The sequence below is a fragment of the Variovorax sp. S12S4 genome (genome assembly GCF_023195515.1).
Lineage (GTDB): Bacteria > Pseudomonadota > Gammaproteobacteria > Burkholderiales > Burkholderiaceae_C > Variovorax.
Map to the genome: position 1 here is coordinate 5,770,577 of NZ_JALPKR020000002.1, position 56,372 is coordinate 5,826,948.

At 66.2% G+C, this 56,372-nt stretch carries 51 protein-coding genes and 2 pseudogenes (2 of these 53 running past the window's edge); 21 read left to right on the top strand and 32 right to left on the bottom strand.

The genetic code is table 11. From position 1 onward, the window contains the following. A protein-coding gene (locus M0765_RS28220; RefSeq protein ID WP_258507826.1) for an NAD(P)-dependent oxidoreductase crosses the window boundary here: on the top strand, window positions 1-380 show its 3' end. The gene continues 484 nt to the left of window position 1, outside the view; 380 of the gene's 864 nt are visible here — the last part of the coding sequence; its start codon lies off the left edge, out of view; the stop codon is at window positions 378-380. 34 nt (window positions 381-414) lie between these two features. Here M0765_RS28220 and hslO read toward each other — a convergent pair whose 3' ends face one another. Together hslO and M0765_RS28230 are read right to left on the bottom strand one after the other, a co-directional pair. Beyond that, entirely contained in the window at window positions 415-1,425 is a 1,011-nt protein-coding gene (gene hslO / locus M0765_RS28225) for an Hsp33 family molecular chaperone HslO (RefSeq protein ID WP_258507828.1), read from the bottom strand. A 32-nt stretch (window positions 1,426-1,457) separates the two neighbouring features. Further along, entirely contained in the window at window positions 1,458-1,982 is a 525-nt protein-coding gene (locus tag M0765_RS28230; RefSeq protein ID WP_258507830.1) for a gamma carbonic anhydrase family protein, read from the bottom strand. A gap of 41 nt (window positions 1,983-2,023) precedes the next feature. Between M0765_RS28230 and M0765_RS28235 the strand changes: the two genes are divergently transcribed. Next, window positions 2,024-2,839, top strand: coding sequence for a ferritin-like domain-containing protein (locus M0765_RS28235; RefSeq protein ID WP_258507832.1), 816 nt, complete (start codon window positions 2,024-2,026; stop codon window positions 2,837-2,839). 17 nt (window positions 2,840-2,856) lie between these two features. Here M0765_RS28235 and M0765_RS28240 read toward each other — a convergent pair whose 3' ends face one another. The 7 genes from M0765_RS28240 to M0765_RS28270 form a co-directional block, all read right to left on the bottom strand. Continuing rightward, a complete protein-coding gene (locus M0765_RS28240; protein ID WP_258507834.1) occupies window positions 2,857-3,333 on the bottom strand; it encodes a MaoC family dehydratase in 477 nt (158 codons plus the stop codon). A gap of 38 nt (window positions 3,334-3,371) precedes the next feature. Further along, window positions 3,372-4,505, bottom strand: a complete 1,134-nt coding sequence (locus tag M0765_RS28245) for a thiolase family protein (RefSeq protein WP_258507835.1) — start codon at window positions 4,503-4,505, stop codon at window positions 3,372-3,374. Window positions 4,506-4,598: 93 nt separating this feature from the next. Beyond that, on the bottom strand, window positions 4,599-5,177 hold the full coding sequence (locus tag M0765_RS28250) for a TetR/AcrR family transcriptional regulator (RefSeq protein ID WP_258507837.1): 579 nt from the start codon (window positions 5,175-5,177) through the stop codon (window positions 4,599-4,601). 45 nt (window positions 5,178-5,222) lie between these two features. After that, window positions 5,223-6,152 (bottom strand): Bug family tripartite tricarboxylate transporter substrate binding protein, encoded by a 930-nt coding sequence (locus tag M0765_RS28255; protein ID WP_258507843.1) that lies wholly within the window; start codon window positions 6,150-6,152, stop codon window positions 5,223-5,225. A 64-nt stretch (window positions 6,153-6,216) separates the two neighbouring features. After that, window positions 6,217-6,978, bottom strand: coding sequence for a DUF72 domain-containing protein (locus M0765_RS28260; protein WP_258507850.1), 762 nt, complete (start codon window positions 6,976-6,978; stop codon window positions 6,217-6,219). A 23-nt stretch (window positions 6,979-7,001) separates the two neighbouring features. After that, entirely contained in the window at window positions 7,002-7,913 is a 912-nt protein-coding gene (xerD, locus tag M0765_RS28265) for a site-specific tyrosine recombinase XerD (RefSeq protein WP_258507852.1), read from the bottom strand. 80 nt (window positions 7,914-7,993) lie between these two features. After that, window positions 7,994-8,968: a tripartite tricarboxylate transporter substrate binding protein BugE gene (locus tag M0765_RS28270; protein ID WP_258507853.1), complete on the bottom strand. Its 975-nt coding sequence runs from the start codon at window positions 8,966-8,968 to the stop codon at window positions 7,994-7,996. Window positions 8,969-9,070: 102 nt separating this feature from the next. Here M0765_RS28270 and M0765_RS28275 point away from each other — a divergent pair, with 102 nt between their 5' ends. Next, the gene (locus M0765_RS28275; RefSeq protein ID WP_258507854.1) at window positions 9,071-9,988 is read left to right on the top strand and encodes an AEC family transporter; all 918 of its coding nucleotides are present in this window, start codon (window positions 9,071-9,073) and stop codon (window positions 9,986-9,988) included. On the opposite strand, the gene queG is transcribed toward M0765_RS28275, so the two are convergent. After that, window positions 9,985-11,070: a tRNA epoxyqueuosine(34) reductase QueG gene (queG, locus tag M0765_RS28280; RefSeq protein WP_258507856.1), complete on the bottom strand. Its 1,086-nt coding sequence runs from the start codon at window positions 11,068-11,070 to the stop codon at window positions 9,985-9,987. The two genes, M0765_RS28275 and queG, sit on opposite strands and share 4 nt — an antisense overlap. On the opposite strand from queG, the gene tsaE reads away from it, so the two are divergent. From tsaE to M0765_RS28295, 3 genes are all read left to right on the top strand, one after another. Next, window positions 11,056-11,565: a tRNA (adenosine(37)-N6)-threonylcarbamoyltransferase complex ATPase subunit type 1 TsaE gene (gene tsaE / locus M0765_RS28285; RefSeq protein ID WP_258507864.1), complete on the top strand. Its 510-nt coding sequence runs from the start codon at window positions 11,056-11,058 to the stop codon at window positions 11,563-11,565. The two genes, queG and tsaE, sit on opposite strands and share 15 nt — an antisense overlap. After that, the gene (locus M0765_RS28290) at window positions 11,562-13,157 is read left to right on the top strand and encodes an N-acetylmuramoyl-L-alanine amidase (RefSeq protein WP_258507871.1); all 1,596 of its coding nucleotides are present in this window, start codon (window positions 11,562-11,564) and stop codon (window positions 13,155-13,157) included. Before tsaE ends, M0765_RS28290 begins: the two co-directional genes overlap by 4 nt. 133 nt (window positions 13,158-13,290) lie before the next feature. Then, window positions 13,291-13,587, top strand: coding sequence for a glycine zipper domain-containing protein (locus M0765_RS28295; protein ID WP_126748955.1), 297 nt, complete (start codon window positions 13,291-13,293; stop codon window positions 13,585-13,587). A gap of 64 nt (window positions 13,588-13,651) precedes the next feature. Here M0765_RS28295 and M0765_RS28300 read toward each other — a convergent pair whose 3' ends face one another. After that, entirely contained in the window at window positions 13,652-14,320 is a 669-nt protein-coding gene (locus M0765_RS28300; RefSeq protein WP_258507874.1) for a DedA family protein, read from the bottom strand. Between the two features lie 104 nt (window positions 14,321-14,424). On the opposite strand from M0765_RS28300, the gene mutL reads away from it, so the two are divergent. The 4 genes from mutL (at window position 14,425) to M0765_RS28320 (ending at window position 19,175) form a co-directional block, all read left to right on the top strand. Next, window positions 14,425-16,317 carry a DNA mismatch repair endonuclease MutL gene (gene mutL, locus M0765_RS28305; RefSeq protein WP_258507875.1) on the top strand — a complete coding sequence of 631 codons (1,893 nt, stop codon included), beginning with the start codon at window positions 14,425-14,427 and terminating at the stop codon, window positions 16,315-16,317. Between the two features lie 185 nt (window positions 16,318-16,502). Beyond that, window positions 16,503-17,501, top strand: coding sequence for an alpha/beta hydrolase (locus tag M0765_RS28310; RefSeq protein ID WP_258507877.1), 999 nt, complete (start codon window positions 16,503-16,505; stop codon window positions 17,499-17,501). Between the two features lie 43 nt (window positions 17,502-17,544). Next, window positions 17,545-18,528 (top strand): tRNA (adenosine(37)-N6)-dimethylallyltransferase MiaA, encoded by a 984-nt coding sequence (gene miaA, locus M0765_RS28315; protein WP_258507879.1) that lies wholly within the window; start codon window positions 17,545-17,547, stop codon window positions 18,526-18,528. Next, complete coding sequence (locus tag M0765_RS28320) at window positions 18,525-19,175, top strand: ABC transporter ATP-binding protein (RefSeq protein ID WP_258507880.1); 651 nt, start codon at window positions 18,525-18,527, stop codon at window positions 19,173-19,175. The genes miaA and M0765_RS28320 overlap by 4 nt, the downstream gene beginning before the upstream one ends. Window positions 19,176-19,184: 9 nt before the next feature. On the opposite strand, the gene M0765_RS28325 is transcribed toward M0765_RS28320, so the two are convergent. Then, window positions 19,185-20,141: a threo-3-hydroxy-L-aspartate ammonia-lyase gene (locus tag M0765_RS28325; protein ID WP_258507882.1), complete on the bottom strand. Its 957-nt coding sequence runs from the start codon at window positions 20,139-20,141 to the stop codon at window positions 19,185-19,187. A gap of 113 nt (window positions 20,142-20,254) precedes the next feature. Here M0765_RS28325 and M0765_RS28330 point away from each other — a divergent pair, with 113 nt between their 5' ends. The 5 genes from M0765_RS28330 to M0765_RS28350 all read left to right on the top strand — a co-directional run bounded on the left by M0765_RS28330 (window position 20,255) and on the right by M0765_RS28350 (window position 27,291). Beyond that, window positions 20,255-20,968, top strand: coding sequence for a GntR family transcriptional regulator (locus M0765_RS28330; protein WP_258507885.1), 714 nt, complete (start codon window positions 20,255-20,257; stop codon window positions 20,966-20,968). Next, a complete protein-coding gene (locus M0765_RS28335; RefSeq protein ID WP_258507887.1) occupies window positions 20,965-21,840 on the top strand; it encodes a phytanoyl-CoA dioxygenase family protein in 876 nt (291 codons plus the stop codon). The genes M0765_RS28330 and M0765_RS28335 overlap by 4 nt, the downstream gene beginning before the upstream one ends. Window positions 21,841-21,844: 4 nt before the next feature. After that, a complete protein-coding gene (locus M0765_RS28340; RefSeq protein WP_258507888.1) occupies window positions 21,845-23,206 on the top strand; it encodes an NAD(P)H-dependent oxidoreductase in 1,362 nt (453 codons plus the stop codon). A 216-nt stretch (window positions 23,207-23,422) separates the two neighbouring features. Continuing rightward, a complete protein-coding gene (locus M0765_RS28345; RefSeq protein WP_258507890.1) occupies window positions 23,423-24,655 on the top strand; it encodes an RNA polymerase sigma factor in 1,233 nt (410 codons plus the stop codon). Window positions 24,656-24,684: 29 nt separating this feature from the next. Then, on the top strand, window positions 24,685-27,291 hold the full coding sequence (locus M0765_RS28350; protein ID WP_258507892.1) for an FtsX-like permease family protein: 2,607 nt from the start codon (window positions 24,685-24,687) through the stop codon (window positions 27,289-27,291). 9 nt (window positions 27,292-27,300) lie between these two features. Here M0765_RS28350 and M0765_RS28355 read toward each other — a convergent pair. Further along, window positions 27,301-29,816: pseudogene (locus M0765_RS28355) on the bottom strand (penicillin acylase family protein). Window positions 29,817-29,915: 99 nt separating this feature from the next. Between M0765_RS28355 and M0765_RS28360 the strand changes: the two are divergent. The 4 genes from M0765_RS28360 to M0765_RS28375 all read left to right on the top strand — a co-directional run bounded on the left by M0765_RS28360 (window position 29,916) and on the right by M0765_RS28375 (window position 34,541). Then, entirely contained in the window at window positions 29,916-30,992 is a 1,077-nt protein-coding gene (locus M0765_RS28360; protein ID WP_258507894.1) for a PLP-dependent cysteine synthase family protein, read from the top strand. Further along, window positions 30,992-32,062 (top strand): lipocalin-like domain-containing protein, encoded by a 1,071-nt coding sequence (locus tag M0765_RS28365; protein WP_258507896.1) that lies wholly within the window; start codon window positions 30,992-30,994, stop codon window positions 32,060-32,062. Before M0765_RS28360 ends, M0765_RS28365 begins: the two co-directional genes overlap by 1 nt. Window positions 32,063-32,155: 93 nt before the next feature. Further along, the gene (locus M0765_RS28370) at window positions 32,156-32,611 is read left to right on the top strand and encodes a hypothetical protein (RefSeq protein ID WP_258507898.1); all 456 of its coding nucleotides are present in this window, start codon (window positions 32,156-32,158) and stop codon (window positions 32,609-32,611) included. A 94-nt stretch (window positions 32,612-32,705) separates the two neighbouring features. Beyond that, entirely contained in the window at window positions 32,706-34,541 is a 1,836-nt protein-coding gene (locus tag M0765_RS28375) for a bifunctional metallophosphatase/5'-nucleotidase (protein ID WP_258507899.1), read from the top strand. A gap of 54 nt (window positions 34,542-34,595) precedes the next feature. Here the strand turns inward: M0765_RS28375 and M0765_RS28380 are convergent, their stop codons facing one another. From M0765_RS28380 to M0765_RS28400, 5 genes are all read right to left on the bottom strand, one after another. Further along, entirely contained in the window at window positions 34,596-35,582 is a 987-nt protein-coding gene (locus M0765_RS28380) for a branched-chain amino acid ABC transporter permease (protein WP_258507900.1), read from the bottom strand. A gap of 5 nt (window positions 35,583-35,587) precedes the next feature. Further along, window positions 35,588-36,463 (bottom strand): branched-chain amino acid ABC transporter permease, encoded by an 876-nt coding sequence (locus M0765_RS28385; protein WP_258507902.1) that lies wholly within the window; start codon window positions 36,461-36,463, stop codon window positions 35,588-35,590. A 143-nt stretch (window positions 36,464-36,606) separates the two neighbouring features. Continuing rightward, window positions 36,607-37,803: an ABC transporter substrate-binding protein gene (locus M0765_RS28390; RefSeq protein ID WP_157614728.1), complete on the bottom strand. Its 1,197-nt coding sequence runs from the start codon at window positions 37,801-37,803 to the stop codon at window positions 36,607-36,609. 57 nt (window positions 37,804-37,860) lie between these two features. Further along, window positions 37,861-38,568 (bottom strand): ABC transporter ATP-binding protein, encoded by a 708-nt coding sequence (locus tag M0765_RS28395; RefSeq protein ID WP_126749713.1) that lies wholly within the window; start codon window positions 38,566-38,568, stop codon window positions 37,861-37,863. Window position 38,569: 1 nt separating this feature from the next. Then, the gene (locus tag M0765_RS28400) at window positions 38,570-39,340 is read right to left on the bottom strand and encodes an ABC transporter ATP-binding protein (RefSeq protein ID WP_157614729.1); all 771 of its coding nucleotides are present in this window, start codon (window positions 39,338-39,340) and stop codon (window positions 38,570-38,572) included. Between the two features lie 233 nt (window positions 39,341-39,573). Here M0765_RS28400 and M0765_RS28405 point away from each other — a divergent pair, with 233 nt between their 5' ends. Beyond that, window positions 39,574-40,773, top strand: coding sequence for an AGE family epimerase/isomerase (locus M0765_RS28405; RefSeq protein WP_258507906.1), 1,200 nt, complete (start codon window positions 39,574-39,576; stop codon window positions 40,771-40,773). 33 nt (window positions 40,774-40,806) lie between these two features. Here the strand turns inward: M0765_RS28405 and M0765_RS28410 are convergent, their stop codons facing one another. Genes M0765_RS28410 through M0765_RS28425 form a run of 4 tightly spaced genes read right to left on the bottom strand, consistent with a single transcriptional unit; the run spans window position 40,807 to window position 45,782 of the window. After that, window positions 40,807-42,372 (bottom strand): DHA2 family efflux MFS transporter permease subunit, encoded by a 1,566-nt coding sequence (locus tag M0765_RS28410; protein ID WP_258507908.1) that lies wholly within the window; start codon window positions 42,370-42,372, stop codon window positions 40,807-40,809. A 27-nt stretch (window positions 42,373-42,399) separates the two neighbouring features. Then, on the bottom strand, window positions 42,400-43,737 hold the full coding sequence (locus tag M0765_RS28415; protein ID WP_258507910.1) for an efflux RND transporter periplasmic adaptor subunit: 1,338 nt from the start codon (window positions 43,735-43,737) through the stop codon (window positions 42,400-42,402). Between the two features lie 34 nt (window positions 43,738-43,771). Next, window positions 43,772-45,253, bottom strand: coding sequence for an efflux transporter outer membrane subunit (locus M0765_RS28420; RefSeq protein WP_258507911.1), 1,482 nt, complete (start codon window positions 45,251-45,253; stop codon window positions 43,772-43,774). After that, window positions 45,246-45,782 carry a MarR family winged helix-turn-helix transcriptional regulator gene (locus M0765_RS28425; RefSeq protein ID WP_258507912.1) on the bottom strand — a complete coding sequence of 179 codons (537 nt, stop codon included), beginning with the start codon at window positions 45,780-45,782 and terminating at the stop codon, window positions 45,246-45,248. Before M0765_RS28425 ends, M0765_RS28420 begins: the two co-directional genes overlap by 8 nt. Window positions 45,783-45,941: 159 nt before the next feature. Here M0765_RS28425 and M0765_RS28430 point away from each other — a divergent pair, with 159 nt between their 5' ends. Next, the gene (locus M0765_RS28430; protein ID WP_446751581.1) at window positions 45,942-47,642 is read left to right on the top strand and encodes an ABC transporter transmembrane domain-containing protein; all 1,701 of its coding nucleotides are present in this window, start codon (window positions 45,942-45,944) and stop codon (window positions 47,640-47,642) included. Window positions 47,643-47,692: 50 nt separating this feature from the next. Here the strand turns inward: M0765_RS28430 and M0765_RS28435 are convergent, their stop codons facing one another. From M0765_RS28435 to nuoH, 10 genes and pseudogenes are all read right to left on the bottom strand, one after another. Next, window positions 47,693-48,157 (bottom strand): DUF1178 family protein, encoded by a 465-nt coding sequence (locus M0765_RS28435; RefSeq protein ID WP_258507913.1) that lies wholly within the window; start codon window positions 48,155-48,157, stop codon window positions 47,693-47,695. 7 nt (window positions 48,158-48,164) lie between these two features. Next, a complete protein-coding gene (locus M0765_RS28440) occupies window positions 48,165-48,770 on the bottom strand; it encodes an NUDIX domain-containing protein (RefSeq protein WP_126749721.1) in 606 nt (201 codons plus the stop codon). 1 nt (window position 48,771) lies between these two features. Further along, window positions 48,772-49,077 (bottom strand): DUF2818 family protein, encoded by a 306-nt coding sequence (locus M0765_RS28445; protein ID WP_258507915.1) that lies wholly within the window; start codon window positions 49,075-49,077, stop codon window positions 48,772-48,774. 16 nt (window positions 49,078-49,093) lie between these two features. Continuing rightward, window positions 49,094-50,581 (bottom strand): NADH-quinone oxidoreductase subunit NuoN, encoded by a 1,488-nt coding sequence (nuoN, locus tag M0765_RS28450; RefSeq protein ID WP_258507935.1) that lies wholly within the window; start codon window positions 50,579-50,581, stop codon window positions 49,094-49,096. Window positions 50,582-50,605: 24 nt separating this feature from the next. Then, a complete protein-coding gene (locus M0765_RS28455; protein WP_258507936.1) occupies window positions 50,606-52,081 on the bottom strand; it encodes an NADH-quinone oxidoreductase subunit M in 1,476 nt (491 codons plus the stop codon). A 25-nt stretch (window positions 52,082-52,106) separates the two neighbouring features. Beyond that, window positions 52,107-54,143 (bottom strand): NADH-quinone oxidoreductase subunit L, encoded by a 2,037-nt coding sequence (gene nuoL, locus M0765_RS28460; protein WP_258507938.1) that lies wholly within the window; start codon window positions 54,141-54,143, stop codon window positions 52,107-52,109. Window positions 54,144-54,150: 7 nt separating this feature from the next. Beyond that, window positions 54,151-54,459, bottom strand: a complete 309-nt coding sequence (nuoK, locus tag M0765_RS28465; RefSeq protein WP_012748597.1) for an NADH-quinone oxidoreductase subunit NuoK — start codon at window positions 54,457-54,459, stop codon at window positions 54,151-54,153. Next, the gene (locus tag M0765_RS28470) at window positions 54,456-55,124 is read right to left on the bottom strand and encodes an NADH-quinone oxidoreductase subunit J (RefSeq protein ID WP_258507941.1); all 669 of its coding nucleotides are present in this window, start codon (window positions 55,122-55,124) and stop codon (window positions 54,456-54,458) included. The genes nuoK and M0765_RS28470 overlap by 4 nt, the downstream gene beginning before the upstream one ends. Before the next feature lie 38 nt (window positions 55,125-55,162). Beyond that, window positions 55,163-55,672, bottom strand: coding sequence for an NADH-quinone oxidoreductase subunit NuoI (nuoI, locus tag M0765_RS28475; RefSeq protein WP_446751617.1), 510 nt, complete (start codon window positions 55,670-55,672; stop codon window positions 55,163-55,165). A 24-nt stretch (window positions 55,673-55,696) separates the two neighbouring features. Then, window positions 55,697-56,372, bottom strand: a pseudogene (gene nuoH, locus M0765_RS28480) (NADH-quinone oxidoreductase subunit NuoH); it runs 399 nt beyond the window's last position.

Consider the following 56,372-nt stretch of genomic DNA (forward strand, 5'->3'; position numbering starts at 1 on the left):
ACGCGGCGGCCTGGGACCTCGCCACGCTCTCGTGCATGTTCGGCGCCATGAGCGGGTTTTTCCACGGCGTGCGCATCTGCGAATCCGAAGGATTGAAGGTGAACGAGTTCTCGCAGATGATCGGCGCGATTTCTCCGGTGCTCGGCGAAATGATCGATGCCGAGGGACAAGCCATCCACGCCGGCCGCTACGGCGAGCCCGAAAGCTCGATGGCCACCTGCGCGGGCTCCGGCCGGCTCTTCGTGAAGCAGGCGCGCGAGGCAAAGCTCGACGCGAGCTTTCCGGATTTCCTGATGGGCTTGTTCGACCGCGCGCTGGGCGCAGGCCTTGCGAACGAGCGACTGGCCGCAATGATCAAGGTGCTGCGGCAGCCCGCCTGAGCGAGCGCGACGAGCGCGAGGAAGGCCCCGCGACCTATTGCACCACGGGGCTCGCGGGCACTTGGTCGCCAGGCGGCGTGAATATCTGCGCCGTGTCGACCGCATCGAAGCGGTACTGCTTGCCGCAGAAGTCGCAGCCCACCTCGATGTCGCCGCGCTCGGCCAAGATTTCTTCGGCTTCCTGCACGCCGAGCCCGCGGATCATCTGCGCCACGCGGTCGCGTCCGCAGGTGCAGGCAAAGTGCGGGCCGAGCAAGCCCATCTGCGGTTCGAAGCGCAGCAGCTTCTCTTCCCAGAACAGGCGGCGAAGAATAGTCTCGACGTCGAGCGTCAGCAGCTCGTCGCGCGTCAGGGTCGACGCCAGAATCGAGATGCGGTTGTAGTCCTCGTTGCGGCCGATCTGGTCTTCGTTGGCCTGATCGTGGTCCTTGTCGGAAGTACCACCCGACGAACCTTCGAGATTGCCCTCGCCCTTGACCGGCAGGCGCTGGATCAACAGGCCCGCGGCCACCTTGTCGTCGGCCGCGAGCACCAGCGTGGTGTCGAGCTGCTCGCTCTGCAGCATGTAGTGCTGCAGCACGTCGCTCAGCTTGCCGAGCTTCTCGCCGTCGTCGTCGAAGAGCGGCACCACGCCCTGGTAGGGCGTCGTGCCCGGCAGCTTGTCCTTGGGGTCGAGCGTGATCGCGCAGCGGCCCTTGTTGTTCTCGTTGACCATGTCGGGCAGGCGCGCATCGGCCGGCAGCTCGCCGATGACCTTGGCGGTGGCACGCAGGCTCAGGTCGGGCTTGGCCTCGGCCACGGCCACCTTGACCGGGCCGTCGCCGAAGATCTGCAGGATCAACGAGCCGTTGAACTTGATGTTGGCCTGCATCAGCGTGGCCGCGGCGGTCATTTCGCCGAGCAGCTCGGCCACGGGCGGCGGATAGGCGCCGGTGGTGGTGTTGGAGGCGCGCCGCGCCAGGATTTCCTGCCACGCATCTGTCAGGCGCACGATCACGCCGCGCACCGGCAGGCCATCGAACAGGAATTTGTGCAGCTCGCTCAAAACGGATTTCTTTCGGTTGTGCCTGAATGGGGTCAGGCGATTTTTTTCAAGCCCTTCGCATAACGAACGGCGTTTGCTACGTAATGTTCGGAGCCGTGGCGCAAGCGGGCGGCGTCTTCGTCGCTGATCGTGCGCATGACCTTGGCGGGCGAACCGAAGATCAGCGAGTTGTCGGGAAACTCCTTGCCTTCGGTCACGACGCTGCCGGCGCCGACAATCGAGTTGCGGCCGATCTTCGCGTTATTCAAGACCACGGCCTGGATGCCGATCAGCGAGTTGTCGCCAATGGTGCAGCCGTGCAGCATGACCTGGTGGCCGATGGTGACGTTCTCGCCGATGGTCAGTGGGCTGCCCGGGTCCGAATGCAGCATCGACATGTCTTGCACGTTGCTGTTGCGACCGATGGTCATCGTCTCGTTGTCTCCGCGCAGCACCGCGCCAAACCAGATGCTCGCGTTTTCACCCAACTTCACGTTGCCGATCACTTCCGCGCTGTCGGCCACCCATGCGCCGGTGCCGAGTTGCGGCGCAACGCCGTCGAGTTCATAAAGGGCCATCGTGAAGGTCTCCGAACGGGGCAAAAACTAGAATTGTAGGGATGCACCCCCGATTGAGCGCGTTGGCCGCGCTGCGACTGACCGACCCTGAAGCCAAGGTGGCTGCGACACGCGCCACGGCTGCACTGGCAGCTACCGAATCCATAGCACTTGAATCCCTGCGGACCGAAGGGGACGATGTTGGCGTGCCGGGCCGCCCCGAACGGCCGGTGCGCGTGGCCGCCACCGCCGTGCAAAAGCGCTCCCCCTTCACGCCCGAAGGCCGCGCCGCGCTGATCCATTCGATCTGCCACATCGAGTTCAATGCCATCAACCTCGCGCTCGACGCGGTGTGGCGCTACGACGGCATGCCCGAGGCCTACTACCGCGACTGGCTGCGCGTGGCCGACGAGGAGGCCCAGCACTTCACGCTGCTGCATGCGCACCTGCAGGGCATGGGATACCGCTACGGCGACTTTCCGGGCCACGACGGGCTCTGGAGCATGTGCGAGAAGACCAAGGACGACGTGCTCGCGCGCATGGCGCTGGTGCCGCGCACGCTCGAGGCCCGCGGACTCGACGCCACGCCGCTCATCCAGGCGAAGCTCAAGCGCGTCAACACGCCCGATGCGCTGCGCGCGGTCGAGATCCTCGACATCATCCTGCGCGACGAGGTGGGCCATGTTGCGATCGGCAACCGTTGGTACCGTTGGCTTTGCGATCGCGCCGGCCGCGACCCCGAACAGACCTACCCCGAGCTCGTGGCGCATTACGAAGCGCCGCGCCTGAAGCCGCCGTTCAACTTCGAGGCACGCGAGCGCGCCGGCTTCAGCGCTGAAGAGATGCGCGCACTTTCGGCCGGCGCCAAGACTGAGTAGAAGAAGAACAACAAGGCCTACGCAGGCCTGGCGTGCACCACCAGCTTGGGCGCGAAGTTCTGCAGCACATCGCCGTTCTGGTTGAGGGTGCGGCAGCGCATCGTCACCATCGCGCGGCCGGGCTTGGAACGCGACGGAACGATTTCGACCACCTCGCCCTCCACATGCAGCACGTCGCCTGGCCGCGTGGGCTTGGGCCATTGCAGTTCGCCGCCTGAACCGATGATGCCGTCCGCCAATGGAATGCCGCTCTCCACCAGCAGCTTCATGGTAAGCGCCGCCGTGTGCCAGCCGCTTGCCGCGAGACCGCCGAAGAAGGTGTTCTTCGCGGCCTCTTCGTCGGTGTGGAAAGGCTGCGGATCGAACTGGAGCGCAAAGGCCTTGATCTGCGCCGCGTCCAGCGTGTGCTCGCCGCTGCGGAAACGATCGCCGACCGACAGGTCTTCGAGGTACAGCGCGCGCTTGGCGCCGGGGTCGTCAGGGAGTGCCGCCATGAGGGTTCCTTGTAGTGCCTGCGCGCATTCTCCAACCTTCAGACGCGTTCGAGGATGGTGGCAATGCCCTGCCCACCGCCGATGCATTGCGTGGCCAGCGCGTAGCGGCCCTTCTCGCGCGCCAGCAGGGCCGCGGCCTTGCCGGTGATGCGCGCACCCGTCGCACCCAGTGGATGGCCGATGGCAAGCCCTCCACCGTCGAGATTGACCTTGGCCGGATCGAGCCCCAGGTCGCGAATGCAGGCCAGCGCCTGCGACGAGAAGGCTTCATTGAGTTCGATCACATCAAGATCGGCGGCGCTCAAGCCCGCGCATGCCAGCGCCTTGCGCGTCGCGGGAATCGGGCCGATGCCCATGATTGCCGGGTCCACGCCCACCGTCGCGAAGGACCTGATGCGGGCCAGCGGCTGCAGGTTGTGCTTTGCTGCAAAGGCGTCGCTGGTAACGAGCACCACCGCAGCGCCGTCGGTGAGCGGCGACGAGGTGCCGGCCGTTACCACGCCATCGGGGCGGAACGCCGGCTTCAGGCCCGCCAGCGCCTCGGGCGAGGTGCTCGGCCGAATGCAGCCGTCCGCATCGATCACGTCGCCGGATGCCAGCCGCACCGGCACGATCTCTCCTGCCAGCCGGCCCTCAGCGCGCGCGGCCGCGGCCTTGCGGTGCGACTCGACCGCAAAGGCCTCCTGGTCGGCGCGGCTCACGTTCCAGCGCTGCGCAACGTTCTCGGCCGTCTCGCCCATCGAGATGTAGGCGTCGGTGCTTTCCTTCAGCTCGGGGTTGGGAGAGAAGTTGAAGCCGCCCTGCGGCACCATCGTCATCGACTCCACCCCCACGCACAAAAAGGCCTCGCCCATGCCCGCCTCGATCTGCGCCGCGGCAATGTGCACGGCCTGCATCGACGAGCCGCAGAAGCGGTTCACCGTCATGCCGCCCACCTCGTGCGGCAGCCCCGCCAGCAAGCCGACGATGCGCGCGAGGTTGTTGCCCTGCGAGGCTTCAGGGTAGGCGCATCCGAGAACGATGTCTTCGAGCAGCGCGGGATCGAGATCGGTGCTCTGCAGCAGGCCGCTCACCACGCCGGCGGCCAGCGTGTCGGGGCGAACCTCCGCAAGTGCGCCCTTCTTCGCGAAGTGGAACGGCGAGCGGGCGTAGGCGGAAATGACGGCTTTCATGAAGATGCTCCTTGTGGCAAGCCTACCATCCAATCGGTAGGCAACAGGGTCAAAAAATAAGCACGTCGATGCGTGCCTGCGATCCGCCCGGCGTCAACCGGGCAATGAACTCTTGAGCTGCGCGATGGCTTCGTCGAAGTCTTCGGCGCGGCCCGTCATGCGCGACGCGAGCAGCGCGCCCTGGCACACCGAAAAGACATATGCCGCCAGCGAGGCCGCCGATGCGCCCTTCTTGTGCCCGGCCGGCGCCAGCGCGCCGAGCACGCCGGTGAGCCACAGCACCTGCGTGTTGCGCAACTCCTGCACGGCCTGGCGCAGCTCCTCATTGATGCAGTCCCAGCCGGGCGTCAGCGCTCCTGCGGGACACATGCCCGAACCCGCCTTGAGCGTGTTGCGGTACATGCGGAAATAGGATTCGAGTGCGTCCTTCGGCGCTCGCACTTTTGCGGCCTCCCAGTTCTTGAAGAGCTGGGTGGCCTCGCGTATCACCGCAATGCCCAGCGCTTCCTTGGTGGGAAAGTGGTGATACAGGCTCGCCTTGCGTATGCCGACCGCATCGGCCACGTCCTGGAAGCTGAAGCCCAGGTAGGAGCGCGTTTCAATCAGCGAGCGCGCCACCGCGAGGATCTGCTCGCGGGTGCTGCCGGTGGCAAGGGCTGTGGCGCTGGACATCTACCTACTATAAGGTAGGGAACAACGGTCTTGCAAGCGACAGAATCAATCGGCCTTGATGTTCGCCGCCTTGATGATCCGCCCGTTGCTCTCGAATTCCGAGGCAATTTCCTTCGCAAAGGCGGCCGGCGTGCCACCGGTGGGCACGTTGTCGGTGGCCGTGAGCTTGGCGCGCAGCTCAGGGCTGGCCAGTGCCTTGTTGATCTCGGCGTTGTATTTCGCAATCAGCGCGGGCGGCGTTGCCGCGGGCGCGAACACGCCGAACAACGAGTTGATGTTTGCGGCGTTGTAGCCAAGCTCGCCCAGCGTGGGCACCTGCGGCTGGCTCTCGAGCCGCGCGGGCGCGCCCACCGCCAGCGGACGCAGCTTGCCCGACTGGATGTGCGACGAAAGCGTGGGGCTCGCGTTGGTCGAAAGAATTTCGAACTGCCCGCCCAGCGCATCGTTGAGCTGCTGGCCGCCGCCCTTGTAGGGCACGTGCGTGATGTCCACGCCCGCGGCCGCCCTTACCTGCTCCAGCACGATGTGGCCGAGCGACGCCGGGCCCGAAGTGGCCCAGCGCACGGCGCCCGGCTGTGCCTTGGCATCGGCGATGAGCGCGCGGAAATCCTTCGACTTGCTGGCGGGCGTGGCAATCAGCAGCACCGGCGAATACATGACGCTCGAAACGGGCGCGATGTCTTTCAGTGGATCGAACGGCAGCTTGCCCAGGTGCGGGCTCAGCACCAGCGGGCTGATGGCCGAGAAGCCGAGCGTGGCGCCGTCGGGCGCGGCCTTGGCCACGGCGTCCATGCCGATGGCACCGCTGGCACCGGCGCGGTTTTCCACCACCACCGTGGTGCCCAGTTGGGCAGCAAGCTTGTCGCCGAGCGCGCGCGCCACCACGTCGCTGACGCCGCCCGCGGGGTACGCCACGATGAGTCGGATGGTCTTGGGAACGGTTTGCGCCTGTGCGCCCGGGCGGCGGCGCAACAAAGCGCCAAGGTGGCAAATAGCCGCGACGGCTTGAACGAAAAATGCATATCGGGTCCGGAAAAAATCATGGCTGACGGTCTGAAGAGACCGCCGATTCTGAATCAATGCGCAGCAGCGTGAGCGCGTTGCCCACGGCCTCGCCGCCGGCCGTGTTGTCGAAAATGCACCAGCATGCCGCGCCGTCTTCACGCGCCTGCCGCAGCCGCTTTGCAAGCCGCACAAGGAGCGCGTTGTCGTAAGCCGACCAATACCGCCGTGGCGAGCCGTGCAGCCGCAGGTACGCCAGCGCCGGCCACCCGCCCGGAGCCGCCGCCTCGTCGAACAGGACCGGATCGGCCAGCACACGGCCCACCTGGAACTGCGACAGCAACGCGTCCACCTGCGGCGTGAACCAGCTGCGATGCCGCGGCTCGAGCGCAACCGCGCCCCGGTGCCGCCGCCGCACCGCCGAAAGAAAACGCTTCACCGCGCCGGCATCGAAAGGCAGGCTGGGCGGAAGTTGCACGACGAGGCAGCCGAGCTTGTCGCCCAGTCCGCCGGCCTGTTCGAGAAAGGCATCGAACTCCGGCATGGCATCGAGCAGCCGTTTCTCGTGCGTGATGGATTGCGGCAGCTTGACCGCAAAGCGAAAACCCTCTGGTGTGCTCGCGGCCCAGCGCTCGTAGGTTTCGCGCCGGTGCGGCCGGTAGAACGAGGTGTCGATTTCTACCGCATCGAAGCGATGGGCATAGCGTTCCAGGTGCGAACCTCTGGCCGGAAACTCCGGCCACAACGCACGCGGCAGGCTCCAGCCGGCGCAACCGATGTGCAGTGGTGGCAGCGGCATCGCGCGGTCCATTCGCCCGGCCCTCAGCCCCGCGGATGATGCTGTGAATGCAGCTGCTTGAGCCGCTCGCGCGCTACGTGGGTGTAGATGGTCGTCGTCGAAATGTCGGCGTGGCCCAGCAGCAGTTGCACCGCGCGCAGGTCGGCGCCATGGTTCAGCAGGTGGGTGGCAAACGCGTGGCGCAAGGTGTGCGGCGACAGGGGCACGTGAATGCCCGCGGCCGCGGCCTGCTTCTTCACGATGACCCAGAACATCACGCGCGTCATGCCCGCGCCGCGCGAGGTCACGAACAGGTCGGGCGTCTGCTGCCCATCGAGGATGACGGGCCGCGACTCCTCCAGGTAGCGTTCTATCCAGCGCCGCGCCTCGCCGCCGAACGGCACCAGGCGTTCCTTGTTGCCCTTGCCCAGCACGCGCAGCACGCCGTCGTTGAGGCTCATGTCGATGGCCTTGAGCGAAACGAGTTCGCTCACGCGCAGCCCGCTCGCATACATCAGCTCGAGCATGGCGCGGTCGCGCAACCCGAGCGGTGTTTCCACATCGGGCGCGGCCAGCAGGTCGTCCACCTGCTTTTCCGACAGGGTCTTGATGGCACGCGGCATCTGCCGTGCCGGCGCGAGCCTCAGGCTGGGGTCGGCCGAAATGCGCCGCTCGCGCAATGCCCAGCGGTAATAGCGCTTGAACACGGTCAGCCGCCGGTTGGCCGACGTGGCCTTGCCCTTGGTGGAAAGACGCACGCCCATGTAGGCCTGCAGATCGTTTTCCTTCGCGGTGTCGAGCGCCGCGCCGCTGCGCTCCTTGCGAAGCCACTGCGCGAACAATGCCAGGTCGCGGCGGTAGGCGGCGAGCGTGTTCTTCGACAGCCCGTCCTCCAGCCAGAGGGCATCGATGAAGTCGTCGATTTCGGGGGTTTGTACGGCGGCCGCCTCGGTCATGCTCGCAAGATATCAAAAAGAAGATCTGCCAAAGAAAAAGGCCGCCCGTGGCGCGGGCGGCCTGTTCGCAAGAAGCAGGATCAGTCGAGCTTCAGCTTCTGCTTGGCGACCACCTGCTTGTAGACGTCGTATTCGGCCTTGATCTGCGCGGCAAACTGCTCAGGCGTGTTGGCCACGATCAGCGAGCCGGTGTCTTCGATGCGCTTCTTCACGGCCGGGTCTTCCACCGACTTCTTCACGCCGGCGTTGATCTTGTCGACCACTTCCTTCGGCAGGCCCTTGGGGCCGAGGATGCCGTAGTAGGCCATGCGATTGACCGGCTCGAGCCCCACTTCCTTGAAGGTCGGTACATTGGGAAGCGCGGCAAGGCGCTGCGGCGCCGACACCACGATGGGGATCAGTCGGCCGCTCTGGATGAAGGGCATGGCCGACGGAATGTTGTCGAACATGATCGGCACCTGGCCAGCCACCACGTCGTTCAGCGCCGGGCCCGCGCCGCGATACGGGATGTGCGTGACGAAGGTGTTGGTCAGGCTCTTGTAGAGCTCCATCAGCAGGTGGCCGATGCCGCCCGTGCCCGACGAGGCGTACGAATACTTGCCGGGGTTCTTCTTGAGCTCGGCCACGAACTCGGCGTAGTTCTTGGCCGGGAAGCTCGGGTTCACCGCAATGATGTTCGGCGTGGCCGCAATGTTGATGATCGGCGTGAAATCGTTGACCGGGTCGTACGGCACCTTGGGGTTGATGGCCGGGTTGGCCGCCGTGCTCGAGACCGTGGCAACGCCGAGCTTGTAGCCGTCGGGCGTGGCGCGCGCCGTTTCGGCCGCGCCCACAATGCCGCCGCCACCGGCGCGGTTGATCACCACCACCGGCTGGCCCAGCACCTTGCCCAGGGGGTCGGAAATCACGCGCGCCACGATGTCCGTGGTGCCGCCCGGTGCAAAGGGCACGCTCAGTTCGACCGGCTTGTTCGGATAGCCCTGCGCGAAGCTCTGGCCCGCGGCCGCGACCAGCGCGGCGGCACCCACCATGGCGCCCCATTGACGACGTTGCATCTATAACTCCTTGATTGACTGATGTCGAAAAAGCAAAGCCCCGGATGCTAGCCGCTTCGCGCCTGGGCGGTGCTGTGGATTACCCATGGCCGCCGACGGTTTATGCTCGAAGCGGTGAACTTCGCCCAGCTGCTCTTTCCGGATTTTTCGCTCATTGCCATCGGTTGGCTGCTCTGCCGCTACACCGCGCTCGACCGCCGCGTGTGGGACCAGGTCGAGAGCCTGGTGTACTACTTTCTTTTCCCGGTGCTGCTGTTCCATTCGATCGTGCGCAGCCCGCTCGATTTTGGCGCCACCTCGAGCCTGCTCACGGCGGGCGTCGGCGTGGGGCTCAGCGGCATTGCGCTGGCCTATGCCCTGCCCTACGTGCCGGGCCTGCGCTCGCACATCGACCGGCGCGACCATGCGGCGAGCGCGCAGATCGCGTTCCGCTTCAACTCCTTCATCTGCCTTGCGCTTGCCGAACGGCTGGCCGGGCCGCAGGGCCTGTTGCTGATTGCGGTGCTGATCGGCGTGTGCGTGCCGATGTTCAACATTGCGGCGGTGTGGCCCATGGCGCGGCATGCGCAGAGCGGCTTTGCGCGGCAGCTGGTGCGCAACCCGCTGATCGTCGCCACGCTGGCGGGCCTGCTGGCCAACCTGCTGGGCTTCACCGTTCCGAACTGGGCCACGCCGACGCTCACGCGAATCGGCGCCGCCTCACTCGCGCTCGGCCTGCTGGCTGCGGGCGCGGGCATGCAGTTCGCCACGCTGGGGCGCGGCAAGGTGCTGGCGGTTTCGGTGTTGTCGATCCGGCACCTGTTGCTGCCGCTGGTTGCCTGGGGCCTGTCTCGTGCGCTGCGGCTGGATGCAACCCAGGCTTCCGTGCTGATGGCGTTCTCCGCGGTGCCTACGGCCTCGAGCGCCTATGTGCTCGCGGCGCGCATGGGCTACAACGGACCGTATGTGGCTGGACTCGTGACCCTGTCCACGCTGCTCGGCGTGGTCAGCCTGCCGTTCGCGCTGGCCTTGCCGCGCTAGGGCTGCTCGGCGTTCGGGCGCTGCGCCAGCGCCCACGCCACGTGCTCCCGCACCAGTTCGCTCGCATCCGATACCCGCGTGGCCAGGGCTTCCGCGGCGCCGCTCTCGCCCGCGCGCAGTGCGTTGCCCAGCGCCACGGCGATGTTGCGCAGCCAGCGCTCATGCCCGATGCGCCGGATGGGGCTGCCTTCGGTGAAGCGCAAGAAATCTTCCTCCGTCCAGGCAAAGAGCGAAGCCAGCGCCTGGCCCGTGAGCCCTTCGCGTGCGTCGAAATCGGGCAGCGCGCTCTTCTTCGCAAACTTGTTCCAGGGGCAGATCAGCTGGCAATCGTCGCAGCCGTAGATGCGGTTGGCCATCAGCGGCCGAAGCTCCAGCGGAATCGGCCCGCTGTGCTCGATGGTGAGATACGAAATGCAGCGCCGTGCGTCGAGCCGGTGCGGCGCGATGATGGCCTTTGTCGGGCACACGTCGATGCAGGCGCTGCAGCTGCCGCAATGCGCGGTGACCGGCTCGCTCTCGGGCAGCGCCATGTCGACATAGATCTCGCCAAGAAAGAACATCGAGCCCGCACTGCGGTCCAGCACCAGCGTGTGCTTGCCGCGCCAGCCCTGGCCGCTGCGCGATGCCAGCTCGGCTTCGAGCACGGGCGCCGAATCGGTGAAGGCACGGTGGCCGAAGGGGCCTACCTCCTCGGCGATGCGTTCAGCCAACTTTGCCAGCCGCGCACGCAGCACCTTGTGATAGTCGCGGCCGCGCGCATACACAGAGACGATGGCTTCGCCGGGACGCGCGAGCCGATCGAACTCGACAGCCTGCCAGTCGTCCAGCTGTGTGCCCCGCGGCAGGTAGTCCATGCGCGCGGTGATCACGCTCACCGTGCCCGGCACCAGTTCGGCGGGCCGCGCGCGGCGCGTGCCGTGCGTTGCCATGTATTTCATCTCGCCATGGAACCCATGGGCCAGCCATTGCATCAGACCTTCCTCGGCGCTCGATAAATCGACGCCCGCGATTCCGATTTGGGAGAATCCGAGTTCCCGGGCCAATGCCTGAATACGAGCAACGAGTGGATGGCTGACGATCACTTGCCGATTGTAGAAACGCCGAAGAACGCCGGCCGCACACTGCGCTGGCGCAGCGAGGAGGACACCGACGCCTTCGCTCGCGCGCTCGCGGCCGCACCCGCGTTGCGCGATGCCTTCATTGCGCTGCACGGCGACCTCGGCGCCGGCAAGACCACCTTCGTGCGCCACCTGCTGCGCGCGCTCGGCATCCAGGGCCGCATCAAGAGCCCGACCTATGCCGTGGTGGAGCCGCACGAGGCACCCGACGGCCTAGCAATCTTCCATTTCGACTTCTATCGATTCAACGATCCGCGCGAGTGGGACGACGCCGGCTTCCGTGACATTTTTGCCGGACCGGGGCTCAAGCTCGCCGAATGGCCAGAAAACGCTGCGGGCCGCACACCAATTGCGGACCTCGCTATTAAAATAGAAGCAATGACAGACGACACACGCAGCGTGACCCTTCTTGCGAACACTCCCCGCGGCAGCACTCTGCTGGCGCACATCGCCGCATGAAGGCGGGCGGCCTCAAGCGGCGCGTGCTCCTGCAGGGCGGCAGCATTGCGCTGATGCTCGGCGTGCACCAGATTGCGCGCGGCGCCACCATCCTCGCCGTTCGCGTGTGGCCCGCGGCCGACTACACGCGCGTCACCATCGAGTCCGATGCGCGGCTGCATTCGCAGCAGCTGGTGGTCGGCAGCCCGCCGCGGCTGGCGGTGGACATCGAAGGCATCGACCTCAACCCCGAGTTGCGCGAACTGGTCGGCAAGATCAAGCCCGGCGATCCGTACATCAACGGTCTGCGCGTGGGCCAGAACGCGCCGAAGGTCGTGCGCATCGTGTTCGACCTGAAGCAGGCCGTGGTGCCGCAGGTCTTCTCGCTTGCGCCCATTGCGGCGTACAAGCACCGGCTGGTGCTCGACCTCTACCCGGAAAAAGCCATCGACCCGATGGAAGCGCTGATCACCGAGCGCCTGCGCGAGGCACCGCGCAGCAATGGGAGCAGCAGCAACGACACCGCCGTGGCCACCGCGCCCTCGGTGCCGCCGCCCGCAGCACCTTCTTCGCGCCTGGCACCCGACGGCGGCCCGCCGATCCTCGTGCGGCCCTCGCCCAACGTGCCCGCGCCGCGCCCCACGCCCGGCAGCATCGCACCTCCCGCACCACCCGCCCGGCCGCCCGCCGTGGCCATGCCCCCGTCCGCGCCGGCGCCCGATCCGCTGGGCGAGCTGATGGCGCAGCAGGCCACGCGGCCCGGCCCCGCCGCGCCGCCGGCGCCTGTTGCACCTCCCGCAGCACCGCCCGCGGCACCTTCCGTGGCGGCGGCGCCGCCTCCCGCGCCCGCCCCGGCCTCGCGCGGCGGCGCCACCGCAAGCCGCACCGACCGCATCATCATCGTGGCGCTCGACCCCGGCCACGGCGGCGAAGACCCCGGCGCCATCGGCCCGAACGGCACGCGCGAGAAAGACATCGTGCTGCAAATCGCGCATCGCCTGCGCGACCGCATCAATTCCAGCAGCGTCGGCGGCAATCCGATGCGCGCGTTTCTCACGCGCGACGCCGACTTCTTCGTGCCGCTTGGCGTGCGCGTGCAAAAGGCGCGGCGCGTGCAGGCCGATCTTTTCGTGAGCATTCACGCCGATGCGTTCACCACACCGGCCGCGCGCGGCGCGAGCGTTTTTGCGCTGAGCCAGAGCGGCGCCTCGAGCAGCGCCGCGCGCTGGCTCGCCAACAAGGAAAACGAAGCCGACAAGGTCGGCGGCGTGAACGTGGGCAACCACGAGGCGCAGGTGCAGCGCGCGCTGCTCGACATGAGCACCACGGCGCAGATCAACGACAGCCTCAAGCTCGGCGGTGCCATGCTCGGCGAAATTCGCGGCATTGGCGCGCGGCTGCACAAGCCGCAGGTGGAGCAGGCAGGCTTCGCCGTGCTCAAGGCACCCGATATCCCGAGCGTGCTGGTCGAGACCGCGTTCATCAGCAACCCCGAGGAAGAAGCCAACCTGCGCAGCGTGAGCTACCAGGAAAGCCTTGCCGATGCGCTGATGCGCGGCATCCAGCGCTACTTTGCGCAGAACCCGCCGCTCGCGCGCAGCCGTCAGCTTTAAACCCTTGCGCGCCGCCCTGCTGTCCCACGCGGGGCGGCCCGTGGCACCGCACAGTCAGGCGCGGCAGGCTCCTACACGGGAGCCGGGCCGCTTTTGCCCATCATGAAGCCATCACTTTAGAAAGGTGGACATCATGAAAGCACGCATCTGGATTACCGCTGCAGCAGCGACTTCGGTCATGGCGCTCGCAGGTTGCGCTTCCGGTCCCAACCAGAACCTTGGCACGGGCGTTGGCGCACTCGGCGGCGCAGCGGTCGGCCACGCCATCGGCGGCAACACGGCCAGTACCCTGGGCGGTGCAGCCGTGGGCGGCGTGATCGGCAACCAAGTGGGCCGCAGTGTCGACGAACGCAACCAGCGCAACTACTACGAGAGCCAGCGCGCCTACCCGCCGGGCACCTACTACCCGCGCAACGGCCCGACCTACTGATCCTCTGGCAACCACCCATATTGAAGCGCGCCATCACTGGCGCGCTTTTTTATGGGCCCGATGTTCAGGCCTTCGAAGGCAATTGTGCGCGCGCCTTTTCCGCGCGCGACGCGCGCCATGCGCCGAAGATTGCAAGCAACCCGGGCACGATGATCAGCGCCCAGATGATCTTGTCGAGATGCTCGCGAACGAAAGGCAGGTTGCCGAAGAAGTAACCCGCCGTTGCGATGCCGAGCACCCAGAGCAGTGCACCGCCCACGTTGAACATCGTGAACTTGGCCCGGTTCATTTCAGCCACGCCGGCCACGAAGGGCGCAAAGGTGCGAATGAACGGCATGAAGCGCGCAAGCACGATCGTGATGCCGCCGTAGCGCTCGTAGAAGGCATGCGCCTGGTCGAAGGCCTTGCGGTTGAAGAAGCGCGAGTTCTCCCACTTGAACACCTTGGGCCCGAAGTAGCGGCCGATGCTGTAGTTGCACTGGTCGCCCAGAATGGCCGCGACGATGAGCACCGCGCACGCGATCGGATAGCTCATGAGCCCCACGCCGCACAGCGCCCCCACGATGAAGAGCAGCGAGTCCCCGGGCAGGAACGGCATCACCACCGCGCCTGTCTCCACGAACACGATCAGGAAGAGCAGCGCATAGACCCAGGGGCCATAAGCGACGACGAAGGCCTCGAGGTGTTTGTCGACGTGCAGGATGAAGTCGACGAGAAAGCTGATGATTTCCATGGTGGCGGATTATCCGTGCTGCACGCCGACCGATGTCCCGTGACGGATTCGGACACGCTCCATGACAGGTCGATACATCCCGGCAGGGCTTCTAGAATGCTCGCGTGAGCGCCCTTCCCTCCTCCATTCCCGCCCTCGAACGCCGGCCGATCCGCGAACTCCCCGACGAGCTGATCAGCCAGATTGCCGCCGGCGAAGTGGTCGAGCGGCCCGCTTCGGTGGTGCGTGAGCTGCTCGACAACGCACTCGACGCGGGCGCAAGCCAGGTCACGGTGCGGCTGGCTTCGGGCGGCGTGCGGCTGATTTCGGTCGAAGACGACGGCCTGGGCATTCCGCGCGAAGAGCTCACGGTGGCCTTGCGCCGCCACGCGACCAGCAAGATCGCGAGCCTGAACGACCTTGAAACGGTCGGCACCATGGGTTTTCGCGGCGAGGCGCTCGCGGCAATCAACGCGATTGCCGAGCTCAGCATTCTTTCGCGCTTTACCGGCGCCGACAGCGCCTTTGCGCTCGACGGGCGCACCGGCGAACTGCGCCCGGTGGCACGCTCCGTCGGCACCACGGTCGAAGTGCGCGAGCTGTTCTTCGCAACACCCGCACGCCGCAAGTTCCTCAAGACCGACGCCACTGAACTGGCCCATTGCATCGAGGCCGTGCGCCGGCACGCGCTGGCGCGGCCCGAGGTCGGCTTTTCGGTATGGCACGACGGCAAGCTGATGGAGCAATGGCGCGCCGCCGACAAGCGCGAGCAGCGGCTGACCGATGCGCTGAGCGACGACTTCGTGGCGCAGAGCGTGGCGGTCGATCACATCGGCGGCGCGGTGCGGGTGGTCGGCCGGGCGGGCATTCCCGATGCGGCGCGGTCGCGCGGCGACCAGCAGTTCTTCTACGTCAACGGCCGCTTCGTGCGCGACAAGGTGCTTTCGCACGCGGTGCGCAGCGCCTACGAAGACGTGCTGCATGGCCAGCGCCAGCCCGTGTATGCGCTTTACCTCGAAATCGATCCGTCACGGGTCGATGTGAACGTGCACCCGACCAAGATCGAGGTGCGTTTTCGCGACGGACGCGAGGTGCACCAAGCGGTGCGTCACGCCATCGAGAACGCCTTGGCCGCGCCGCGTGCGGGCGATGCAGTCGTGCCGGCAGCGGCGCAGCAGCCCTTCTTCAAGCCCAATGTGCCTGCCTCGGGAGCCACCTGGGCGCAGCCGGCCATCAACTTTGTGGCGGCAGAACGCGGCGTGGGCGATTTCGACGCCATGTGGCCGCGGCGGGCCGATGAATCGGTAATGGAGCGCTCCGGCGCCGAAACCTCCCACTGGCCCGTGATCGGCACCCCGCCCATGTCGTTCCGGGCGCCTGTCGGCCTGGCGGCGAGCCCCGCCCCCGCCGAGCCGCTGGCCACCAACGAAGAGGCGTGGCCGCTCGGCCGCGCCGTGGCCCAGCTGCACGGCATCTACATCCTGGCCGAAAACAGCCAGGGCCTGATCGTGGTCGACATGCACGCGGCGCACGAGCGCATCGTGTACGAGCGCCTCAAGACGCAGCTCGACGGCGCCGCCATCACGAGCCAGCCGCTGCTGATTCCAGCCACTTTTGCGGCCACCCCGCAAGAAGTGGCCACGGCCGAGGCCTGCGCCGCGGTGCTGCCCACGCTGGGCCTCGAAATCACCCCCTTTTCGCCGCGCACCCTTGCGGTGCGCGCGGTGCCAGGCACGCTGGCCGACGGCGACCCGGTGGAGCTGGCCCGCAGTGTTCTGGCCGAACTGGCCCAGCACGACGCAAGCACTGTGGTGCAGCGGGCACAGAACGAGCTGCTTTCAACCATGGCCTGCCACGGCGCCGTGCGGGCCAACCGCAAGCTCACCATCGACGAAATGAACGCTTTATTACGCCAGATGGAGGCAACCGAGCGTTCCGACCAATGCAACCATGGCCGCCCGACGTGGCGGCAGCTGTCGATTCGCGAGCTGGACGCGCTTTTTATGCGCGGCAGGTAGCAAATCCGGGCGTTTTGAGGGTTTTTACGGAGTTTTTGGAAGTCATCCGTGAGGCGGGCACGGGCGTTGCATGTGTAGAACAAAGTGCCACCTGAGGCACTCGGGGGAGATTCTGGAACGCAGTGTCGGCGCGTTTCAGTCGAAAGCGTATGAACTTTCTGCCGGCTTCGCTGTCCCTCTAGCCCATGAAACGCTGGTCTCTGCTTGCCTCCGTTATTTCGCTGTGCGCCCTTCTGGCCGCCGGCTGCTCCACATTCGACGAACAGCAGCGCGAATGGATTTTTCAACCCAGCGACCGCAGCTGGGGCAACACCGCCACCATGACCGAGGGCATGCAGGACGTCTGGATCGACTTCCAGTCGTCCATTACCGGCGAATCCGCGCGCCTGCACGGCCTGTGGCTCGGCGGCGAACCCGAGACCACCGACCGGCCCGTGATGCTTTACCTGCATGGCGCCCGCTACAACGTGGCCGGCTCGGCCCCGCGCATCCAGCGCATGCACGAACTGGGCTTTTCGGTGCTGGCCATCGACTACCGGGGTTTCGGCAAGAGCTCCAAGGGCCTGCCTTCAGAAGAATCCGCGCGCGAAGACGCCCGGGCCGCCTGGATGTGGCTGGCCGCGCGCCACCCGCGCCAGCACCGCTACATCTTCGGCCACTCGCTGGGCGGTGCCATCGGCATCGACCTGGCGGCCAACGTCAAGGACGAGAGCGGCACCATCGTCGAAAGCACCTTCACCTCCATTGCGGACGTGGTGAGCGGCTTCAAGTGGGGCTGGCTGCCGTTCGGCCCGCTGATCACGCAGCGTTTCGAGGCCATCAACCGGGTCAAGGACATCGGCGCGCCGCTCCTGGTGGTGCATGGCACCGCCGACAGCCTGATCAACCCGACGCTGGGCCGCAAGCTCTACGACGCGGCCACGGTGCCCAAGCTCTTCGTGCTGGTCGAGGGCGGGTCGCACCACAACACCAATTCGGTCGGCGAAGCGCAGTACCGTTCGGCGCTCTCGCAGCTGTTCCGCATGAAGCCCGAGACCACCCTGGCCTCCCGGCAGGCGGAGGGCGCGCCCGTCGTGCGCGGCGCGCAGCCGGTGCCTGTGCTGCCGGCGGCGCCTCGCCCGGATTCGGCCGTGCTGCCGCAAGAAGCGCGCGGCAAGGCCACGGCGAGCGCGCAGGCCATCTGAGCGAAAGTCCCGGCTTCGGTTTTGTTGTTACCCTCGGGCGCTTATGCCGCCCTCCGTTGCCGCTTCCGGCCTTCCTGACAAACTGAAATACATCGCGCTCGCGGGACCGACGGCCTCCGGCAAGACCGCCGTGGCGCTCGCGGTGGCGCAACTGCGGCCTGTCGAAATCGTCAGCGTCGATTCCGCGCTGATCTACCGCGGCATGGACATCGGCACGGCCAAGCCGAGCAAGGCCGAACAAGCCAGCGTGCCGCACCACCTCATCGATATTCGCGACCCGGCCGAAAGCTACAGCGCCGCGGCTTTCGTGGCCGACGCGACACGGCTGATCGACGAGATCCGCGCGCGCGGCGCATTGCCGCTGCTGGTGGGCGGCACCATGCTGTACTTCAAGGCCTTGTTCGACGGCATCGACGCCATGCCCGCTGCCGATGCAGCGGTGCGCGCACGCATCGACGCCGAAGCCGCCGCGCTCGGCTGGCCCGCCATGCACGCGCGGCTTGCCCAGGTCGATCCCGTCACGGCCGCGCGCCTGGCGCCGCAAGACAGCCAGCGCATCCAGCGCGCGCTCGAAGTATGGGAAAGCAGCGGGCAACCGTTGTCCAGCTTTCACGCGGGTGAAAACAAGGCCGCAAAAGGGCTGGCGGGCGGCGCACTCTTCTCGCTCGAACCCGCCGACCGCGCCTGGCTGCATGCGCGCATTGCCGATCGCTTCGAGGCCATGCTCGCCGCCGGTTTTCTCGACGAGGTCGAGGCGCTGCGCGCGCGCGGCGATTTGTCGACGGAGCTTCCTTCGATGCGCTGCGTGGGCTACCGGCAAGCATGGGAAATGCTCGATGCCTGCGGCGGCGAGAGGCCCGGCGCCAAGGCCATGGCCGAGCTGCGCGAACGCGGCGTTGCCGCCACGCGCCAGCTGGCCAAGCGGCAGATCACCTGGCTGCGCAGCATGCCCGAGCGCGCCATCATTGCCTGCGACGCACCCGACGCGGTGCGCACCGCCGTTCAACGCATTGCAACCGCCGCATGACACTGCGCATTTCCAACCTTGCCAAGCACTACGGCGACGTGCCCGTCTTCGAGAACGTGACGCTCACTGTCGAGCCCGGCGAGTTCGTCGCCATCGTGGGCGAATCGGGCGTGGGCAAGTCGACGCTGCTCAACTGCATGGCCGGGCTCGACAGCTGGGACGCAGGCACCGTCACGCAGGGCGGCACCGACATCGGCGCGCTCGACGGCGAGGCCTGCGCGCTCTGGCGCCGCCGCCATGTGGGCTTTGTGTTCCAGGCCTTCCACGTGCTGCCGCACCTGGACGTGGCGCAGAACGTGGCGCTGCCGCTGATGCTGCTCGGCCAGCAGCGCGATGAAGGCCGTGTCGCGCACATGCTCGATGCGGTGGGCCTGCCCGGCATGGGCGATCGGCTGCCGCAGACGCTTTCAGGCGGGCAGCTGCAGCGCGTGGCCATTGCCCGCGCACTGGTGCACCGCCCCGCCCTGCTGCTGGCCGACGAGCCCACGGGCAATCTTGATCCGACCACCGCGGCCAAGGTGATGGAACTGCTCATCGGCCAGACGCGTGAACACGGTGCCTCGCTGGTGCTGGTCACGCACTCCGAAAGCGCCGCGGCCCGCGCAGACCGGCTGCTGCACCTGACCGCCGAAGGAATCCGCGCCTGAGCGAGTGAGCTAGGCGAGCAAGGCCGCGTAGCGCGACAGGTCGACGTTGCCGCCGCTGATCACGATGCCGACGCGCTGCCCCGCGATGGCCTCGCGTGCCGCAATGGCGCCCGCAAACGCAAGGCAACCCGTCGGCTCCACCACCATCTTCATGCGCTCCGCAAAGAAGCGCATGGCCTCGACAAGCTGGTCGTCCGTCACGGTGAAGATATCGTCCACGTCGCGCTTGATGATGCCGAACGTGTATTCGCCCAGGTGCTGCGTCTGCGCCCCGTCGGCGATGGTCTTGGGCGTTTCGATGTGCACGATCTTTCCCGCGCGGAACGACTGCTGGCCGTCATTGCCCGCCTCGGGCTCCACACCGTAGACCTTGCAATCGGGTGACAGCGCGCGCGCCGACAACGCCGAGCCCGACAACAACCCGCCGCCGCCCAGGCACACGAACAAGTGATCGAGCGGGCCGGTTTCTTCGATCAACTCCTTCACCGCCGTGCCCTGCCCGGTGAGCACGTCGGGATGGTCGTAGGGCGGAATCATCGTCATGCCGCGTTCCTGCGCGAGCCGCCTGGTCAGCGCCTCGCGGTCTTCGGTGAAACGGTCGTACATCACCACCTCGGCGCCATAGCCCTTCGTGGCCGCCACCTTGGCGGTGGGCGCGTCCTTGGGCATGACGATGACCGCGGGCATCGACAGCAGCCGCGCCGACAGCGCGATGGCCTGCGCGTGGTTGCCCGACGAGAACGCGATGACGCCGCCCTTGCGCTGCGCAGCGTCGAATTTCGCGAGCGCATTGAAGGCGCCGCGAAACTTGAACGCGCCCATGCGCTGGAAGTTCTCGCACTTGAAGAAGAACCGGGCACCCCAGCGCTCGTCGGCGGTGGTCGAGCGCAGCACGGGCGTGTGGTGGGCGTGGCCTTGGAGCCGCGCGGCCGCGGCAATGACGTCGTCGTAGGTGGGTAGTTGCATGCGCCGAGCTTAGCGGCGGCTTACGTTTTTTTGCAGGGCCGATGGGTAAAAACCCGGAATACGCCGGGCCCGCACCTTTGTACTCTGTATACAGAGTTCAGAGAAAGCCAGTCATGCCCGCCCATCTCGTCAGCATCGAAGCCACGCCCGACCTCGTCGACCAGGTCTACCGCGCCCTGCTCGGCGCCATCAGCAGCGGCTCGCTCGCGCCCGGTGAACGCCTCACGCAGGAAGACATCGCGCAGCGCCTCTCGGTGTCGCGCCAGCCGGTGCTGCAGGCGCTGCGCCTGCTCAAGAAAGACGGCTTCGTGCTCGATGCGCCGGGCCGCGGCGTGCTGGTGGCGCCGCTCGATGCCGAGTGGATGCGCAAGGTCTACCAGGTGCGCGGCGCACTCGACGTGCTGGCCGCGCGGCTGGCGGCAGGCCAACGCTTTCGCATCGACCCCAAGCTGATGGAGCGCGGCCGGCGCGCAGCACGCGGGCGCAATGTCGACGCCATGATCGACGCCGACATGGCTTTTCATGAGGCCATCTACGAGGCGTCCGGCAATCCGCTCATCGGCCAGAGCGCCGGCCAGCATTGGCGCCACCTGCGCCGCGCCATGGGCGCGGTGCTGCAGGCCGAGCCGCAGCGCGAATCGCTGTGGGACGAACACCAGGCCATTGCCGACGCCATTGCCGCAGGCAACGAGCAGCGTGCCGCGAAACTGAGCGAAGAGCACGTTGCGCAGGCGAGCGAAGCGTTGGGCCGACGGCTCGCGCAGCAACTGGCGCGCACCGCATCGACCACCCACCACACCACCCACCGCAAAGGAGACAAGGCATGAAGTTGAGCCCCGACCAGCGCGCGCAATTCGAGCGCGACGGCTACCTGTTCTTCCCCGGCCATTTTTCACCCGAAGAGACGAAGGTGCTGACCGATGCGGTGCCCGAGCTCTACAGCCGGCGCGAGGCCTTCAACGTACGCGAGAAGGGCTCTGACGCGGTGCGCACCAACTTTGCCGCGCACCTGATCAGCGAACCCTTCGCGCGGCTGGCGCGCCATCCGCGCATGGTGGAGCCGGTGATGGATCTGTTCGAAGAACAGGTCTACATGCACCAGTTCAAGATCAACGGCAAGATGGCTTTCGAGGGCGACGTGTGGCAGTGGCACCAGGACTACGGCACCTGGCTCAACGACGACCTGATGCCCACCGAGCGCGCGATGAACGTCGCCATTTTTCTGGACGACGTGAACGAGCACAACGGGCCGCTGATGTTCATTCCGGGCAGCCACCGCAAGGGCGTGGTCGATGCGAAGCATGACCTCACGACCACCAGCTACCCGCTCTGGACGGTCGACAACGACCTGATCCGCCAGCTGGTGGACCGTGCCGGCGGCAAGCAGGGCGGCATCGTTTCGCCCAAGGGGCCCGCCGGTTCGATGATCCTATTCCACAGCTGCCTCGTGCACGCATCGGGCAGCAATCTCTCGCCTTTCAACCGCGTGGCGGTGTACCTGAGCCTGTGCGCCGTCAGCAACCACATTCGGCGCCACAAGCGGCCCGAGTACATCGCGCACCGGGACTTCACGCCCATCGAGATGCTGCCCGACGACTGCCTGCTGAAGCCCTACCCGGTCGAGGTGCCGTGGAAGAACGGCCTGCCCGAAAGCGCGCTGCAGACCTCGCTCGAAACTCTCGACACCGTGGAGGCCTGATCTCATGAGCCTCTACACCCGCCTGCAGCAGCGCGTTGCCGAAGGCCGCCCCATCCGCATCGGCTTGATCGGCGCCGGCAAGTTCGGCTCGATGTATCTCGCGCAGATTCCGCGCACGCCCGGCGTGCAGCTGGTGGCCATTGCCGACCTCTCGCCAGCGGCCGCACGCGTCAACCTCGAACGCGTCGGCTGGCAGGCCGAGCGCACCGCCGCGGGCTCGGTGCAGCAAGCGCTGAAGACCGGAAGCACCTGGATCACAGACGACTGGCAAGCGGTGACGCGCGAGCCTTCCATCGACATCGTGGTCGAGTGCACCGGCAACCCCGTGGCCGCGGTCGACCATTGCCTGGATGCCTTTGCACACGGCAAGCACGTGGTGAACGTGACCGTAGAGGCCGACGCCTTCTGTGGCCCGCTGCTCGCGCGCAAGGCGCAGCAGGCGGGTGTGATCTATTCGCTGGCCTTCGGCGACCAGCCCGCGCTCATCTGCGACCTGGTCGACTGGGCGCGCACCTGCGGCTTTCCGGTGGTGGCGGCCGGTCGCGGCCACAAGTGGCTGCCGCACTTCACCGAATCGACGCCGGAAACCGTGTGGGGCAACTACGGCCTCACGCCCGAACAGGCGCTGCGCGGCGGGCTCAACCCGAAGATGTTCAACAGCTTTCTCGACGGCTCCAAGCCTTCGATAGAAAGCTCGGCCGTGGCCAACGCCACCGGCCTCACCGTGCCTTCGGACGGCCTGCTCTACCCGCCCGCGAGCGTGGAAGACATTCCCTTCGTCACACGGCCGCAGAGCGAAGGCGGCGTGCTCGAGCGCAAGGGCATGGTCGAAGTCATCTCCTCGCTGGAGGCAAACGGGCGAAAGATTCCCTACGACATCCGCATGGGCGTTTGGGTCACGGTCGAGGCCGAGACCGATTACATCAAGAACTGCTTCGAGGAATACAACGCCCACACCGACCCGAGCGGCCGCTACTTCACGCTCTACAAGCGCTGGCACCTGATCGGCCTGGAAGTCGGCATGTCGGTGGCGAGCGTGGCCTTGCGCGGCGAGCCCACCGGCGTGGCCACCTGCTGGAACGCCGACGTGGTTGCCACCGCCAAGCGCGATCTCGCACCCGGCGAAATGCTCGATGGCGAAGGCGGCTACACCGTCTGGGGCAAGCTGCTGCCGGCCGAGCGCTCCATGCGGCTCGGCGGCCTGCCACTCGGGCTGGCGCACAACGTCAAGCTGGTGCGCGCGGTGAAAAAAGGCCAGAGCCTGTGCTGGGCCGACGTGGCCATGGACACATCGACCCACGCCTACCAGCTGCGCGCCGAGCTGGAGGCCATGTTTGCGCCCACCGCACAGGCCAGGGCTGCCTAGCCGGTCCGCGGACTTCATCGGCGCGCGGCCCTTGGCTTTTGCCATTGCGCCGGCGCATTTTTAGGGAAAGAATTAATTGTTCGGCATGCCATACGCATGTCGAAATGGCGGGCTGCGAGCCGTCATTGTGGTGAGCAATCTTGCTCGGCGAGCTTGTCCTCGACGGAGAAACACCATGCAATTCAGCTTCTGTGCAACTGGAACTCCGGGCGCACCGTGAACGAACCGGCGGCTCCCCGAGCCGCCGAGCGGGCGGCGCGTGAATCGTATGGGCGGCTGCTCGCGATTCTTTCAGCGCGCACGCACGACATTGCCGCATCGGAAAACGCACTCGCCCAAGCCTTTGCAAGGGCCCTCGAACGCTGGCCCGCCGACGGCATTCCCGACCAGCCCGACGCATGGCTGCTGAGCGTGGCGCGGCACCGCAAGCTCGACGCCTGGCGCCACAGCCGCATCCAGGATGCCGCCACGCAGGCGCTCCTTCTGCTGGCCGGCGAGGTCGATGTGGGCACGGTGGACGGCGCCGCCGTGCCGGACGAGCGCTTGCGGCTGCTCTTCGTTTGCGCGCATCCGGACATCGACGCCGCCGCCCGCGCGCCGCTCATGCTCCAGGTTGTGCTCGGGCTCGATGCCGCCCGCATGGCGGGGGCGTTTCTCACCTCGCCTTCCACGCTCGGCCAGCGGCTGGTGCGGGCCAAGGCGCGCATCCGCAGCGCGGGCGTTTCTTTCGAGTATCCCGAAGCACGCGAACTGCCGCATCGCTTGCAGGACGTGCTCCAAGGCATTCATGCCGCTTACGGCAACGGCTGGGACGACGTGGATGGCGCGGACACCCTGCCCCGCGGCCTTGCGGCCGAAGCCATCGAGCTCGGCCGCATCCTGTGCGCGCTGATGCCGGACGAAGCCGAGCCGCTGGGCTTGCTCGCGCTGATGCTGTTCTGCCAGAGCCGGGCCGGGGCGCGGCTCAATGACGCCGGAGCCTATGTGCCGCTCGAACAGCAGGACATGGCACGGTGGGACCCGGACCTGCTTGCGCAGGCCGAACAGTATCTGCGGCAAGCATCGAGCATGAACAGCCCCGGCGCGTGCCAATTGGAAGCCGCTATCCAGTCGGCCCATTGCGAGCGCCGTGTCGGCGCACCGGTGGCGCCCGAAGCGATGGTTGCGCTGTACGACAACCTGCTGGCGCTGCGCCCCAGCCTCGGCGCCCAGGTGAGCCGCGCCTGCGCCCTCGCGAAAGCGCGCGGCCACGACGTCGGCCTGCAGGCGCTCGATGCCATTGCGGCCGATGAGGTGGCGAACTACCAGCCCTTCTGGGCGGCCCGCGGCCACCTGCTCGCGGCAGGCGGCGCACGTGCCGCTGCGCGCCAGGCCTTCGATCGCGCGATAGGCCTGAGCGCGAGCGCGGCGGTGCGCGCGTATCTCAACGGGATGTCCGAGCGGCTCTGACTTTTCTGCGCGCCGGCCACAATGGCGGCATGCGTGCCTTGCTCACCACCTTCTCCTGGCAGGAACTGCGCCATCACCCCTGGCGCAATGCCGCAGCGGTATTGGCCGTGATGCTGGGCGTGGCGCTTGCGTTCTCGGTGCAGCTCATCAACGCCTCGGCCCTCGACGAGTTCTCCAGCGCCGTGAGATCGGTCAACGGCCAGCCAGACCTCGAGGTGCGCGCGGTTCAAGGCAGCTTCGACGAAGCAGTGTTCGCCCAGCTTGCCCGGCATCCGCAGGTGGCCTTGGCAAGCCCGGTGCTCGAGTTCCAGGGCTTCGCGCTGGCTGGTGAGCGGCAGGTGCCGATGCGCGTGATCGGCGTCGACGCGCTGGCGTTGCCGGCCATTGCACCGGCGCTGATGCCGCAGCCCCGCAAGAGCGCCGACCGCTTTGCGATGCTGGTTCCGGGCCATGTGTTTCTGAACGCCGCGGCGCGCAACGTGCTGGGCCTGCCCGCACAGGCCGAAGACCGTGCCGAGACGGTGCAGCTGCGCAGCGGCGGCGCCTGGCAGCGGCTCGAGGTGGCGGGCCATGTGGCCGCTACCGGCACCGCGCTAGCCGTGATGGATATCGGGGCTGCGCAAGACCTGTTCGACAAAGCGGGCCAGCTCAGCCGCGTCGACCTGAGGCTTGCTCCGGGCACAGACCGCGCGGCGTTCATCGCATCGCTGAAGCAGGCTCCAGGCTGGCCCGCGGGCTTGCAGTTTGCAGAGCCCGGCGATGCGGCCGAACGCGTGAGCAATCTCTCGCGTGCCTATCGCGTCAATCTGACGGTGCTGGCGCTGGTGGCGCTTTTTACCGGTGCGTTCCTGGTGTTCTCGGTGCTTGCGCTCAGCGTGGCCAAGCGCGCGCAGCAATTCGCCCTGCTCGGCGTGCTGGGCCTGACGCCGCGCGAGCGGCTGCGGCTGGTGCTGGCCGAGTCGTTCGTGCTTGGCCTGATAGGAAGCGCTGCCGGCTTGGCATTGGGCACGGCGCTCGCGGCCTTTGCGCTGCGCGTGCTCGGCGGTGACCTGGGCGGCGGTTATTTCCAGGGCGTGGCACCCACGCTGCACTGGAGCACCGGCTCGGCCTTGCTGTACGGCGGGCTCGGCGTGCTTGCGGCGCTGGTGGGCGGTTGGTGGCCCGCGCGCGCGGCACAGGCGCTGCCCGAGGCGCAAACGCTCAAGGGCCTGGGCGCCGCACCGGTGCAAAGCAAGAGCCATTGGCTGGCGCTCGGCCTCATTGCGGCAAGCGCAGCCTTGGCCAACATGCCCGCGGTCGGCGGCATTCCGGTGGCGGCATACCTTTCGGTCGGTTGCCTCCTGGTGGGCGGCATCACCGCATTGCCCTGGCTGATTGCGCTGCTGTACGACCGCATTGCACCCGCGTTTGCGCAGCGCGTGCTGCCGATGCTGGCCATCGAGCGTGCAAGGCGCATGCGCGGCACCGCAGCCGTGGCGGTCAGCGGTGTGGTCGCCAGCCTGAGCCTTGCGGTCGCGCTCACAGTCATGGTCGCGAGCTTTCGCGATTCGGTGACGCGCTGGCTCGACGTGGTGCTTCCGGCCGATCTCTATCTTCGCGCCACGTCGAGTGGCCGCTCCGCCAATTCGGGCACCCAGAGCAGCAGCGACACCGCGACGTTTTCTCCAGCCTTCGTGCAGGCGCTGGCACAACTGCCTGGCGTCGAACGCACCGGCACGCTGCGCACCCGATCGTTGCAACTCGACCCCGCGCAACCCGCCGTCACGCTGATCGCGCGCAGCCTCGACGGCGGTGCCGCGCAGGCACTGCCGCTGGTGGGACCCGCGCTGGCGGTGCCCGCGGGGCAGATCGGCATCTACGTGAGCGAACCGATGGTGGAGCTCTATGGCGCGAAGCCGGGCGCCCTGTTTACGCCGCTGTCGAATGCGCTGGGCACCACCAGCGGTTCTGCGCCGCATGCGTTCTTCGTGGCAGGCGTGTGGCGGGACTACGCGCGTCAGTTCGGCGCCATCACCATGGACGCGCGCGATTTCGAACTGCTGACGGGCGAGCGCGAGGTGAGCGACGTGTCGCTGTGGCTTGCACCGGGCGCATCGGAGGGTGCGGTTGGGGCCGCCGTTCGCGAGTTGGCGGCGCGCAGGCCGAGCGGAATTGACGGCTCCGATTCGAGCATCGAGATTTCATCGGTCGGGCAGATCCGCGCGACCTCGCTGCGCATCTTCGACCGCAGCTTTGCGGTGACCTACTGGCTTCAGGCCGTGGCGATTGCGATCGGGCTCTTCGGTATTGCGGCGAGCTTCAGCGCGCAGGTGCTGGCAAGGCGCAAGGAGTTCGGGCTGCTCGCGCACCTGGGGTTCACGCGGCGGCAGGTGCTGGCGGTGGTGGCAGGTGAAGGTGCGGCCTGGACGGCGATTGGTGCTGTGGCGGGGCTCTTGCTGGGGTTGGCGGTGTCGGTGGTGCTGGTGAAGGTGGTGAATCCGCAGAGCTTTCACTGGACCATGGATTTGCTGGTGCCTTGGGGGAGGCTGGTGGTGCTGTGCGGCGCGGTGGTGATCGCCGGCACCGTCACCGCCTGGCTGGCGGGACGGGCCGCAGCGGGCAAGGACGTGGTGCTCGCGGTGAAGGAAGACTGGTAAGGCGTCTATCTACCGCGCAGGCGTCAGTTGAATGCGCTCCACCGTCTCTTTTTCCACGGCCCCACGGCTATAGACCAGCGGCACGTATTTGCCCTCAAGCCACAGCGGCGCAAGGTCCCGATAGTTCGGACTGTCCGGATTCCCCGATTGCCCCGGCGTATTGATCACCCGCGAGGCATCCCAGTTGCCCACGTCCAGCACCATCCGGAACGAAGCGCCCGATGTCAGCTTGTAGTCGCTGGCACGGTAGCTCGCAGCCATCGGCGTGAAGGCAGAGCCAGACATCGGCCAGTCGCCGACCTCCAGCTTCTTGCGCGTAGCCGCATCGACCACGCCGCCGAGCGGATGCCGGAATTCCGCACGATGCAGCGCGCCCCACTTCCAGGCCGCCATGTCGGGCCCGAGCTTGGCGGTGAGCTCCTGCATCGCCGGCGGCAAGGTCTGCAGCAGCAAGGCGTTGCGCTGCGCATCGCTGACCCAGCCTGACGGGTTCTCGAGCAGCAGCACCATGCGCGTGTTGTCGCCGGGCGCGGCGAGCGATGCACCGGCATCTCCGGCGCCGGCCTTGAGCACGGCGGCACGCAGGGTCTTGCTGCTCCAAACTTCGTACAACGCAGCGGCTGCGCTGTCGCGGTGCATGGTGCCGTCCCACCCCTGCAGCAGGCGCAGGCCGGCCGCGGTCTGCGCATCGTCGCTGCGCAAGCCGGCCAGGAGCTTCAGCAGCCGCTGCGCGGGCGTCGCAACGATGTCGTTCTGCATGCGTTCCGAGTCCTCGATGGTGAAGCGCGAGCCCGCGGCCGCCTTCGCGGCGAACAGCTCTTTGAGGCGGCGCGCACGGGCCGCATCGCTCCACTCGTAGCCGATGCCTTTCTTTGCGGCCGGATGATCGGGCGGAATGTTGTTCTCGTTCGCTGTCACCACGTAGCCGCGCGCGGGGTTGAATTCCGAAGGCAGTTCGTCGCCGTTGCGAAAGCCCGACCACTCGTAGCGGCCATCGCCCGGCACGGGCATCAGGCCGTCCCAGTTGGGCCGGATGGGTGTCAGGCCACCCGGCATCCAGCCGACGTTGCCGTTGCGGTCGGCATAGACTTGGTTCTCGCCGGGGCGCCCCAGCGGTTCATTGCGGCGCGGAACTGGTCCCAGCTTTGCGCGCGCATGTAGTCCATGGAACCAAAGTACGGCGCCATGCCGGGCTCGAGCCACGCGGCCCGCAGCGCGAAGGCGCGCTGCTTGCCGGGCTCGGCAAGCAGCACCGGCCCGTGGCGGGTGAAGGTGTTGACCACCTCGCGCGGTGCGCTCTCGCCGCGCACCGCAATGCGCTCGGTCACGCTCGTCATCGGCTCCCATCGGCCCTGGTAGCGGTACTCGTTCGGGTTCTGCGGGTTCAGCTGGTACACGTACAGGTCTTCCTGGTCCATGTAGAAGCGCGTGAGGCCGAATGCGATGGTGCCGTTGTGGCCGATCGAAAGACCGGGCAGGAAGGGCTCGCCCGCACCGATGGCGTCCATGCCGGGCGCGCTCAGATGCGTCATGTAGCGCAGGCTCGGCGCGCCATGGGCACGGTGCGGGTCGTTGGCGAGGATGGGCCTTCCGGTGGATGTGAGCTGTGGCGCGATGACCCAGTTGTTGCTGCCATAGCCGGCCGTGGGGTCGCCTTGCATGGCCTGCTGCTCATCTTCTTCATCGGTCTTTGCGGCCACCGAAGCTGCGGCCGCACCGGCCAGCCGAGTGTTCTCCTTCGTGAAGCGCGGCGACTCGGTGGCACGCAGGTAGGCAGCGCGCAACTCGGCTGCCGGAATGGTGCAGGGATCGAAGCTAGGCGGCACCTGCGGCGTGACCGGTGGATCGAGTTCGCGGCGCAGCCAATCGGCCTTGATGCCTTCGCTGCCAGCGCAGAAAGCGCGGGCGCGGTCGATCTCGGATGTGAAGTTGAGCGTGAGGCCGTGGTGCCGGATGCGCACCACGTCTTCAGGCGACCACACCGCCGGCTGGTAGCCCAGCAATGCAAATTCGGTCGGCAGCAGCGCAGGCTGCGCGCGCACCTGGGCAACGTAGGCGTTGACGCCGGCGGTAAAGGCCTCGGCCACGCGCTTGGCATCGGAGCCGTAGGCCAGCCACTCGCGGTACATATCGCCGCGATACAGCACGGCACGCGCGGCACGGTCGCTCTCGACCCATGCGGGGCCGAAGTCCTTGGCCATTTCGCCGAGGCCGCGCTTGCGCCACAGGTCCATCTGCCAGAGCCGGTCGCGCGCGGCCATGAAACCCTGCGCAACGAAGGCGTCGTACAGCGTGCCGGCATACAGATGCGGCACGCCCCATCGATCGACCAGCACCTCGGCCGGTTTCTCGAGGCCGGGTACGGCGAAGGACGACGGCGCGCGCGGTGGCGTCTGCACGCCCGGAGGGCTCGATGCACAGCCCGCAAGCGCGAAGGCTGCGATGGCCGCGAGCGCCGCGGCGCCGATGGAATGCCTTTGACCTAACGAGCGCCGCGATGCCGGGCGCAGGTGTCTTGTTCTCATGCGTCTTGTCTCCTGCCGGGTGGAATTTGGCAGCGCACAGTATCCCGATTTGCATATCCGCTGGGTACTGCGACGGATGACTTGTAGACTTCCTCCTACATGCAGCAAACACCCTCTTCCATCTCATGCGGCGGCTGGCTCGGCTCTGCCATACGCCGCATCGAAGCCGACTACCAGCGCAGCGCCGACACGCACCTGATCCCGCTGCCGCTGCCTTCGCTTGCCGCGGCCGGCATCGACCTGTACCTGAAGGACGAGTCGACCCACCCCACGGGCAGCCTCAAGCACAGGCTCGCACGTTCGCTCTTTCTCTATGCGCTGTGCAACGGATGGGTGCGCGAAGGCACGACCATCGTCGAGGCCTCGAGCGGCTCGACGGCGGTGAGCGAAGCCTACTTCGCACGCCTGCTCGGCCTGCCCTTCATTGCAGTGATGCCGCGCAGCACCTCGCCCGAGAAGGTGGCGCAAATCGCCTTCTACGGCGCACGCTGCCACTTCGTCGATCATGCGGCGCAGGTCTATGAAGAGGCGCGCGCGCTCGCCGAGCAGACCGGCGGCCACTACATGGACCAGTTCACGTACGCCGAGCGCGCGACCGACTGGCGCGGCAACAACAACATCGCCGAGAGCATGTTCCAGCAGATGGCGCGCGAGCGGCACCCGGTGCCCGCATGGATCGTGGTGGGTGCGGGCACGGGCGGCACCAGCGCCACCATTGGGCGCTATGTGCGCTACCGCTGCCACGACACGCAGGTGTGCGTGCCAGACCCCGAGGGATCGGTGTTCTCGGCTTATCACCGCACGGGCGATGCAACGCTGACTGCGACGGGATCGCGCATCGAAGGCATCGGCCGGCCACGGGTGGAGCCGAGCTTCGTCCGCACCTTGGTCGACCGCATGATTGAAGTGCCCAACCTCGACTCGGTGGCGGCCATGCATGCGCTTTCGGCACTGCTGGGGCGCAAGGTCGGGCCATCGACCGGCACCAACTTTGTCGGCATGCTGGCCATTGCACGCGAGATGCGCGCGGCCGGCCAGCAAGGCTCCATTCTTTCGCTGCTGTGCGATGCGGGCGAGCGCTACCTGCCGAGCTATCACGATGCGGCGTGGGTGCAGAGCGCCTTTGGCGACGTGGGCCCGGCACAGCAGCGCATCGACGCGCTGGTTGCACAGTGATGCCTGCGCCGGCCTTCTGCAAGCTCTCGCGCCGCAGCCTGCTGCTGGCGGCGCTGGCCGCAGCGCCCGCAAGCTGGGCGCTGCCCGAGCGCACGCTGCAGTTTCCGCGCGACTTCGGCAGCCACCCCGACCTGCGCACCGAATGGTGGTACATCACGGGCCATGCAAGAACTTCGGCGGGACGCGAGTTCGGTTTTCAGGTGACGTTCTTTCGTTCGCGCGTCGACGCCGCGCAGGGCATGCGCTCGGCGTTCGCGGCCAAGAACCTCGTGTTTGCGCATGCCGCGGTTACCGACCTTGAAGGCCGTGTGCTGCTGCATGACCAGCGCATTGCGCGCGCGGGCTTCGGCGTTGCGTCGGCCAGCGAAGCCGACACCGACGTGCGCCTGCGCGATTGGTCCCTCGTGCGCAAGGACGGCAGCTATTCGGCCCGCGTGCCGGCGGGCGAGTTCACGCTCGACCTGCGCTTTGCGCCCACGCAGCCAGTGCTTCTGCAAGGCAAGGCCGGACTCTCGCGCAAAGGCCCCGAAGACGCGCAGGCAAGCTACTACTACAGCGAACCGCAGCTCAAGGCGCAGGGCCGGCTCACGCTCAAGGGCCAAGCCTTCGATGTCGACGGAACGGCCTGGCTCGACCATGAATGGAGTGAGGCGCTGATGCATCCCGAGGCCGTAGGCTGGGACTGGATCGGCATGAACCTGGACGACGGCAGCGCCCTCACCGCCTTTCGCCTGCGGCGCAGCGACGGCAGCGCGCTGTGGGCCGGCGGTTCGTTTCGCGCACGCGACGGCGCGCTGCGCGTTTTCAGCAACGACGAAGTGCGCTTCGACGGCGCGAACGCGTGGATCAGCCCGCGCACGCAGGCAAAGTACCCGACCCGCTGGCGCGTGCAGACACCATCGGGAATCTTCGGAGTGCGCGCGCTGCTCGACGACCAGGAGCTCGACAGCCGCGGCTCCACCGGCGGGGTGTACTGGGAAGGCGTGAGCGACCTGCTCGATGCGCAAGGCCGCCGGGTCGGCCGGGGCTACCTGGAGATGACCGGCTACGCCGCACCGCTGCGGCTCTGAGGCCGCGCAGCGCGCGTCTGTCATCAAGCCGTCATGCCGCGGCCCTGAACTCGGCCTCCGACATTGCACGATTGAACGTGCACCAAGGCTTGAATGAACAGAAGACTCCGGCTCATCGCGCTGCTGATGGTTGTAGCGGCTGCTGCGGGCGCCGCGTGGGTGTTCGCGGCCATGCGGCCCGTATCGCCGGCAACGAACGCACTGCTTGAAATTCGCTGGCACGGCAACGGCATCGTCCTCCAGGGCGCGGTGAGGGACGCGGCCACGCAGCACGTGCTGGTGGAAGGCGCGACCGCACGGCTCGGCGGAGAAGCCAACCAGGTGGTGGACTGGCTCGACATCGCGCCCGCGGCGCTGCCCGTGGCCGATGCCGCGTCGCTCGCCAGCCTCATCCGCCTTGGGCAAGAGGGCTGGCACCTGCAGCGGCACGCCACCGATGCATGGCTGGCCGTGCAGTCGCCGAATGACGGTCGCAGCGCGCAAGCAAAGCAACTGCTGCAACGCGCCTTCGGCCCTGAGGTAACCATCCGCCTCATTCCGCTCTCTTGAGCATGCGATGTGCGGTGCGTTGCGACAGCGGTCATGGTGACGTCATCTGCCTTGTCCAGCATGCGCTGCATTCCATCAAAAAGAGGAGAGGCTCATGCCTGCATCGCTGAAACATCTCGCCATGGCGGGGGTTGTCCTGGCCACGTTGTCCGCCTGCGGCGGAAGCAACGACTCGAACGGCTTCATTCCGTTTCTCCCGCCGCCGGCACCGGCGCCCGCTCCTCCGGCACCGCCGCCTGCTCCGGCGACGCCCGGCAGCGTGGAGGTGAAGCTCATCGCCTTCAACGACCTGCACGGCAACCTCGAGCCACCCCGGCTTTCCATCACCGCCCCGGCCAACGGCGGCGGCACGGTGCCGGTGCCGGCGGGCGGCGCCGCGTACATGGCTTCGGCCATTGCGTCGCTCAAGGCCAAGAACGAGAACAACGCCGTGGTTTCTGCCGGCGACATGATCGGCGCCTCGCCGCTGGTGTCGGCGCTGTTCCTCGACGAGCCGACCATCGAAGCCGTGAACGCGATGAAGATCGACTTCAACGCGGTCGGCAACCATGAGTTCGACAAGGGCCAGACCGAGCTCCTGCGCATGAAGAACGGCGGCTGCGCCAAGAACACGCCGCTGGAGCCGTGCCGGGTCAACAAGGCCTTTCCGGGCGCCAACTTCGGGTTCCTGGCCGCCAACACCGTGAAGAACGACGGCAACACGCTCTTCCCCGCCACGGGCATGAAGACCTTCACCAAGGACGGTGCCACGGTAAAGGTGGCGTTCATCGGCATGACGCTCAAGGGCACGCCGAGCATCGTGACGCCGGCCGGCGTTGCGGGCCTGAGCTTCAAGGACGAGGCGGACACCGCCAACGCGCTGATTCCGCAGCTGAAAGCCGAGGGCGCCGACGCCATCGTCGTCGTGGTGCACGAAGGGGCCACGACCACCGTCGGCTACAACGACAAGAGCTGCGCGGGGCTGAGCGGCGACATCCTGCCAATTCTCAACAAGCTCGATGCGGCCGTCGACGTGGTGATCTCGGGCCACACGCACCGCTCGTACATCTGCGACTACAGCAAGACCAACCCGGCCAAGCCCTTCCTGCTGACGAGCGCCGGCCAGTACGGCACCTTGCTGACCGACATCAACCTGACGATCGACACGCGCACGCGCAAGGTCACGGCCAAGTCGGCCGACAACGTGATCGTCCAGGGCGAGGCCTACACCAGCGGAGCCAACACGGTGGCGGTGACCGACCAGTACCCCGTGTTCGGCAAGAACCAGGAAGTGGCCGCGCTCATCAGCCAGTATCTTTCCGTTGCGGCCCCGCTGGTGCAGCGTGTGGTGGGCACCCTCTCGGGCCCGGCCACGCGCACGCAGTCGACGTCGCGCGAAAGCGTTCTCGGCAACCTGATTGCGGATGCGCAGCTCGATGCCACCAGCCCCAGCAACAAGGGCGGCGCGCAAATCGCCTTCATGAACCCGGGCGGCGTGCGGGCGGACCTCGTGCCGGCCAACGACGGCAGCGTGACCTATGGCCAGCTCTTCAGCGTGCAGCCCTTCGGCAACAGCTTGGTGGTGAAGACGATGACGGGCGCGCAGATCAAGGCACTGCTCGAGCAGCAGTTCAACAGCGGCACCAACACGGTCGCATCGCCAAGGGTGCTGCTGCCTTCGCGCAGCCTGAGCTACAGCTACAGCCTCTCGGCACCCGCGGGCTCGCGCATCAGCAACATGGCACTCAACGGCACCGCAATGACGGACGGCGCGAGCTACCGCGTGACGATGAACAGCTTTCTGGCGACCGGCGGGGACAACTTCACGGTCTTCAACCAGGGCACGGACACGCTGGGCGGCGACCAGGACGTGGATGCGCTGGAGGCCTACATCAAGGCGAACAGCCCGTTGTCGCCGCCAGCGACCAACCGCATTACCGTGCTGCCCTGAGCGGGCTTCCTGTCCCAGAAGCAAGAAAGGCGGACAGGGTCCGCCTTTTTCGTTTCATCGCGCCTTGCCTTTTCGGCGGTCGATGAAGGCGATGACTTCGCCCATGATGCCCTTGCGGAACGCCAGCACGCAGATCACGAAGATCAGTCCGGTGACCATGGTCACCGATTCGCCTAGCGTGTTGAACCAGTCGACGCCCGTGAGGCGCGCCATGAAGGTGCCGAAGTCGCCGACCTTGTTCTCCAACAGCACCACCACGGCCGAACCCACCAGCGGGCCCGAGAGGGTGCCGAGGCCGCCTACCAGCGTCATCAGGATCACGTGGCCCGAGGCGGTCCAGTGCACGTCGCTGAGCGAAGCGAAGCCGAGCACCAGCGTTTTCAGCGAGCCGGCCAGGCCCGACAGCGCGGCCGAGATCACGAAGGCCAGCAGCTTGAAGCGGTTGACGTCGTAGCCGAGCGAAATGGCGCGCGGCTCGTTTTCCTTGATGCCCTTGAGCACCTGCCCGAAAGGCGAGTGCACGGTGCGCGCAATGAGCAGGAAGGCCGCGACCACGATGACCAGCGCGACGTAGTACATCGTCAGGTCGTCGCGCAGATCGACAAGGCCGAAGAGCTTGCCGCGCGGCACGCTCTGCAGGCCGTCTTCGCCGCCGGTGAACTTGGCCTGCAGCGCGACGAAATACATCATCTGCGCCAGCGCCAGCGTGATCATCGAGAAGTAGATGCCCTGGCGGCGAATGGCCAGCCAGCCGAACACCAGGCCCAGCAGCGCACCGGCGAGCGTCCCCAGGATCAAGCCCAGCTCGGGCGTGAGATGCCAGACCTTGAGCGCCTGGCCCGTAAGGTAAGCCGAGCCGCCCAGAAATGCGGCATGGCCGAAAGACAGCATGCCGGTGTAGCCCAGCAGCAGGTTGAAGGCGCAGGCGAACAGTGCGAAGCACAGCACCTTCATCACGAACACGGGGTAGAAGCCGATGAAAGGTGCGGCAATGAGCGCCAGCAGCAGCACCCCGTAGACGACGAGCGATATTTTCTTCATGGACTTTACTTCTCGCTGCCGAAGAGGCCGGCCGGACGGATCAGCAGCACCACGACCATGATCACGAACACCACGGTGGCCGAGGCCTCCGGATAGAACACCTTGGTCAGCCCCTCTATGACGCCGAGCCCCAGGCCCGTGAGGATGGCCCCCATGATCGAGCCCATGCCGCCGATGACGACCACCGCGAACACGATGATGATGAGGTTCTGCCCCATCAGCGGCGAGATCTGGATCACCGGCGCGGCAAGCACGCCCGCGAATGCGGCCAGCGCCACGCCGAAGCCGTAGGTCAGCGTGACCATCAGCGGCACGTTGACGCCGAAGGCCTCGACCAGCCGCGGGTTCTCGGTGCCCGCGCGAAGGTAGGCGCCGAGCCGCGTCTTCTCGATGGCATACCAGGTGGCAAAGCACACCACCAGAGACGCCACCACCACCCAGGCGCGATAGTTGGGCAGGAACATGAAGCCCAGGTTGGTGCCGCCGCTCAGTGCCTCCGGCGTGTTGTAGGCCAGGCCCGAGACGCCGTACACCGAACGGAAGCCGCCTTCGATCAGCAGCGTGAGGCCCAGCGTGAGCAACAGGCCGTACAGGTGATCGAGCTTGTAGATCCAGCGCAGCAGCAGCCGCTCGATCAGCACGCCGAACAGGCCGACGATGAGCGGCGCCACCGCCAGCATGATCCAGTAGTTGACGTTGAAGTAGTTCATCGCCATCCACGACAGCACCGCCCCCATCATGAACAGCGCGCCATGCGCGAAGTTGATGACGTTGAGCAGCCCGAAGATCACCGCCAGCCCCAGGCTCAGGATCGCGTAGAACGACCCGTTGACCAGCCCCAGAAGGAGCTGGCTCAACAGGGCAGGCATAGAGATGTTCATCGTTTCGACGAGGTTCAGAAAAATAGCAATGACTTCACGTGGGGGCCGCCGCGCACGGCCGCCCGAAGCGGCCGGACCGCCCCCCGGTCAGGGGGGTTGGCGCAGCGACACGCAGTGCGCGAAGACTGGGGGGCGAGCAACATTTACTTCCAGAGCGCGCAGGTGCTTTCTTCCTTGGTCGTGTAGACCTGGTCGCCCGGCACCTTCTTGACGATCTTCAGCAGGTCCCAGGGGCCCTTGGATTCCGAAGGCTTCTTGACCTCGGCCAGCAGCATGTCGTGCACCATGCGGCCGTCGGGGCGAATCACGCCCTTCGCGTAGAAGTCGTTGATCGGCGTCTTCTTGAGGTGCGCCATCACCTTGTCGGCATCGGTGCTCTTCACGGCTTCCACGGCCTTGAGGTAGGCCATGGTGGCCGAGTAGTCGGCGGCCTGGATGTCGGTCGGCTTGTTCTTGGTCTTGGCTTCGTAGCGGGCGGCCCACTTGCGCGACTCGTCGTCGGCGTCCCAGTACCAGCTGGTGGTGTGCAGCAGGCCCTGCGTGGCCGGCAGGCCCAGGCTCTTCACGTCGGTAAGGAACACCAGCAGGCCCGCGACCTTCATCGACTTGTCGATGCCGAATTCCTTCGAGGCCTTCATCGAGTTGATGAAGTCGCCGCCGGCGTTGGCCAGGCCGAGCACCTGGGCCTTGGAGTTCTGGGCCTGCAGCAGGAACGACGAGAAGTCGGACGCGTTGAGCGGCGCACGCACCGTGCCCACCACCGAGCCGCCCTTGGCCTTGACGACCTTGGCGGTGTCGGCCTCGAGCGCGTGGCCGAAGGCGTAGTCGGCCGTCAGGAAGAACCAGCTCTTGCCGCCCGTGTCGACCACGGCGCCGCCGGTGCTCTTGGCCAGCGCGACGGTGTCGTAGGCGTAGTGCACGGTGTAGGGGCTGCACTGCGCGTTGGTGAGTGCCGAGGTGGCCGCGCCGTTGGTGAAGAACACGCGCTTCTTTTCTTGCGCGACCTTGGCGGTGGCCAGCGCCACGCCCGAATTGGTGCCCGCGAAAATCATCGTGGCGCCGGCGGTGTCGATCCACTCGCGGGCCTTGGAGGCGGCGATATCGGGCTTGTTCTGGTGGTCGACGCTCAGCACTTCCACCGGCTGGCCGAGCACCTTGCCACCCATGTCGTCGATGGCCATCTGGATGGCGGTTGCGCCGCCCTTGCCTTCCAGGTCGGCATACAGGCCCGAGAGGTCGCTGATGTAGCCGATGACGACCTTCTCTTGCGCCTGCACGGCATGGCTCGCAAGACCCGCGGCTCCGAGCATGAGAGCAATGATTTTGAGCTTGGTTTGCATGGTGTCTCCTGGATGATTTGAGAGAGTCAACGGAAAAAACGATTGGCGAGTGCTCGGCTACACGCCCAGCAGCTCGCTGAGCACGGGCATCTTGGCGTCGAGCTCCTTGGCGCCGAAAGCCTCGACCATGCGGCCGTGCTCCATTACGTAGAAGCGGTCGGCCAGCGGCGCGGCAAAACGGAAGTTCTGCTCCACCATCACGATGGTGTAGCCCTTGCCGCGCAGGGTGTGGATCATTCGCGCAAGGGCCTGCACGATCACCGGCGCCAGGCCTTCGGAAATCTCGTCGAGCAGCAGCAGCTTGGCGCCGGTGCGCAGGATGCGCGCCACAGCGAGCATCTGCTGCTCGCCGCCCGAAAGCCGCGTGCCCGGGCTGTTGCGGCGCTCGGCCAGGTTGGGAAACATCTCGTAGATCTCGGCCACAGACATGCCCTGCCCGGCACCCTTGAGCGCCGGCGGCAACAGCAGGTTTTCTTCGGCCGAAAGACTCGCGAAGATGCCGCGCTCTTCGGGGCAATAGCCGATGCCCAGGTGCGCGATGCGGTGCGTGGCCATGCCGATGGTCTGCACGCCGTTCACCTCGATGCTGCCCTTGCGGGAGCCGGTCAGGCCCATGATGGCGCGCAGCGTGCTGGTGCGCCCTGCACCGTTGCGCCCCAGCAGCGTGACCACCTCGCCGGGCTGCACCACCATGTTGACGCCGTGCAGCACGTGCGATTCGCCGTACCAGGCGTGGAGGTCCTTGATTTCAAGCGCGGCGGTCATGTCAATGAGCCCCTTGCAGCTGTCCTTCGGTGGTGCCCATGTAGGCCTCCATCACCTGCGGATTCTTCGAGACTTCCGCGTACGGGCCTTCGGCCAGAACCGCGCCGCGCTGAAGCACGGTGATGGTGTCTGCAATGGTGGAGACCACGCTCATGTTGTGCTCGACCATGAGGATGGTGCGGCCGGCCGACACGCGCTTGATGAGTTCGGCCACGCGGTGCACGTCTTCATGGCCCATGCCCTGCGTGGGTTCGTCGAGCAGCATCAGCTCAGGGTCCATGGCCAGCGTGGTGGCAATTTCGAGCGCGCGCTTGTGGCCGTAAGGCAGGTTCACGGTCAGCTCGTCCGCCTGGTCCGCGAGGCCGACTTCGGCCAGCAGTTCGCGGGCGCGCGCGTCGAGCGGCGTGAGCGTCTTTTCGCTCTTCCAGAAATGGTACGAAGTGCCGAGCGCGCGCTGCAGGCCGAGGCGCACGTTCTCCAGCAGCGTGAGGTGCGGAAACACCGCCGAGATCTGGAACGAGCGGATGATGCCGCGCCGGGCAATTTGCGCGGGCTGCTCGCCCGTGATGTCTTGCCCGTTGAAAAGAATCGTGCCGCTGGTCGGCTCGAGAAACTTGGTGAGCAGGTTGAAGCAGGTGGTCTTGCCGGCCCCATTGGGACCGATGAGCGCATGAATGGAGCCGCGCACCACCGACAGGTTGACCTTGCTGACCGCGGTGAACCCTTTGAATTCCTTGGTGAGCTGGCGTGTTTCCAGAATGACGTCGCTCATCTCGCGAAGTCGCCCGGGTTCAGGAAAGATATGTCGGTCATGCGGTCCATCTCATGCGCCACTACCGAGCGCGGCCTGATTGTTGGTGGGCGCCTCGCACTTGCATACTGGGGCAAATGCCTATGCTGCAGTGCAACCTGCCCGCGCCGGCGGTTCCGGCATCGGGCGACTGTCGTCACAATGACAATGACCTATCGGTTCGAACCCTTACTCGTGTACCTCCCGTTCCTCCCATGCAGAACTTCCGCTCACCCGACTTTCTTGCTGACCACATCCTGAACACGCTGGCGTTCTATGCGCCGGTCAGCCGCGACCCGTCAGGCGGCTTCTTTCATTTCTTCAAGGACGACGGCGCGGTATACGACCGGCGCACGCGGCACCTGGTAAGCAGCACACGCTTCGTCTTCAACCACGCCATGGCGTACCGGCGCTTCGGCAAGGCGCAGGATCTGGAGGCCGCACGCCACGGCCTTGCGTTCGTGCAGCATGCGCATGCACAGCCGGGAGGCGGCTATGCATGGCAGATCGACTGGCACGATACGCGCGCAACCGTGCAAGACAGCACGCACCACTGCTACGGCCTGGCCTTTGTGCTGCTTGCACATGCGCACGCGCTGATGGCGGGCATCGGCGAAGCACGCGCGGGGCTCGAGCAAACCTGGCAGCTGATGGAACAGCGTTTCTGGGAGCCGCACCATGCGCTGTATGCCGACGAGGCCACTCCTGATTGGCAGGTGGGGCCCTATCGGGGCCAGAACGCCAACATGCACGCCTGCGAGGCGATGCTTGCCGCATACGACGCCACGCAGGAGGCGCGCTATCTCGATCGCGCGCTGGCGCTTGCGGAATCGGTAACGGGCAAGCTTGCCGCGCTGGCCGGCGGGCTCGTGTGGGAGCACTACCGCGAAGACTGGTCGATCGACTGGGACTACAACCGCGGCGACAAGACCAACATCTTCCGGCCCTGGGGTTTTCAGACGGGCCATCTCACCGAGTGGACCAAGCTGCTGCTGCAGCTCGAGCGCGCGCTTGTTGCGGCGGGCCGTGAAGCGGACTGGATCGTGCCACGTGCCAGGCATTTCTTCGACACCGCCATGCAACGGGGGTGGGACGCGGAGCATGGCGGCCTCGTCTACGGGTTCGGCCCCGACGGCGAGGTGTGCGACGGCGACAAGTACTTCTGGGTGCAGGCCGAAAGCTTCGCCGCCGCGGCGCTGCTGGCCGTGCGCACCGGCGACGAGGGCTACTGGAGCTGGTACGACCGCATCTGGGCCTACAGCTGGGAGCACTTTGTCGACCACCGGTACGGGGCGTGGTACCGCATTCTCACGCCGGACAACCGCAAGATCAGCGACGAGAAGAGCCCCGCCGGCAAGACCGACTATCACACCATGGGTGCGTGCTACGACGTGCTGCGCGCGCTGGGTGCGTGACCAGCGCGCCCCTTCGCGACTTTGCCTGAAGGCCTAGTGCGCGCCTGCCGCGGCATCGCCGCCCGCACCGCCCTTTTGTGGCCGTGCCAGCCACACCAGCGGGATCAGCAGCAGGAACAAAATGGCCGACGCATAGAAGATGTCGTTCGCAGCCAGCATGAACGACTGCTGGTCGACCAGCCGGTTGATCTGGCCCAGCACCTGCTCGCCGCTCAAGCCGCTGCTTGCCAGGCCGTTCATCGCGCTCGTCGCCGCGCCGTTGCCCAGGTTCACCGATTCGGCCAGTTGCGAGTGATGCAGTGCCGCGCGGTTCTCCCACAGCGTGGTGGTGATCGAAGTGCCCATGGCGCCCGCGGTAATGCGCAGGAAGTTCGACAACCCCGATGCCGCCGGAATGCGGTCGGGCGTGAGGCCCGAGAGCGTAATGGTCACCAGCGGAATGAAGAAGAACGCCATCGCAATGCCCTGGATGATCGTCGGGATGATGATCGTCACGAAGTCGGCCTGCGTGTTGAAGTTCGACCGCATCCACAACACCAGCGCAAACACCAGGAACGAGAAGGTCGCGTAGCGGCGCGGATCGATCTTGGACACCGTGAGCCCCACCACCGGCGAGAAGAAGATGGCCAATAGCCCCACGGGCGCCATGATCATGCCGGCCTGCGTGGCGGTGTAGCCCATCCACTGCTGCAGCCACAACGGCAGCAGCACCACGTTGCCGAAGAACAAGCCGTAGGCCACGGCGGTTGCCACCGCGCCCGACCAGAAGTTGCGCCGCTTGAACAGCGACAGGTCGACCACCGGGTGCTTGTCGGTGAGCTCCCAGATCAGGAAGAACGCGAAGCCGACCACGGCCACGACCGCCATCGTGATGATCTCGGGCGAATGGAACCAGTCGAGCTCCTTGCCCTTGTCGAGCATGAGCTGCATCGCGCCGACCCACAGCACCAGCAGCGCGAGGCCGATGGCGTCGATGGGCACCTTGCGCGTGGTGCTTTCACGGTCGCGGTAAAGCGCCCAGGTGATGGCCGCCGCAACAATGCCAACGGGAATGTTGATGTAGAAGATCCACGGCCACGAGATGTTGTCGGTGATCCAGCCGCCAAGGAGCGGCCCCATCACAGGCGCCACCAGCGTGGTCATCGACCACATGGCCATGGCCAGGCCGGCCTTGGCGCGCGGATAGCTCGACAGCAGCAGCGTCTGCGACAGCGGGATCATCGGGCCCGCGACGAAACCCTGCAGCGCGCGGAACGCGATCAGCATGGTCATGTTGGGCGCCAACCCGCAGAGCAGCGAGCTGATCATGAAGAGGATCACGCTCGCCATGAACAGGCGCACCTGGCCGAAGCGCTGGGTCATGAAACCCGTGAGCGGCACCGCAATGGCGTTGGCCACAGCGAAGCTTGTGATGACCCAGGTGCCCTGGGTGGTGCTCACCCCCAGGTCGCCCGAGATGGCCGGCAGCGACACGTTCGCGATCGACGAATCGAGCACGTTCATGAACGTTGCCGCAGAGAGCGCGATGGTGCCCCACACGCGGGCGGAGCCCTCGAGCGGCGGCGGCGCTACGTAAGCGGGAGCGGCAGCAGTGGCCATTGGCTTTGCCTTGAAGACCGGCGCCGATCAGCCGGGGTGCGACTGCGATGCCGTGTGACCCGCGTTGCCTGCGGTTGCGGACGTTGCTGCGGAACGGCCCGCGGGCTGCGCGGCCGCGGCGGGAGCGCTGCGGCCGAGGTTGGCGGCCACGATGCGATCGACCTCTGCATTGGCACCGTCGTCGAGCTTGCTGTAGACCTGGGTCTGCGAAATGGCCGTGGCGCGCGGTGCGTCGGCCAGCATCTTGCCGCCCTTTTGCGTGATGTCGATCTCCGCGTCCATCGAAAGGCCGATGCGCAGCGGGTTGGCCTTGAGCTGCTCGGGGTCGAGCGCAATGCGCACGGGCACGCGCTGAACCACCTTGATCCAGTTGCCGGTGGCGTTTTGCGCCGGCAGCAGCGCGAACGCACTGCCAGTGCCCACGCCCAGGCCCGCGACCTTGCCGGTGTACTCGACCTTCTTGCCGTACACGTCGGCGGTGAGCTTCACGGGCTGGTCGATGCGGATGTTGCGCAGCTGCACTTCCTTGAAGTTGGCATCGACCCACAGCTGGTTCAGCGGCACGATCGACATCATCGGCGTGCCGGCCGCCACGCGCTGGCCGAGCTGAACCGTGCGCTTGGCGACGTAGCCGTCCACCGGCGCGGGCATGGCCACGCGCTGCGTGGCGAGGTAGGCCTCGCGCACCTTGGCGGCGGCGGCCAGCACGCTCGGGTGCTGGGCCACGCTGGTGCCTTCGGTCAGCGACTGGTTGCTTGCAAGCTGCTCGCGCGCGGCCACCACGCCGGCCTGCGCCGCCGCGAGTTGGCTCTTGGCGTTGTCGAGCGCAGTTTCGGCGTGGTTGAGTTCTTCCTTCGAGACCGCGCCGTTGCCGGACAGCGCGCGGCGGCGCTGCAGGTCGTCCTGCGCCTTGGCGACGTCGCTCTGCGCCTTGACGATGTCGGCCTGGCGCAAGCTGACCTGCGCCGCGAGCGAGCCGTTGTTGGCGTACAGCGTGCGCACCTGGCGCACCGCTTGCGCGAGCGCGGCCTCGGCCTGTTCGAGCGCCACCTTCGCATCGGCGGGGTCCAGCTGCACCAGCGGCTGGCCGGCCTTCACGAAGTCGGTGTCGTCGGCGTTGATGGCCATGACGGTGCCGCCGATCTGCGGCGTGATCTGGATCACGTTGCCCTGCACGTAGGCGTTGTCGGTGTTCTCGTAGTGGCTGGCAACCAGCCATTCGTAGAGGCCCCAGCCGCCGCCGGCGACGATGACCACCGCGGCAAGCGCGGTGAGTGCGCGGCGGCGCTTGCCGTTGCCGGCGGGGGCTTCAGGCGTTGCGGATGCTGCAGTGGCAGCGGGCGTCGGAGTGTTGTTATCGCTCATGATGAAGTTCTTTCCGAAGACGAGAAAAGTCGGTTCAGTTCAGCGCGGCGGATGAAGCCGGCGCATTGGCCGTGGTCGTGGCTGGTGCTTGCCAGCCGCCGCCGAGGGCGCGCGCCAGGCCCACCTGCGTGTCGAGGGCGCGGGCGGCGAGGTCGACGGCCAGGCGGCGTTGTGCGAGCACGGCGGTTTCCGCGGTCAGCACGTTGAGGTAGTTGCCAAGGCCCGCGCGATAGCGCTGCACGGCAATGTCGTAGGCACCTTCGGCCGCGGTCTGCGCATCGCGTTGTTCGGCCTGCTGGCGCGCGATCGACTGTGCGCTCGATACCTGGTCGGCCGCGTCGCGCACCGCATCGATCACGGCGGCGTTGTAGCTCTCGATGGCCGCGTCGAGATCGGCCGCCTTGCCGCGCAGGTTGGCACGCAATTGGCCGCCTTCGAAGATCGGCAAGTGGATGGCGGGGCCCACGCCCCACTGCTCGCTGCCCGACTTGAGCAGCTTGCCGAAACCCAGGCTCTGGAAGCCCACGAAGGCCGTGAGGTTCACGTTGGGATAGAACTGCGTCTTTGCATTGGCCACGTCGCTCGTGGCAGCCTCGACGCGCCAGCGCGCGGCCGCAATGTCGGCGCGGCGGCCGAGCAGGTCGGCCGGAATATTGGCTTGCAGCGCAATGGGCTTGACGGCTTCGAGCATCGGCGGCTTGAGCGACGCGGACACGTTGGGCTGGCCCACGAGTGCGTCGAGCGCGTGCTGCTGCAGCGCAATCTGCTCCTTGAGCGCTTCGATCTGCTGGCGTGCCTCGGGCAGGCCGCCTTCGCTCTGGCGCAGTTCGAGCCGGGTGTCGAGGCCGGCGGACACGCGGTCGCGCACGAGCTTGAGCGTTTCATCGCGCTGGGCCAGCGTGCGCTGGGCCACGCCGAGCTGCTCGTTCAACCGGGCCCATTGAAAGTAGCTGCGCGCCACGTTGCTGGCCAGCAGCACGCGGGCTGCGTCGGCATCGGCCGCGGCTGCATTGGCGGCGCCGATGGCGGCATCGAGCGCAGTGCGGTTCTTGCCGAAGAAGTCGAGCTCCCAGCTCGCGCCGAGCTGCAGCAGACCGATGTTCTGGGTCGAGCCGCCGAGCGGTGCGGGATAGATGTAGTTGCTGTTGAACTTCTGGCGGTTCAGGTCGAGCTCACCGTTCACCTTGGGCTTCAGGGCCGACTCGGCGATGTCCGCGGAGGCCTGCGCGCGCGCAAGGCGTGCACGTGCCACCTGGAGGTTGGGATTGCCGGCCACCGCCTGGTCGACCAGCGTGTTGAGTTGCGCGTCGCCGAATGCCCGCCACCATTGGCTGTCGACACTGGGCACAACCGCGGCGCTGGTGTCCGGGGCAATGCCGAGCGACGACGTGTCGCGCAGCTTGGCATGCGAACCGATGCCGGCCATGTCGGCACAGCCGGCCAGTGCGATCACCAGCAGTGCGGCGGCCATGACGGGGGTGCGCCGCACGGTGCGGGCAGCAAAAGAATCAGTCATTTTTTTCTCCACGGGCTGCAAGGGCCTGCGCGTTGTCGAGGATGCGGCGCAGATAGCCCTTGAGCTGCTCCCATTCCTCTTTGGTGAAACCCGCCAGGTGTTCGTTCTGCACGCGGCTGAGCACGTACGGCACTTCCTTGGCGGCGGCACGGCCCTCTTCGGTGAGTTCGATGTTGACCACGCGACGGTCTTCGAGCGATCGCACACGGCGGCACAGGCCCTTGGCCTCGAGCCGGTCGAGCAGGCGCGTCATCGCACCGGTGTCGAGCTCGCAGGCGCGGGCAAGTTCGGCCACCGTGGTCGCGGCACCGATGTGCAGCTTGTACAGCGGCAGCCATTGCGGAAAGGTCGGGCTGCCGGGCTCGCACATGCGGGTTTCGACCGCCTGCGCCACCGCACTCAGGATGCGGCGCATGAGGTAGCCGATGCTCTCTTCGGCCTGGTAGGTCTCGGCGCGATAGAAGTCGGCCGGCCGGCGCTCGGCGCCGCCAGAAGCCGGCGGGACTTGCGGGGTGTCTGTATCGCTCATGCCCTGAATATTAGTTGCCTCGTCAATTATTGTCAAGGCTGCCTTTGTGAGGGCAAGGGTCGGTAGAATCCGCGCCATGGCTTCTTCCCCCTGTCCTCACCGGCCAAGGGCTCGCCCCGATCGCTGTCGGGCCTGAGCCCTTTTCTTCGGCCCTACCGCGTGCAGATCGTCCTGGCGGGCATTTTTCTGGTGATGGCTGCCGTCACCACCCTGGTGTTTCCGCTGGCGCTAAGAAGCCTGATCGACGGCGGACTGGTCAGCTCCGACAAGGGTGCGCAGACCATGGCGCTGCGCGAACATTTCGGCGCCCTCTTCGCCGTGGCGGTGGCATTGGGCCTTTTCTCGGCGGCGCGCTTCTATACGGTGAGCTGGCTCGGCGAGCGCGTGACGGCGGATTTGCGCAACGCGGTGTACGGCCACGTGCTGCGCCAGAGCCCGGCATTCTTCGAGACCACGCAGACCGGCGAAGTGCTGTCGCGCCTGACGGCCGACACCACACTGGTACAGACGGTGGTGGGCTCGTCGCTGAGCATGGGACTGCGCAACGCCGTGATGGGCGTGGGCGCACTGGCGGTGCTGATCTGGACCAACCCTTATGTGATGGTGCAGGTGCTGGGCATTTTGGTTTTGGTGGTGCTGCCGAGCATGTGGTTCGGCCGGCGGGTGCGCAAGCTCTCGCGCGCCAGCCAGGACCGCGTGGCCGATTCGAGCGCCATTGCGGCGGAGGTGCTCAATGCGATTCCGGTGGTGCAAAGCTACACCGCCGAAGCGCGCGAGGCCGGCCGCTTCAATGCGTCGACCGAGAACGCCTTCAGAACCGCCGTGCGGCGCACCAAGGCACGCTCGGTGCTGGTGGCCTTCATCATCATCGCCACGTCGGCGGCGCTGCTCTGGGGCCTGTACCAGGGTACGCAAGCCGTGCTGCGCGGCGACATCACGGCCGGCCACCTCGGCCAGACGGTCGTCTACGTCGCCATTCTTGCAAGCGCGACCGCCGTGCTCGGCGAGGTCTACGGCGACCTGCTGCGGGCGGCGGGCGCCACCGAGCGCCTGATGGAACTGCTGCACGCGCCGGCGGCCATCGTCTCGCCGGCGAATCCCGCGGCCGCGCCGGTTCCGGTGGCGGGCAGCGCCGTCAAGTTCGAGGCGGTCACTTTCCACTACCCGTCGAGGCCCGGCACGCCGGCCCTGAAAGATTTCAGCCTGGACATTGCTCCGGGCGAAACGGTGGCCCTGGTGGGTTCGAGCGGCGCAGGCAAGAGCACGGTGTTCCAGCTGCTGCTGCGCTACTACGATCCGCAGTCGGGCCGGCTGCTGCTCGACGGCGCGCCGCTCGCTTCATTGGCCTTGCCGGACCTGCGCACACGCATTGGCCTGGTGCCGCAAGACGCGGTGATCTTCTCGGCCAGTGCGTTCGAGAACATTCGCTATGGCCGCCCGGAAGCGACGGCTGACGAGGTGCATGCGGCCGCGCGTGCGGCCTTTGCACACGACTTTTTGCAAGCGCTGCCCGAGGGGTACGACACTTTCCTGGGCGAACGCGGGGTTCGCCTGTCGGGCGGACAGCGACAGCGCATTGCGATTGCGCGCGCCATTCTCAAGAACCCGCCGCTCCTGTTGCTAGACGAAGCCACGAGTGCGCTCGACGCGGAGAGCGAGCGCATGGTGCAGGCCGCACTCGAATCGGCCATGGAAGGCCGCACCACGCTGGTCATTGCGCACAGGCTCGCCACGGTGCAAAAGGCCGATCGCATCATCGTTCTCGATCATGGCGGCATCGTGGAACAAGGGACGCATGCCACGCTGGTGGCGCAAGGCGGGGTGTATGCCCGCCTGGCTGCGCTTCAGTTCACTGCTTGACCTGGTGTTGCTGCGGCAAGTCCGCAGCAGAGACGCGGCAGAGACGCGGCCTATTGCAGCGTTTCCTTGAGCGCCGCGGGAATCGGCAGTGGCATGACGGGAATGCCCTCGTCGAGCAGCGCTTCGGTCTGCTCGCGCGTTGCCTGGCCGCGGATACCCCGCTCTTCGGTTTCGCCGTAGTGCATCTTGCGCGCCTCGTCGGCGAAGCGGTCGCCGACGTCCTCGGTCTTTGCGAGAACCTCGCGGACGGCTCGCATCCAGCGCGCTTCGGGAGACGATTCGGCGGGCACCTGGGCTGACAGTGCTGCTGGTGCCGGCGATGCGGCGGTCTCTGCGGGCGCCTTGGCATTGCCCAGGTTGAGGCGCGGTGCGCTCAACAGCTTGACGATGCGCGTGTCGGCGCAGACCGGACATTCGACCAGGCCATCGGCAAGTTGGCCTTCAAAAGCTTCGTTGGACGCAAACCAGCCTTCGAAGCCGTGGCCGTGCGAGCAGCGGAGATCGAGAACCTTCATGCGCGGATTATCCCGCGCCGCCTTGCGAAGCGGTACCCTGCCAATCGAGTGCCCATGCGCCCGAAAGGACGTTCTGCAGCCAGAGCGTGCAAGTGAGCGACTTGGCGTCGGTGATCTTGCCTTCGCGGCACCAGTCGGCCACTTCTTGCGGCGTGGCCGTGAACACGTCGAGGAATTCGCCGTGGTCGAGCTGGCGCGTGCCGAGCGAAAGGCCGCGCGCAAAGTAGATGTGGATGATTTCGGTGGAATACGCCACCGCCAGGTGCATGGCGCCGGCATAGGCCCATTCACGAGCGGTGTAGCCGGTTTCCTCGAGCAGTTCGCGCTGGCCGCAAACGAGCGGATCTTCGCCCGCGTCGAGCTTGCCGGCCGGAAACTCGACCATCACGTGCCCGACCGGATAGCGGTATTGCCGCTCCAGCACCACACGGCCGTCGTCCAGAAGAGGAACCACCACCACCGCGCCCGGATGAATCACGTATTCGCGCGTGGCGGTGTGGCCGTCGGGCAGCCGCACGGTGTCGCGGCAGACCTGGAGGAAATTGCCCTTGAGCAGAACCTCGCTGGCCGTGCGTTCTTCCTTCAGGTGCGAATCGATGGCGGGATCGGTCATGTCAGTGCCTATGTTTCATCAGGTAGCGCCAGGTGAAACCGGGAAAGGCCAGCACGATGAAGAGAGCACCGGTCACGGCGTAGAACTCCCAGCCCTGCGGGGCGATCTGCCCTGCCCGGCTCTCGAACAGCAGGCCGACGCCGCCGGCCACGAAGTACAGTACCACCAGTTCGGCGAGCCGCACCGCGAGCGGCTTGGGCTGCGTGGCCAGCGGCACGAAGCCGAACAACCGCTCATTGAGGAACGGCAGGTTGGCCGCCACCAGCGCCACCAGCAGAACGACCCAGACCGACGCGGTTTGCGACACCGTGAGGCAACCGCGATCAGTTGGCCAGCGTGGCCACGATCGCCTTGGCGCACAGCGTCATGAGGCCGCCGGGAACGATGCCCAGCACGAGAATGAGCAAGCCATTGACGGAGAGCACGGCACGCACGTCGCGCGGCGCAGACACGGTGCTGGCGGTTACCGGCGCATCGAAGTACATGACCTTGACCACGCGCAGGTAGTAGAAGGCGCCAATCAGCGACATGATCACCGCGAACACCGCAAGACCGATGTAGATCGCCTGGCCCGACGCGATCAGCGCCTGGAGCACCGCGAGCTTGGCGTAGAACCCGACCAGCGGCGGCAGGCCCGCGAGCGAGAACATCGCAATGGCCATCACGCCGGCATACAGCGGGCTGCGCTGGTTCAGGCCGGCCAGATCGGTGATCTCTTCGCTTTCGAAGCCTTCGCGTGCCAGCAGCAGAATGATGCCGAAGCTCGCCAGCGTGGTCAGCACGTAGGTCACGATGTAGAACATCGACGCGCTGTATGCGAACTGCGCGTTGTAGGTGTTGCCGTTGACCACGCCCGCCACCAGGCCCAGCAGCATGAAGCCCATTTGCGCAATGGTCGAGTAGGCCAGCATGCGCTTGAGGTTGGTCTGCGCAATGGCGGCCAGGTTGCCCACCAGCAGCGAGGCAATGGCCAGCAGGGCCAGCATCTGCTGCCAGTCGATGGCCAGCGGCAGCAGCCCTTCCACCAGCAGGCGGATGATGATGGCGAAGGCAGCCAGTTCGGGCGCCGCGCCAATCAGCAGCGTGACCGCCGTCGGAGCGCCCTGGTACACGTCGGGCACCCACATGTGGAAAGGCGCCGCGCCCACCTTGAAGGCCAGGCCCGCCACGATGAACACCAGGCCGAACACCAGCACCTGATGGTTCACCTTGCCGCTGGCGATGATCTTGAACACCTCGTTCACGTCGAGCGAGCCGGTGGCGCCGTAGAGCATCGAAAGGCCGTAGAGCAAAAAGCCGCTGGCCATGGCGCCGAGCACGAAGTACTTCATGGCCGCCTCGCTGGCGACCGCGTTGTCGCGGCGCAGCGCCACCAGGGCGTAGCTGGACAGGGTGAGCAGCTCGAGACCCAGGTAGATCAGGAGGAAGTTGCTGCCCGAAATCATCACGAACATGCCCAGCAGCGCGAACATGCTGATGGTGAACAGTTCGCCGCCGCGCAGCATGTCGCGGTCTGCCGCGTAGGGGCGGCCGTAGACCAGCGTGACCATCAGCGCAACCGTGGCAAAGCACTTGAGCCAGTTGCCCATGGGGTCGCTCACGACCATGCCGCCAAAGCCGTAGATCGTCTTGCCGTCGTTGGCGGCCATGCCGGTCAGCACGGCCACCACGGCCAGCGTGAGCAGCGTCAGGATATAGGTGCGCGTGCGGCGGGGGCTGGTGGTCGACAGGTCGACCAGCGCAATGATGCAGGCCATGACCAGCAGCACGATTTCGGGGTAGATCGCGACCCAGCTGAGTTTGTCAATCATCTCGTTCTCTTCTTCAGCGTGGAATCAGGGCAGTTTGGACGTTGCCACATGGCGCAGGAGCTCCGTCACGGAAACATCCATCACATCGGTGAACGGCTTCGGATAGATGCCCATCCACAGCACGGCAATGGCCAGCAGCGAGAGCATCAGGAACTCGCGGGCATTGATGTCGGTAAGCTCCTTGACATGGTCGTTGCCGACCGGGCCAAGGTACACGCGCTTGTACATCCAGAGGGTGTAGGCCGCGCCGAAGATCAGTGCCGTGGCAGACCCGAGGCCGATCCAGAAGTTGTACTTGACCGCGCCCAGGATGACCATCCATTCGCCCACGAAACCGGCGGTGCCCGGCAGGCCGCAGTTGGCCATGGCGAACAGCAGCGCGAACGCGGCAAACTTGGGCATGGTGTTCACCACGCCGCCGTAGTCGGCAATCTGGCGCGAATGCACGCGGTCGTAGAGCACGCCGATGCCCAGGAACATGGCGCCCGAGACGAAACCGTGCGCAATCATCTGCACGATGCCGCCGGACACGCCCAGCTCGTTGAAGATGAAGAAGCCGAGCGTCACGAAGCCCATGTGCGCGACCGACGAATAAGCCACGAGCTTCTTCATGTCTTCCTGCACCAGCGCCACCAGGCCGACGTAGATCACCGCGATGAGCGACAGCGCGATCATGAGCCAGGCCCATTCGTGCGAGGCGTCGGGAGCAATCGGCATCGAGAAGCGCAGGAAGCCGTAGGCGCCGAGCTTCAGCATGATGGCCGCCAGCACGGCCGAGCCGCCGGTCGGCGCCTCGACGTGCACGTCGGGCAGCCAGGTGTGAACCGGCCACATCGGCACCTTGACGGCAAAGGCGGCGAAGAACGCGAAGAACAGGAAGGTCTGCGCCTTCGAGTCCAGCGGCAGCTTGTGCCAGGTCAGGATGTCGAAGCTGCCGCCCGACTTGTTGTACAGGTAGATCAGCGCCACCAGCATCAGCAGCGAGCCGAGCAAGGTGTAGATGAAGAACTTGAACGCCGCGTAGATCTTGTTCGGACCGCCCCAGATGCCGATGATCAGGTACATCGGGATCAGCGTGGCTTCGAAGAACACGTAGAAAAGCACGCCGTCGAGCGCGGCGAACACGCCGATCATGAAGCCCGAAAGAATCAGGAACGCGCCCATGTACTGGTTGACGCGCTCGGTAATCACTTCCCAGGCCGAGATCACGACCACCACGGTAATGAACGAGGTCAGCAGCACCAGCCAGAGCGACAAGCCGTCGACACCGAGGTGATAGTTGACGTTGAAGCGCGCAATCCAGCTCGTCTTCTCGACGAACTGCATTGCGGCAGTGCCGTTCTGGAAGCCCGTGTAAAGCGGCACCGTGACCAGGAAGCTGACGATCGCGCCGACCAGTGCGACCCAGCGCACGCCCCTGGCGTTCTCGTCACGCCCAAACGCCAGCAGCGCGGTACCGAATGCGATCGGCACCCAGATGGCAAGGCTCAACAAACCCATTTTTCTTTTTCTCCAGCGTTCGGGCTCAGCGTTTGAACCAGACGAAGTACGTCATCAGGATGAAGATGCCGAGCAGCATCGCAAAGGCGTAGTGATAGATGTAGCCCGACTGCAGCCACCGCACCACACCGGAGATGCGGCCGACGACCTTCCACGAACCATTGACCACGGCACCGTCGATCAGCGCCTGGTCGCCACCCTTCCACAGGCCGGTGCCAAGGGCACGCGCACCGCGGGCGATGATGTTCTCGTTGATCCAGTCGAGGTAGTACTTGTTGTCGAGCAGGCGATAGACCGGGCCGAAGGCGCGCTTGATCGCAGTCGGCACCGCCGGGAACTGCATGTACATGAGGTACGAAACAACCACGCCTGCCAGAGCCAGCCAGAACGGCGCCGTCTGCAAGCCGTGGATAGCCATGGCCACCGGGCCGTGGAACGCTTCGCCGAGTTCCTTCATGGCATGGTGCTTGGCGGCGTCCACGAAGATTGCGTCCTTGAAGAACTCGCCGAAAAGCATCGGCTGGATCGTCATGAAGCCGATCACCACGGACGGAATGGCCAGCAGCACCAGTGGCAGCCACACCACCATCGGAGACTCGTGCGGCTTGTGGTCGTGGTGGCCATGGCCGTGATCGTCGCCATGCGCGGCATGGTCGTCATGGTGTGCGTCAGGGTTCTGGTCGTAGCGCTCCTTGCCGTGGAACACCAGGAAGTACATGCGGAACGAGTAGAACGCCGTGACGAACACGCCGGCCAGCACGGCGTAGTAGGCAAACTGCGCCCCCCACAGGTGGCTTTCGTGCACCGCCTCGATGATGCTGTCCTTCGAGTAGAAGCCCGAGAAGAACGGCGTGCCGATCAGTGCAAGCGACCCCAGCAGCGAGGTGATCCAGGTGATGGGCATGTACTTGCGCACGCCGCCCATCCAGCGGATGTCCTGGTTGTGGTGCATGCCGATGATCACCGAGCCCGCGCCCAGGAACAGCAGCGCCTTGAAGAAGGCGTGCGTCATCAGGTGGAACACCGCGACCGAATAGGCCGACGCGCCGAGCGCCACCGTCATGTAGCCGAGCTGCGAGAGCGTCGAGTACGCGACCACGCGCTTGATGTCGTTCTGGATGATGCCCAGGAAACCCATGAACAGCGCCGTGATGGCACCGATCACCAGGATGAACGAGAGCGCCGTGTCGCTGAGTTCGAACAGCGGCGACATGCGAGCCACCATGAAGATGCCGGCGGTCACCATGGTTGCCGCGTGGATCAGCGCCGAGATGGGCGTCGGGCCTTCCATCGAGTCGGGCAGCCACACGTGCAGCGGGAACTGCGCGCTCTTGCCCATGGCGCCGATGAACAGGCAGATGCAGATCACGGTCACCAGCATCCATTCGGTGCCCGGGAAGGTGATGCCGGCCAGCGTGTTGGCCTTGGCAAAGGCTTCGCCGTAGTTCAGCGTGCCGGCATAGGCTGCAATCAGGCCGATGCCGAGGATGAAGCCGAAGTCGCCCACGCGGTTGACCAGGAAGGCCTTCATGTTCGCGAAGATGGCCGTGGGCTTGTTGAACCAGAAGCCGATCAGCAGGTACGACACCAGGCCCACCGCTTCCCAGCCGAAGAACAGCTGGAGCATGTTGTTGCTCATGACGAGCATCAGCATCGAGAAGGTGAAGAGCGAGATGTAGGCGAAGAAGCGGTTGTAGCCTTCGTCTTCTTCCATGTAGCCGATGGTGTAGATGTGCACCATCAGCGAGACGAAGGTCACCACGCACATCATCATGGCCGTGAGGCCGTCGACCAGGAAGCCGACTTCCATCTTCAGCCCGCCGACCACCATCCATTCGTAGATGGTCGCGTTGAAGCGGGCGCCGTCGACGACGACCGACTTCAGCGTCATGGCCGAGATGATGAAGGCGACCAGCACGCCGAGGATGGTCAGCGAATGCGTGACTTTGCGGCCGATGTGGTTGCCGCCGAACTTCGTGCCGAACAGGCCGGCAACGGCGGCGCCGACCAGGGGTGCCAGCGGCACGGCCAGCAGGGTGGATGCGGAAAGGGTTGCGCTCATACTGCTTTCAACCCTTGAGCGAGTTGAGTTCGTCTACGTTGATGTTGGATTTGTTGCGGAACAACAAGACCAGCAGCGCGAGACCGATTGCCGACTCGGCCGCAGCCACCGTCAGGATGAAGAACACGAAGATCTGGCCGTGCATGTCGCCCAGGTAGTACGAGAACGCCACGAAGTTCATGTTCACCGCAAGCAGCATCAGCTCGATCGCCATCAGCAGCACGATGAGGTTCTTGCGGTTCAGGAAAATGCCGATCACCGAAAGCGCAAAGAGCATTGCGCCAAGCGAAAGAAAGTGTCCGAGCGTGAGCGTCATGCCTTGTTTTCCTTTGCCGCCGCTGCTGCGCCTGCATCGGCGGGTGCTTCGACCACCGGCTCGGCGGCGCGCGTGACCGGCATCTGCACGATGCGCACGCGGTCGCGCGCCTTCACGCGCACCTGGTCGGACGGGTTGACGTACTTGCTGTCCTTGCGGGTACGCAGCGTGAGTGCGATGGCGGCCACGATGGCCACGAGCAAAATGACAGCCGCAATTTCGAGCGGGTACAGGTACTCGGAGTACAGGAGCTTGCCGAGCTCGAGCGTGTTCGAGCTGTTGGCCGCAACGGCAGCCCCGGCGCGCGGCGGCTCGGCCAGGCGGAAGCCGCCCATCAGCACCGCAGCCATTTCAAGCGCAATGAGCGCCCCCACGCCGGCGGCCAGCGGAAAGTGCCTCCAGAACCCCTGCCGCAGACCGTCCACGTTGATGTCCAGCATCATCACGACAAACAGGAACAGCACCATCACCGCGCCCACGTAGACGAGCACAAGCGAAATCGCCAGGAACTCGGCGCGCAGCAGCAGCCAGATAGCGGACGCCTGGAAGAAGGCGAGCACCAGGTACAGCGCCGCGTACACGGGATTGCGGGCGGTGATGACGCGGAAGGCCGCGAACAGCAGCACCGCGGCAAACAGATAGAACAGACCGGTCTTGACGTCCATTGGAATTCGAATTGGTACGGGGTTCGGGCTGGCCGGGATCAGCGGTACTTGGCGTCGGCCGCCTTGTTCGCTGCAATTTCTTTTTCGTAGCGGTCGCCCACGGCCAGGAGCATGTCCTTGGTGAAGTACAGGTCGCCGCGCTTTTCGCCGTGGTATTCGAAGATGTGGGTCTCGACGATCGAATCGACCGGGCAGCTTTCTTCGCAGAAGCCGCAGAAGATGCACTTGGTCAGGTCGATGTCGTAGCGCGTGGTGCGGCGCGAGCCGTCGTCGCGCACATCGGATTCGATGGTGATGGCGAGTGCGGGGCACACGGCCTCGCAGAGCTTGCAGGCAATGCAGCGCTCTTCGCCGTTTTCATAGCGGCGCAGCGCATGCAGGCCGCGAAAACGCGGCGACAGCGGCGTCTTCTCTTCCGGGAACTGCACCGTGATCTTGCGGGCGAAAGCGTACTTGCCGGTGATGGCCAGGCCCTTGAACAGTTCGAACAGCATGAAGCTGCCCAGGAAGTCCTTGAGCGAGAACGGAGCGGACGGCGGTATGCGCAGCAGACATGATGTTGGCGCTTCCAGTTATTTCCAGATATTGAACGGGGTCTGCATCCAGGCGCCGACCACGACCAGCCACACGAGCGTGACCGGAATGAAGATCTTCCAGCCCAGACGCATGATCTGGTCATAGCGGAAGCGCGGGAACGTCGAGCGAACCCACAGGAACATGGTGACCACGCAGAAGGTCTTGGCGCCGAGCCAGATCCAGCCGGGAATGAAGCTCAGGAACTCGAACGGCGGCAGCCATCCACCGAGGAACAGCACCACGCACAGGATCGAGACCAGCCACATGTTGGCGTACTCGGCCAGGAAGAACATCGCGAAGCTCATGCCCGAGTACTCGATCATGTGGCCCGCCACGATTTCGGACTCGCCTTCGACCACGTCGAAGGGGTGGCGGTTGGTTTCAGCCAGGCCCGAGATGAAGTAGACGACGAAGATCGGCAACAGCGGCAGCCAGTTCCACGACAGGAAGCCGACGCCCATTTCGGCGAAGGTGCCCTTGCCCTGCACGTTCACGATCTCGCTCATGTTCAGGCTGCCAGAAACCATCAGCACCACGACAAAGCAGAAGCCCATCGCGATTTCGTAGCTCACCATTTGCGCCGAGGCGCGCAGCGCGCCCAGGAAGGCGTACTTCGAGTTGGAAGCCCAGCCCGCGATGATCACGCCGTAGACCTCGAGCGAGGTGATGGCC

Coding starts and splice junctions, on each gene's coding strand:
- M0765_RS28300 (WP_258507874.1), bottom strand. CDS start 14,320: ATGGAAATCATCAGCTTTCTCGTCGACTTCATCCTGCACGTCGACAAA.
- M0765_RS28470 (WP_258507941.1), bottom strand. CDS start 55,124: ATGGACGTCAAGACCGGTCTGTTCTATCTGTTTGCCGCGGTGCTGCTG.
- M0765_RS28425 (WP_258507912.1), bottom strand. CDS start 45,782: ATGAGCGATACAGACACCCCGCAAGTCCCGCCGGCTTCTGGCGGCGCC.
- M0765_RS28405 (WP_258507906.1), top strand. CDS start 39,574: ATGCAGAACTTCCGCTCACCCGACTTTCTTGCTGACCACATCCTGAAC.
- M0765_RS28455 (WP_258507936.1), bottom strand. CDS start 52,081: ATGGGTTTGTTGAGCCTTGCCATCTGGGTGCCGATCGCATTCGGTACC.
- M0765_RS28310 (WP_258507877.1), top strand. CDS start 16,503: ATGAAACGCTGGTCTCTGCTTGCCTCCGTTATTTCGCTGTGCGCCCTT.
- M0765_RS28420 (WP_258507911.1), bottom strand. CDS start 45,253: ATGACTGATTCTTTTGCTGCCCGCACCGTGCGGCGCACCCCCGTCATG.
- M0765_RS28380 (WP_258507900.1), bottom strand. CDS start 35,582: ATGAAGAAAATATCGCTCGTCGTCTACGGGGTGCTGCTGCTGGCGCTC.
- M0765_RS28240 (WP_258507834.1), bottom strand. CDS start 3,333: ATGGCGGCACTCCCTGACGACCCCGGCGCCAAGCGCGCGCTGTACCTC.
- M0765_RS28295 (WP_126748955.1), top strand. CDS start 13,291: ATGAAAGCACGCATCTGGATTACCGCTGCAGCAGCGACTTCGGTCATG.
- M0765_RS28385 (WP_258507902.1), bottom strand. CDS start 36,463: ATGAACATCTCTATGCCTGCCCTGTTGAGCCAGCTCCTTCTGGGGCTG.
- M0765_RS28290 (WP_258507871.1), top strand. CDS start 11,562: ATGAAGGCGGGCGGCCTCAAGCGGCGCGTGCTCCTGCAGGGCGGCAGC.
- M0765_RS28410 (WP_258507908.1), bottom strand. CDS start 42,372: ATGGCCACTGCTGCCGCTCCCGCTTACGTAGCGCCGCCGCCGCTCGAG.
- M0765_RS28320 (WP_258507880.1), top strand. CDS start 18,525: ATGACACTGCGCATTTCCAACCTTGCCAAGCACTACGGCGACGTGCCC.
- M0765_RS28330 (WP_258507885.1), top strand. CDS start 20,255: ATGCCCGCCCATCTCGTCAGCATCGAAGCCACGCCCGACCTCGTCGAC.
- M0765_RS28250 (WP_258507837.1), bottom strand. CDS start 5,177: ATGTCCAGCGCCACAGCCCTTGCCACCGGCAGCACCCGCGAGCAGATC.
- M0765_RS28375 (WP_258507899.1), top strand. CDS start 32,706: ATGCCTGCATCGCTGAAACATCTCGCCATGGCGGGGGTTGTCCTGGCC.
- nuoK (WP_012748597.1), bottom strand. CDS start 54,459: ATGACGCTCACGCTCGGACACTTTCTTTCGCTTGGCGCAATGCTCTTT.
- miaA (WP_258507879.1), top strand. CDS start 17,545: ATGCCGCCCTCCGTTGCCGCTTCCGGCCTTCCTGACAAACTGAAATAC.
- nuoN (WP_258507935.1), bottom strand. CDS start 50,581: ATGATTGACAAACTCAGCTGGGTCGCGATCTACCCCGAAATCGTGCTG.
- M0765_RS28360 (WP_258507894.1), top strand. CDS start 29,916: ATGCAGCAAACACCCTCTTCCATCTCATGCGGCGGCTGGCTCGGCTCT.
- M0765_RS28395 (WP_126749713.1), bottom strand. CDS start 38,568: ATGACCGCCGCGCTTGAAATCAAGGACCTCCACGCCTGGTACGGCGAA.
- M0765_RS28400 (WP_157614729.1), bottom strand. CDS start 39,340: ATGAGCGACGTCATTCTGGAAACACGCCAGCTCACCAAGGAATTCAAA.
- xerD (WP_258507852.1), bottom strand. CDS start 7,913: ATGACCGAGGCGGCCGCCGTACAAACCCCCGAAATCGACGACTTCATC.
- M0765_RS28270 (WP_258507853.1), bottom strand. CDS start 8,968: ATGCAACGTCGTCAATGGGGCGCCATGGTGGGTGCCGCCGCGCTGGTC.
- M0765_RS28325 (WP_258507882.1), bottom strand. CDS start 20,141: ATGCAACTACCCACCTACGACGACGTCATTGCCGCGGCCGCGCGGCTC.
- M0765_RS28415 (WP_258507910.1), bottom strand. CDS start 43,737: ATGAGCGATAACAACACTCCGACGCCCGCTGCCACTGCAGCATCCGCA.
- M0765_RS28235 (WP_258507832.1), top strand. CDS start 2,024: ATGCACCCCCGATTGAGCGCGTTGGCCGCGCTGCGACTGACCGACCCT.
- M0765_RS28245 (WP_258507835.1), bottom strand. CDS start 4,505: ATGAAAGCCGTCATTTCCGCCTACGCCCGCTCGCCGTTCCACTTCGCG.
- M0765_RS28275 (WP_258507854.1), top strand. CDS start 9,071: ATGCTCGAAGCGGTGAACTTCGCCCAGCTGCTCTTTCCGGATTTTTCG.
- tsaE (WP_258507864.1), top strand. CDS start 11,056: ATGGCTGACGATCACTTGCCGATTGTAGAAACGCCGAAGAACGCCGGC.
- M0765_RS28230 (WP_258507830.1), bottom strand. CDS start 1,982: ATGGCCCTTTATGAACTCGACGGCGTTGCGCCGCAACTCGGCACCGGC.
- M0765_RS28370 (WP_258507898.1), top strand. CDS start 32,156: ATGAACAGAAGACTCCGGCTCATCGCGCTGCTGATGGTTGTAGCGGCT.
- M0765_RS28260 (WP_258507850.1), bottom strand. CDS start 6,978: ATGCCGCTGCCACCACTGCACATCGGTTGCGCCGGCTGGAGCCTGCCG.
- M0765_RS28390 (WP_157614728.1), bottom strand. CDS start 37,803: ATGCAAACCAAGCTCAAAATCATTGCTCTCATGCTCGGAGCCGCGGGT.
- M0765_RS28435 (WP_258507913.1), bottom strand. CDS start 48,157: ATGAAGGTTCTCGATCTCCGCTGCTCGCACGGCCACGGCTTCGAAGGC.
- M0765_RS28440 (WP_126749721.1), bottom strand. CDS start 48,770: ATGACCGATCCCGCCATCGATTCGCACCTGAAGGAAGAACGCACGGCC.
- M0765_RS28365 (WP_258507896.1), top strand. CDS start 30,992: ATGCCTGCGCCGGCCTTCTGCAAGCTCTCGCGCCGCAGCCTGCTGCTG.
- nuoL (WP_258507938.1), bottom strand. CDS start 54,143: ATGAGCGCAACCCTTTCCGCATCCACCCTGCTGGCCGTGCCGCTGGCA.
- M0765_RS28350 (WP_258507892.1), top strand. CDS start 24,685: ATGCGTGCCTTGCTCACCACCTTCTCCTGGCAGGAACTGCGCCATCAC.
- M0765_RS28335 (WP_258507887.1), top strand. CDS start 20,965: ATGAAGTTGAGCCCCGACCAGCGCGCGCAATTCGAGCGCGACGGCTAC.
- M0765_RS28340 (WP_258507888.1), top strand. CDS start 21,845: ATGAGCCTCTACACCCGCCTGCAGCAGCGCGTTGCCGAAGGCCGCCCC.